54 protein-coding genes, 1 tRNA gene and 3 pseudogenes (1 of these 58 running past the window's edge) are annotated in these 55962 nt (G+C 67.0%); 35 read left to right on the top strand and 23 right to left on the bottom strand.

The window, feature by feature from the left end; genetic code table 11:
* Positions 1–1400: the 5' portion of an adenylate/guanylate cyclase domain-containing protein gene (locus tag ACQY5A_RS06275; protein ID WP_428339530.1), read on the bottom strand. The gene continues 190 nt to the left of window position 1, outside the view; 1400 of the gene's 1590 nt are visible here — the first part of the coding sequence; its start codon is at positions 1398–1400; its stop codon lies off the left edge, out of view.
* A 104-nt stretch (positions 1401–1504) separates the two neighbouring features.
* Here ACQY5A_RS06275 and ACQY5A_RS06270 point away from each other — a divergent pair, with 104 nt between their 5' ends.
* Entirely contained in the window at positions 1505–2701 is a 1197-nt protein-coding gene (locus ACQY5A_RS06270; protein ID WP_428339529.1) for a DNA polymerase III subunit delta', read from the top strand.
* A gap of 64 nt (positions 2702–2765) precedes the next feature.
* A tRNA-Thr gene (locus ACQY5A_RS06265) sits at positions 2766–2838 on the top strand.
* An 81-nt stretch (positions 2839–2919) separates the two neighbouring features.
* Here ACQY5A_RS06265 and ACQY5A_RS06260 read toward each other — a convergent pair.
* On the bottom strand, positions 2920–4749 hold the full coding sequence (locus ACQY5A_RS06260; protein WP_428339528.1) for a hypothetical protein: 1830 nt from the start codon (positions 4747–4749) through the stop codon (positions 2920–2922).
* Between ACQY5A_RS06260 and ACQY5A_RS06255 the strand changes: the two genes are divergently transcribed.
* A complete protein-coding gene (locus tag ACQY5A_RS06255) occupies positions 4715–5662 on the top strand; it encodes an NAD-dependent epimerase/dehydratase family protein (protein ID WP_428339527.1) in 948 nt (315 codons plus the stop codon). The two genes, ACQY5A_RS06260 and ACQY5A_RS06255, sit on opposite strands and share 35 nt — an antisense overlap.
* Here the strand turns inward: ACQY5A_RS06255 and ACQY5A_RS06250 are convergent.
* Genes ACQY5A_RS06250 through ACQY5A_RS06240 form a run of 3 tightly spaced genes read right to left on the bottom strand, consistent with a single transcriptional unit; the run spans position 5659 to position 7926 of the window.
* Positions 5659–6000, bottom strand: a complete 342-nt coding sequence (locus ACQY5A_RS06250; RefSeq protein ID WP_428339526.1) for a DUF2304 domain-containing protein — start codon at positions 5998–6000, stop codon at positions 5659–5661. The two genes, ACQY5A_RS06255 and ACQY5A_RS06250, sit on opposite strands and share 4 nt — an antisense overlap.
* Positions 5997–6689, bottom strand: a complete 693-nt coding sequence (locus tag ACQY5A_RS06245) for a glycosyltransferase family 2 protein (protein ID WP_428339525.1) — start codon at positions 6687–6689, stop codon at positions 5997–5999. Before ACQY5A_RS06245 ends, ACQY5A_RS06250 begins: the two co-directional genes overlap by 4 nt.
* A gap of 25 nt (positions 6690–6714) precedes the next feature.
* Complete coding sequence (locus ACQY5A_RS06240; protein WP_428339918.1) at positions 6715–7926, bottom strand: hypothetical protein; 1212 nt, start codon at positions 7924–7926, stop codon at positions 6715–6717.
* Positions 7927–8012: 86 nt separating this feature from the next.
* Between ACQY5A_RS06240 and ACQY5A_RS06235 the strand changes: the two genes are divergently transcribed.
* Positions 8013–8507, top strand: coding sequence for a hypothetical protein (locus tag ACQY5A_RS06235; RefSeq protein ID WP_428339524.1), 495 nt, complete (start codon positions 8013–8015; stop codon positions 8505–8507).
* Between the two features lie 198 nt (positions 8508–8705).
* Positions 8706–9683, top strand: a complete 978-nt coding sequence (locus ACQY5A_RS06230; protein WP_428339523.1) for a TerC family protein — start codon at positions 8706–8708, stop codon at positions 9681–9683.
* A 168-nt stretch (positions 9684–9851) separates the two neighbouring features.
* On the opposite strand, the gene ACQY5A_RS06225 is transcribed toward ACQY5A_RS06230, so the two are convergent.
* Together ACQY5A_RS06225 and ACQY5A_RS06220 are read right to left on the bottom strand one after the other, a co-directional pair.
* Positions 9852–10541 (bottom strand): hypothetical protein, encoded by a 690-nt coding sequence (locus ACQY5A_RS06225; protein WP_428339522.1) that lies wholly within the window; start codon positions 10539–10541, stop codon positions 9852–9854.
* Between the two features lie 71 nt (positions 10542–10612).
* A complete protein-coding gene (locus ACQY5A_RS06220) occupies positions 10613–11101 on the bottom strand; it encodes an inorganic diphosphatase (RefSeq protein ID WP_428339521.1) in 489 nt (162 codons plus the stop codon).
* Positions 11102–11214: 113 nt separating this feature from the next.
* Here ACQY5A_RS06220 and dacB point away from each other — a divergent pair, with 113 nt between their 5' ends.
* From dacB to hpt, 4 genes are read left to right on the top strand one after another with little or no spacing between them, the layout of a single operon-like run.
* Positions 11215–12609, top strand: coding sequence for a D-alanyl-D-alanine carboxypeptidase/D-alanyl-D-alanine endopeptidase (gene dacB, locus ACQY5A_RS06215; protein ID WP_428339520.1), 1395 nt, complete (start codon positions 11215–11217; stop codon positions 12607–12609).
* Positions 12606–13649: a zinc-dependent metalloprotease gene (locus ACQY5A_RS06210; RefSeq protein WP_428339519.1), complete on the top strand. Its 1044-nt coding sequence runs from the start codon at positions 12606–12608 to the stop codon at positions 13647–13649. Before dacB ends, ACQY5A_RS06210 begins: the two co-directional genes overlap by 4 nt.
* Positions 13628–14590, top strand: a complete 963-nt coding sequence (gene tilS / locus ACQY5A_RS06205) for a tRNA lysidine(34) synthetase TilS (RefSeq protein ID WP_428339518.1) — start codon at positions 13628–13630, stop codon at positions 14588–14590. The genes ACQY5A_RS06210 and tilS overlap by 22 nt, the downstream gene beginning before the upstream one ends.
* 33 nt (positions 14591–14623) lie before the next feature.
* Positions 14624–15241: a hypoxanthine phosphoribosyltransferase gene (hpt, locus tag ACQY5A_RS06200; RefSeq protein WP_428339517.1), complete on the top strand. Its 618-nt coding sequence runs from the start codon at positions 14624–14626 to the stop codon at positions 15239–15241.
* 184 nt (positions 15242–15425) lie between these two features.
* On the opposite strand, the gene ACQY5A_RS06195 is transcribed toward hpt, so the two are convergent.
* Positions 15426–16145, bottom strand: a complete 720-nt coding sequence (locus ACQY5A_RS06195) for an SIMPL domain-containing protein (protein WP_428339516.1) — start codon at positions 16143–16145, stop codon at positions 15426–15428.
* 127 nt (positions 16146–16272) lie between these two features.
* Between ACQY5A_RS06195 and ACQY5A_RS06190 the strand changes: the two are divergent.
* Positions 16273–16563, top strand: a pseudogene (locus ACQY5A_RS06190) (type II toxin-antitoxin system VapC family toxin); the annotation flags it as partial.
* Positions 16564–16630: 67 nt separating this feature from the next.
* Here the strand turns inward: ACQY5A_RS06190 and ACQY5A_RS06185 are convergent.
* The 4 genes and pseudogenes from ACQY5A_RS06185 to ACQY5A_RS06170 all read right to left on the bottom strand — a co-directional run bounded on the left by ACQY5A_RS06185 (position 16631) and on the right by ACQY5A_RS06170 (position 20483).
* Positions 16631–18079, bottom strand: a complete 1449-nt coding sequence (locus ACQY5A_RS06185) for an APC family permease (protein WP_428339515.1) — start codon at positions 18077–18079, stop codon at positions 16631–16633.
* A gap of 255 nt (positions 18080–18334) precedes the next feature.
* Entirely contained in the window at positions 18335–19348 is a 1014-nt protein-coding gene (locus ACQY5A_RS06180; protein WP_428339514.1) for a zinc-binding dehydrogenase, read from the bottom strand.
* Between the two features lie 47 nt (positions 19349–19395).
* Positions 19396–19497 (bottom strand): annotated as a pseudogene (locus ACQY5A_RS06175) (hypothetical protein); the annotation flags it as partial.
* Positions 19494–20483 carry an alpha/beta fold hydrolase gene (locus ACQY5A_RS06170; RefSeq protein WP_428339513.1) on the bottom strand — a complete coding sequence of 330 codons (990 nt, stop codon included), beginning with the start codon at positions 20481–20483 and terminating at the stop codon, positions 19494–19496. The pseudogene ACQY5A_RS06175 and the gene ACQY5A_RS06170, both read right to left, overlap by 4 nt.
* 312 nt (positions 20484–20795) lie before the next feature.
* Here ACQY5A_RS06170 and ftsH point away from each other — a divergent pair, with 312 nt between their 5' ends.
* The 14 genes and pseudogenes from ftsH to clpC1 all read left to right on the top strand — a co-directional run bounded on the left by ftsH (position 20796) and on the right by clpC1 (position 35979).
* Positions 20796–23114: an ATP-dependent zinc metalloprotease FtsH gene (gene ftsH / locus ACQY5A_RS06165; protein WP_428339512.1), complete on the top strand. Its 2319-nt coding sequence runs from the start codon at positions 20796–20798 to the stop codon at positions 23112–23114.
* An 18-nt stretch (positions 23115–23132) separates the two neighbouring features.
* Positions 23133–23741 (top strand): GTP cyclohydrolase I FolE, encoded by a 609-nt coding sequence (gene folE / locus ACQY5A_RS06160; protein ID WP_428339511.1) that lies wholly within the window; start codon positions 23133–23135, stop codon positions 23739–23741.
* Between the two features lie 20 nt (positions 23742–23761).
* Positions 23762–24565, top strand: a complete 804-nt coding sequence (gene folP, locus ACQY5A_RS06155) for a dihydropteroate synthase (protein WP_428339917.1) — start codon at positions 23762–23764, stop codon at positions 24563–24565.
* 5 nt (positions 24566–24570) lie between these two features.
* Positions 24571–24960 carry a dihydroneopterin aldolase gene (gene folB, locus ACQY5A_RS06150; RefSeq protein WP_428339510.1) on the top strand — a complete coding sequence of 130 codons (390 nt, stop codon included), beginning with the start codon at positions 24571–24573 and terminating at the stop codon, positions 24958–24960.
* Positions 24957–25496 (top strand): 2-amino-4-hydroxy-6-hydroxymethyldihydropteridine diphosphokinase, encoded by a 540-nt coding sequence (gene folK, locus ACQY5A_RS06145; RefSeq protein ID WP_428339509.1) that lies wholly within the window; start codon positions 24957–24959, stop codon positions 25494–25496. Before folB ends, folK begins: the two co-directional genes overlap by 4 nt.
* The gene (locus tag ACQY5A_RS06140; RefSeq protein WP_428339508.1) at positions 25496–25972 is read left to right on the top strand and encodes a DUF3180 domain-containing protein; all 477 of its coding nucleotides are present in this window, start codon (positions 25496–25498) and stop codon (positions 25970–25972) included. Before folK ends, ACQY5A_RS06140 begins: the two co-directional genes overlap by 1 nt.
* 98 nt (positions 25973–26070) lie before the next feature.
* Positions 26071–26530 (top strand): annotated as a pseudogene (locus tag ACQY5A_RS06135) (DUF6779 domain-containing protein); the annotation flags it as partial.
* 1472 nt (positions 26531–28002) lie between these two features.
* Positions 28003–28914 (top strand): Rossmann-like and DUF2520 domain-containing protein, encoded by a 912-nt coding sequence (locus ACQY5A_RS06130; RefSeq protein WP_428339507.1) that lies wholly within the window; start codon positions 28003–28005, stop codon positions 28912–28914.
* The gene (gene panC / locus ACQY5A_RS06125; RefSeq protein WP_428339506.1) at positions 28911–29858 is read left to right on the top strand and encodes a pantoate--beta-alanine ligase; all 948 of its coding nucleotides are present in this window, start codon (positions 28911–28913) and stop codon (positions 29856–29858) included. Before ACQY5A_RS06130 ends, panC begins: the two co-directional genes overlap by 4 nt.
* Positions 29858–30265, top strand: a complete 408-nt coding sequence (panD, locus tag ACQY5A_RS06120) for an aspartate 1-decarboxylase (protein ID WP_428339505.1) — start codon at positions 29858–29860, stop codon at positions 30263–30265. Before panC ends, panD begins: the two co-directional genes overlap by 1 nt.
* A gap of 13 nt (positions 30266–30278) precedes the next feature.
* Complete coding sequence (locus ACQY5A_RS06115; protein WP_428339504.1) at positions 30279–31103, top strand: type III pantothenate kinase; 825 nt, start codon at positions 30279–30281, stop codon at positions 31101–31103.
* Positions 31104–31228: 125 nt separating this feature from the next.
* Positions 31229–32737 (top strand): lysine--tRNA ligase, encoded by a 1509-nt coding sequence (gene lysS / locus ACQY5A_RS06110; RefSeq protein ID WP_428339916.1) that lies wholly within the window; start codon positions 31229–31231, stop codon positions 32735–32737.
* A 119-nt stretch (positions 32738–32856) separates the two neighbouring features.
* Positions 32857–33195: a histone-like nucleoid-structuring protein Lsr2 gene (lsr2, locus tag ACQY5A_RS06105; protein WP_428339503.1), complete on the top strand. Its 339-nt coding sequence runs from the start codon at positions 32857–32859 to the stop codon at positions 33193–33195.
* A gap of 237 nt (positions 33196–33432) precedes the next feature.
* Positions 33433–35979: an ATP-dependent protease ATP-binding subunit ClpC gene (clpC1, locus tag ACQY5A_RS06100; protein ID WP_428339502.1), complete on the top strand. Its 2547-nt coding sequence runs from the start codon at positions 33433–33435 to the stop codon at positions 35977–35979.
* A gap of 68 nt (positions 35980–36047) precedes the next feature.
* Here clpC1 and ACQY5A_RS06095 read toward each other — a convergent pair whose 3' ends face one another.
* Positions 36048–37409, bottom strand: coding sequence for a serine hydrolase (locus tag ACQY5A_RS06095; RefSeq protein WP_428339501.1), 1362 nt, complete (start codon positions 37407–37409; stop codon positions 36048–36050).
* Entirely contained in the window at positions 37390–37701 is a 312-nt protein-coding gene (gene mhuD / locus ACQY5A_RS06090; RefSeq protein ID WP_428339500.1) for a mycobilin-forming heme oxygenase MhuD, read from the bottom strand. The genes ACQY5A_RS06095 and mhuD overlap by 20 nt, the downstream gene beginning before the upstream one ends.
* Before the next feature lie 103 nt (positions 37702–37804).
* Between mhuD and ACQY5A_RS06085 the strand changes: the two genes are divergently transcribed.
* A complete protein-coding gene (locus tag ACQY5A_RS06085; RefSeq protein ID WP_428339915.1) occupies positions 37805–38572 on the top strand; it encodes an alpha/beta fold hydrolase in 768 nt (255 codons plus the stop codon).
* Here ACQY5A_RS06085 and ACQY5A_RS06080 read toward each other — a convergent pair.
* Positions 38569–39450, bottom strand: a complete 882-nt coding sequence (locus ACQY5A_RS06080; protein WP_428339499.1) for an A/G-specific adenine glycosylase — start codon at positions 39448–39450, stop codon at positions 38569–38571. The genes ACQY5A_RS06085 and ACQY5A_RS06080 overlap by 4 nt on opposite strands.
* A 25-nt stretch (positions 39451–39475) precedes the next feature.
* On the opposite strand from ACQY5A_RS06080, the gene ACQY5A_RS06075 reads away from it, so the two are divergent.
* Positions 39476–40108, top strand: coding sequence for a carbonic anhydrase (locus ACQY5A_RS06075; protein WP_428339914.1), 633 nt, complete (start codon positions 39476–39478; stop codon positions 40106–40108).
* A gap of 31 nt (positions 40109–40139) precedes the next feature.
* Here ACQY5A_RS06075 and ACQY5A_RS06070 read toward each other — a convergent pair whose 3' ends face one another.
* Positions 40140–41111, bottom strand: a complete 972-nt coding sequence (locus ACQY5A_RS06070; RefSeq protein ID WP_428339498.1) for a PE-PPE domain-containing protein — start codon at positions 41109–41111, stop codon at positions 40140–40142.
* Between the two features lie 128 nt (positions 41112–41239).
* Between ACQY5A_RS06070 and ACQY5A_RS06065 the strand changes: the two genes are divergently transcribed.
* Positions 41240–42031: a hypothetical protein gene (locus ACQY5A_RS06065; protein WP_428339497.1), complete on the top strand. Its 792-nt coding sequence runs from the start codon at positions 41240–41242 to the stop codon at positions 42029–42031.
* Positions 42032–42040: 9 nt separating this feature from the next.
* Here the strand turns inward: ACQY5A_RS06065 and disA are convergent, their stop codons facing one another.
* From disA to ACQY5A_RS06050, 3 genes are read right to left on the bottom strand one after another with little or no spacing between them, the layout of a single operon-like run.
* On the bottom strand, positions 42041–43153 hold the full coding sequence (disA, locus tag ACQY5A_RS06060; protein ID WP_428339496.1) for a DNA integrity scanning diadenylate cyclase DisA: 1113 nt from the start codon (positions 43151–43153) through the stop codon (positions 42041–42043).
* Complete coding sequence (gene radA, locus ACQY5A_RS06055) at positions 43153–44583, bottom strand: DNA repair protein RadA (protein WP_428339495.1); 1431 nt, start codon at positions 44581–44583, stop codon at positions 43153–43155. The genes disA and radA overlap by 1 nt, the downstream gene beginning before the upstream one ends.
* Before the next feature lie 40 nt (positions 44584–44623).
* A complete protein-coding gene (locus ACQY5A_RS06050; protein WP_428339494.1) occupies positions 44624–45187 on the bottom strand; it encodes a hypothetical protein in 564 nt (187 codons plus the stop codon).
* A gap of 323 nt (positions 45188–45510) precedes the next feature.
* Between ACQY5A_RS06050 and carD the strand changes: the two genes are divergently transcribed.
* The 6 genes from carD (at position 45511) to ACQY5A_RS06020 (ending at position 50164) form a co-directional block, all read left to right on the top strand.
* Complete coding sequence (gene carD, locus ACQY5A_RS06045) at positions 45511–45999, top strand: RNA polymerase-binding transcription factor CarD (RefSeq protein ID WP_428339493.1); 489 nt, start codon at positions 45511–45513, stop codon at positions 45997–45999.
* Between the two features lie 25 nt (positions 46000–46024).
* Positions 46025–46696: a 2-C-methyl-D-erythritol 4-phosphate cytidylyltransferase gene (gene ispD / locus ACQY5A_RS06040; RefSeq protein ID WP_428339492.1), complete on the top strand. Its 672-nt coding sequence runs from the start codon at positions 46025–46027 to the stop codon at positions 46694–46696.
* On the top strand, positions 46693–47178 hold the full coding sequence (ispF, locus tag ACQY5A_RS06035; protein WP_428339491.1) for a 2-C-methyl-D-erythritol 2,4-cyclodiphosphate synthase: 486 nt from the start codon (positions 46693–46695) through the stop codon (positions 47176–47178). The genes ispD and ispF overlap by 4 nt, the downstream gene beginning before the upstream one ends.
* 142 nt (positions 47179–47320) lie before the next feature.
* Positions 47321–48733, top strand: coding sequence for a cysteine--tRNA ligase (gene cysS / locus ACQY5A_RS06030; RefSeq protein ID WP_428339490.1), 1413 nt, complete (start codon positions 47321–47323; stop codon positions 48731–48733).
* On the top strand, positions 48723–49658 hold the full coding sequence (gene rlmB, locus ACQY5A_RS06025; protein WP_428339489.1) for a 23S rRNA (guanosine(2251)-2'-O)-methyltransferase RlmB: 936 nt from the start codon (positions 48723–48725) through the stop codon (positions 49656–49658). Before cysS ends, rlmB begins: the two co-directional genes overlap by 11 nt.
* 2 nt (positions 49659–49660) lie before the next feature.
* Positions 49661–50164 (top strand): hypothetical protein, encoded by a 504-nt coding sequence (locus ACQY5A_RS06020; protein ID WP_428339488.1) that lies wholly within the window; start codon positions 49661–49663, stop codon positions 50162–50164.
* A 14-nt stretch (positions 50165–50178) separates the two neighbouring features.
* Here ACQY5A_RS06020 and ACQY5A_RS06015 read toward each other — a convergent pair whose 3' ends face one another.
* The 3 genes from ACQY5A_RS06015 to ACQY5A_RS06005 are packed head-to-tail and all read right to left on the bottom strand — an operon-like array spanning position 50179 to position 53101.
* Positions 50179–51420 (bottom strand): SLC13 family permease, encoded by a 1242-nt coding sequence (locus ACQY5A_RS06015; RefSeq protein WP_428339487.1) that lies wholly within the window; start codon positions 51418–51420, stop codon positions 50179–50181.
* Positions 51417–52343 (bottom strand): MBL fold metallo-hydrolase, encoded by a 927-nt coding sequence (locus ACQY5A_RS06010; RefSeq protein ID WP_428339486.1) that lies wholly within the window; start codon positions 52341–52343, stop codon positions 51417–51419. The genes ACQY5A_RS06015 and ACQY5A_RS06010 overlap by 4 nt, the downstream gene beginning before the upstream one ends.
* Positions 52343–53101, bottom strand: a complete 759-nt coding sequence (locus tag ACQY5A_RS06005; protein ID WP_428339485.1) for a LamB/YcsF family protein — start codon at positions 53099–53101, stop codon at positions 52343–52345. Before ACQY5A_RS06005 ends, ACQY5A_RS06010 begins: the two co-directional genes overlap by 1 nt.
* A gap of 42 nt (positions 53102–53143) precedes the next feature.
* On the opposite strand from ACQY5A_RS06005, the gene ACQY5A_RS06000 reads away from it, so the two are divergent.
* Positions 53144–53878, top strand: coding sequence for an SDR family oxidoreductase (locus ACQY5A_RS06000; RefSeq protein ID WP_428339484.1), 735 nt, complete (start codon positions 53144–53146; stop codon positions 53876–53878).
* Between the two features lie 47 nt (positions 53879–53925).
* Positions 53926–55056, top strand: a complete 1131-nt coding sequence (locus ACQY5A_RS05995; protein WP_428339483.1) for a LacI family DNA-binding transcriptional regulator — start codon at positions 53926–53928, stop codon at positions 55054–55056.
* A gap of 3 nt (positions 55057–55059) precedes the next feature.
* On the opposite strand, the gene kstR is transcribed toward ACQY5A_RS05995, so the two are convergent.
* Complete coding sequence (kstR, locus tag ACQY5A_RS05990; protein WP_428339913.1) at positions 55060–55665, bottom strand: cholesterol catabolism transcriptional regulator KstR; 606 nt, start codon at positions 55663–55665, stop codon at positions 55060–55062.
* Between the last annotated feature and the right edge of the window lie 297 nt (positions 55666–55962).

Here is a 55962-nt window from a genome sequence, read left to right as displayed (position 1 = left end):
TCGGTGAGCCGCGCCGCCTCGTTGACCGGGTCGCCGATCACGGTGTATTCGAAGCGGGCCAGTGCGCCGATGTGTCCGGCGATGGCGCGGCCCGAAGACACCCCGATGCCGAATTCCGCCGAGCCAATCACCGGCAGCAGTTCGTCGTGCAATTCGCGGGCCGCGGCCAGCGCACCGCCGGACGCGTCCGGGTGTTCGATCGGCGCGCCGAAGATGGCGAGCGCCGCGTCGCCCTGGAATTTGTTGACGAATCCGCCGTGCCGACCGACCGTGTCCACCACGACCCGGAAGAACTCGTTGAGCATGCTGACCACCTCGGCCGGCGGCCTGGTCGACGCCAGCTTGGTCGAGCCGACCAGGTCGACGAACAGCACCGCGACATCGCGCTCCTGCCCGCCCAGTTCGGTGCCGCGCTCCAACGCCCGCCGTGCGACGTCCTCGCCCACGTAGCGACCGAACAGGTCGCGCAGCCGCTGCCGCTCGGACAGGTCGCGGACCATGTCGTTGAAGCCGGCCTGCAGCAGGCCCAGCTCGCTGGCGTCGTAGATCTGCATGTGCGCGTTGTAGTTACCGCGCTGCACCTCACCCAGCGCCCAGCGCAGCTGGCGCAGCGGGTCGGCGATCGACATCGCCACCAGCAGCGTGCTGGCCACCCCGATGCCCAGCGCCAGTAACGCCAGCAGCAGGATCGGGTTCAACAGCTTCTCCGGCGGCCCGTGCAGATACTCCGCCTTGTCGGCCACCACGGCCAGCACGATCGCCAGCAGCGGCACGCCGGTGGACAGCGCCCAGGCCAGCATCTGGCGGCCGATCACCCCGGAGGCCCGGATATTCTCCGGTAGCCCGCCGCGCAGGGCCGCGACGGCGACCGGGCGCAGCACCCGTTCGGACTGTAGGTAGCCGATGATCGCGGTGGCGGTCGCGCCCAGCGCGGTGGCCACGGCCACCACCGGCGCCGCGTGATGGGCGACCGGCCAGCTGGTGACGATGAAGACCGTGCCGCCGACCAGCCAGGACGCCAGGTTGATCACCGTGCGATAGAACGGCGTCCGCAGCGCCCGGCTACGGGCCAGCTCGGTTGCGGCCGGGTCCGTGTCGGCCAGCAGGGCGTCGCGCCGCTGCCACCGGAACACCGGCACCAGGGAACGCGCGCTTATCGCCGTTCCGAGGATGAACAGCACCGCGATCGACCCGGCGAAGGTTGCCAGGTTGAGCGCCGGCAGTCGCTGAAGTTCGATGCGGTCTTCGGGGGGCAGTCCGTACCGCAGGAAGCCCAGCACCAGAAGCGCGCCGATGATGTCGGCTTGCAGTTGGCTGAGCATGAACACCGGCCATGGCGTGCGCACCAACCACTGGAGGAATCCGCTGATTCGTCCAGGAAGGGTCACCGGGGTGCTCACCTGCCCACCGTATCGGTCGGCGGGGACCTAGAAGTAGCCGAAAGGGCAGTATGCGATGCCCGATCGGGCGGGACCGTCACCGGCTGCCACTACTCTTGCCGGTGATGTCACGGGTATTCGCGCGCCTGGTCGGCCAGCAGTCGGTGGAGGCCGACCTGGTGGCTGCCGCTGGGGCCGCGCGCGGTGATACGACTCACAGTTCCGCGATGACACACGCCTGGCTGATCACCGGCCCGCCCGGCTCAGGGCGCTCGGTGGCCGCGCTGTGCTTCGCGGCGGCCCTGCAGTGCACGTCGGATCGGGTTCCGGGCTGTGGTGAGTGCCGGTCCTGCACGACGACGATGGCCGGCACCCACGGCGACGTGCGCCGCGTCATTCCCGAGGGACTGTCCATCGGTGTCGACGAGATGCGTGCGATCGTCCAGGTTGCGTCACGGCGGCCCAGCACTGGGCGCTGGCAGATCGTTGTGGTCGAGGACGCCGACCGGCTCACCGAGGGCGCGGCGAACGCGTTGCTGAAGGTGGTCGAGGAACCGCCGCCCCGCACCGTTTTCCTGCTGTGCGCGCCATCGGTCGATCCCGAAGACATCGCGATCACTCTGCGGTCCCGCTGCCGGCACGTCGCGTTGGTGACGCCGCCGCCGGATGCCATCGCGCAGGTTCTGATCGACAGCGACGGGCTGTCGGCCGAGACCGCGACGTGGGCGGCGTCGGTCAGCGGCGGCCACGTCGGCCGCGCCCGGCGGCTGGCCACCGATCCGGAGGCGCGGGATCGGCGGATGCAGGCGTTGGGCCTGGCCCGCGATGCCGCGACCCGGTCGAAGGCCTTCGCCGCGGCCGAGGCGCTGGTGTCCGCCGCCGAGTCCGAGGCGACGGGTCTGACCGCCGATCGCGACGAGGCCGAAACGGAGGAGCTGCGCACCGCGCTAGGTGCAGGAGGCACCGGTAAGGGCACGGCCGGCGCATTGCGCGGGTCCGCGGGTGCGATCAAAGACCTTGAGCGACGGCAGAAGTCGCGCCAGACCCGGGCGTCGCGTGACGCGCTGGATCGTGCGCTGATCGACCTGGCGACCTACTTCCGCGACGCGCTGCTGGTCGCGGCGAACGCGCCGGGTCCGCGTGCCAACCATCCCGACATGGAGCAGCAGATCGCGGCGATGGCCGCGCACGTGCCGGCGGATCGGTTGCTGCGCTGCATCGAATCCGTACTCGAGTGCCGCGAGGCGCTGGCCATCAACGTCAAACCCAAGTTCGCCGTCGACGCGATGGTCGCCACCATCGGCCAGCAACTGCGCCACTGAGCGGACTTGGCGTTTTGGGGGCTCAAGCAGCCCTGCCGTAGACTCGTCCCGCCCTACAGGGCGCGCCACCTTAGCTCAGTCGGTAGAGCAGCTCACTCGTAATGAGCAGGTCAGGAGTTCGATTCTCCTAGGTGGCTCCGTCTTCTGGCCGCGAGCGTAACGCCGCGGCGAAAATGCGGGCTCGGGATCACCCTGGCGTTACTTTCGCGATCCGGAGCTCAGCGTGGCAGCACATACCCCACCGGCCCGGCCGCGAGGCACACGCTCAGCGCGGCGGTGTTGGCCCGAACCCGAATGGTGTTGCCGGCGCCGGGCAGTCGCACGAACACCCGGTTGAGCCCAGGATGCACCGGAACCCGGGTGTTCGTCCCGTCTGACAGCGCCAGCGTCATCGAACCGTCGCTGTTGGCCAGATAGTTGACCTCGGCGGCCCAATCCGTCGGCAGCAGGGGGCCGTCGAGGCCGATCTCGATCGGGTGGTCGGGCTGCACCAGATACCCGCATTGCGGGACCGGGCCGGGTCTCATCGCGCGCACCCAGGTCACCTGCGCGTCGACCAGCCGGCCCTGGGCATTGAGCATTCTCAATTGTGTTGTCGTCGAGCCGAATTCGGGCCGGTCATGGATGAGTGCGAACAGGTGGCCGGCCAGGTTCTCCGGCCAGGCCACCCGTCCGAGCACCAGCGGATCGACCTCCTGGTCGAGAAGTGGCGCGCTCGATGTCGCATGCGCGGTCGCCAGATCTCGGCGGGCATTCTGCAGATAGGCTTGAGCTGGGTAGTCCCGCCAGGACGTCAGGAAGGTCGCCGTCGAGTAGCAACTGCTCGCCACGAAGGCCACCGCGGCGGCGGTCGTGACTGCCGTGCGCCGCGGAGACGCGTCCGGTCGGCGTGCCGACGGACGGTCGGGCGCGCAGAAGCCGACCGCGGCCAGCAAGGCCAGCACCACCACGAGATCGGATAAATATCGCAAGGTTTGGGCCAACTCCAGCGCCGTGAAGCGCGACGAGCGCATCAAGTAGATCGGGACCTGGCAGGCGACCACGTATCCGGCGGCGGTCAGCCACACCGGCACGATGCGCTGCTTGCGAACCAACGACAGCGCCAGCATCGCGGCCAGCACCAGCCAGCCCAACACCATGACCGACGCCGGCGGGGTCGCCCACGGCGAGGCCGGCGCCCACCTGCCCCACTGCCAGGGTCCTCCCGCTAAGCCTGGGACAATCCCATGAGTGATGGAGCGGCGCAACAGATCCCACGTCATCATCAGGTCAGTGCTCCACCGGCGCTGATTGACCACGGCCAGGTAGACGGCGACCCAGGCGGCGGTCAGCGACAACGACAGAGTCCACAGTCGGGCGCCGTCGCGCCACACTTTCGACAGCGGTGCCCGTTCGCCGCGAACGTAGCTCAGCAGCGCGGTGACCGCGAACGCGACGAAAGGGATCACCGCGGACTTCTCGAAGAACAGCAACCCGCCGAGGTAGACCAGCGTTCCGGTGCGGGCGTACCGCTGATTGCCGGTGCGCACCAACAGGATTGCGTCGGTGCATACCCAGGCCAGCGCGGCCAGCATCGGCAGCGAGTTCAACGCCGCGGCCCACCACGCAAACCCCGGCACACCCAGCGGGGTGAACAGCGCGAAGGTCAGCGGCACCAGCAGCACCGGACGCCAGCCCAGGATCACGAACAACGCACGCACTAATGTCAGCGAGGCCAGCAGCTGCAACACCACGAGGCTGATGGCGGGCCCGATCCAGTTCAACGGCGCCACGCGGGTGATAGCCCCGGCGACGAGGAACGCGGCCGGCATGACGTGCCCGTCGTGGTCGTCGAACAGAAATGACGGCGACAGCAGGCCGTGCGTGCCGGCGCGGCTGACCAGAATGAAGTCGTCCCAGTAGAAGTAGCCGCGAAACGCCAGCATCCCGCGAACCACCAGCTGGATCGCGATGAGGAGCGCAGCGGCCAGCGCCACCATCGGTAGCCGGCGGGCCCGTCGGTATGGTGAGCCGGTGCGTGCACTGGTCACCGGGGCTGCCGGGTTCATCGGATCGACGCTAGTCGACCGGCTGCTGAGCGACGGGCACACCGTCGCCGGCCTGGACAATTACGCCTCCGGGCGAGCCACCAACCTCGAGCACGTCGCCGATACCGCCGCGTTCAGCTTTGTCGAGGCCGACATCGTCACCGCGGATCTGCGAACGATCTTCCACGAGCATCGTCCGGAGGTGGTGTTCCACCTGGCCGCGCAGATCGACGTTCGGCACTCGGTCGCTGACCCCCAATTCGACGCATCGGTCAACGTGATCGGGACCGTGCGACTCGCCGACGCGGCGCGGCAGACCGGTGTACGCAAGGTGGTGCACACATCGTCGGGCGGGTCGATCTACGGGACACCGCCGACCTACCCGACCAGCGAGGCCGTGCCTACCGACCCGGCATCGCCGTATGCCGCGGGCAAGGTGGCCGGCGAAATCTACCTCAACACGTTCCGGCACCTTTACGGCCTGGACTGCTCGCACATCGCACCGGCCAATGTCTATGGGCCTCGACAAGATCCTCACGGCGAGGCCGGCGTGGTGGCGATCTTTGCGCTGGCGCTGCTGTCCGGTAAGCCCACCAAGGTGTTCGGCGACGGATCCAATACCCGCGACTACGTGTTCGTCGAGGACGTGGTCGATGCGTTTGTGAAAGCCTCCGGCCCGGACGGTGGCGGGCAGCGATTCAATGTCGGTACCGGCGTGGAAACCTCGGACCGTCAACTGCATTCGGCCGTCGCCGCCGTTGTCGGTGGCCCCGACGACCCGGAATTCCATCCGCCCCGGCTTGGTGACCTGAAACGGTCCTGCCTCGACATCGGTTCAGCTGCAAAGGTTTTGGGCTGGCGACCGCAAGTCTCGCTGGATGACGGCGTGGCGCGAACGGTGGACTACTTCCGTCAGACCCACTCGTCCCGCTAGCGCGGTTCCGGCGGCTGAGCGCGCTCGAGCGCGATCGCGCGAGCCAGTTGGGCGTAACGCAATTCGAGGTCTTTGAAACGCAGGTAGGTGCTCAGCGTGCTGAAGCTGAACCCGACGATCAATGCGTACAGCATCAGGTCGGTGCCGCGGGCCACCCCCAGCCAATGCGCTACCACCGTGGTGTCGTTGGGCCGCAGCACCGCGTACACGCCGGCCAGCACGAACAACACAAAGCCGACCTTGACCCAGGCCTGCGATTGAGCGCTGCGCCGGGAGCGCAGCAGGTAGACCACCAGCGCGACAATCGAGGCAATCAGCAGACCCTGAATCCAGTTCACCGCGACATCCTTCCTCGCAGAAAACCGTCAACGACGATGTTGACCCCGTTGAGCAATGGCTGCCCCTTGGCCGAGGAGTACTCGGTGTAGAGCACTTCGACGGGTTGTTCGACCACCCGCCAACGGTTTTCGTCGATCAGCATGATGAATTCTACTGCGTGGCTCATCCCGTTCATGGTGAGGTCGAGCCGATCCGCGACGGTCTTGTTGAACACCCGTAAGCCGTTGTTGCTATCGGTCAGGCCCAGCCGTCGGCCACGCGGGCTCAGCCGCGCGGCCGTCTGCAGCACAACACGTTTCAGGAGCGGCGGCCGGCTGACGCCCGGGCCGAATCGGGTGCCGATGACGATGTCGGCGGCATCGGGGGTCAACCGGTCGATCATCGCGACCACATCGGCGACGCGGTGCTGACCGTCGGCGTCGAAGGTGGCAAAGACCTGGGCCCCGGGTCGGCTGCGGGCGTACTCGACGCCGGTCTGGATAGCCGCCCCTTGGCCGAGGTTCACCGGGTGTCGCACCAGATGCGCCCCAGCCCGCAAGGCGATGTCGCCGGTGTCGTCGGCGCTGCCGTCGTCGACACACACCACGTTCGGGAAAACCGACCGCAGCTCACCGATCACGTCGCCGATGATGCCCGCTTCGTTGAAGGCGGGCACCACGATCCAGACGTCACGCGTTTCACTGGGCATATCAAGCCCACAAGGTACACGCAGATCAGCGGCCCAGACGAGCAAGCGCGACCAGATGGACGCCGATGCCGACCAGCGGGCCGCACAGCAGTGCGACCACGGTGCGGGTCTGCAGCGGCAGCGGCAACAGCAACAGCAACGTCGCCGCGACCGTCGCGCACACCCAGCCCAGCGCGTAGGCCCGGTGCAGCGCGGCCGCGACCGTCGCGGCGCCGGTGAGCGTCAGCATCGCGATCGCCACCGCCGCCGCGGTCAGCCAGGCCAGCAGCGGGCCCGCCGCGTGATAGTCCGGCCCGAACCCCGCCCGCAGCAGCCACGGCCCGAGCAGGCCGGCGGCCATCACCCCGGCCACGCCGATCACGCCGACCAGGGCGGCGGGTGCGAGCAGGGCCCGGAGCCGGGCCGTTCGCTGGTCGACGAAGTGCGCGATCAGATTCCCCTGCATGGCGGTCAGCGGTACCAGCAGCGGGGCGCGGGTCAATGTGACCGCCAGGATAACCACCCCGCCCTGGGCGCCGAGCCCATCCGACGGCACATCCGGGGACGTGACTTTCAGCAGCACCGGGAAACCCATCACCAGAATCGCGCTGGCTCCGGCAGCGGTGACCGAATGCGCCGCGCCGCGTAGAAAGGTCGCCATGCCGCCCGGTGTCAGCAGCCGGGCCGCCGCCCGTGTCGACGGAGAAGCGCCGGTCATGATCAGCCAGGCCAGCGCGCCCCCGACGGTGGCCCACAGGAATCCGACCAGGCCCCAGCCGATCACAACGGTGGCCGCAGCGACGGCCACCCGGATGACGGCGTCGGTCACCATCAGCGCGCCGTACTGCGTCCAACGGTTGGTGCCGGCCAGCATGCCCAGCAACGTGGCATGCAAACAGAAGCCCGCCAGCCCCACGCTGAGCAGACCCACCGAAAGCCAGTGGGCCTGCGCGAACACCCGGCCGCTCCACAGCGGCGAGCTGCCGGCGATCACGACGGCGGCCCCGAGCCCCACCACGGCCGCCACCTTCAGCGGATGCGTGCGTGCATCCGGCAGCACCTCGGCGTAGCCGGCGTAGCGAACTTCGCGGGTGGTCTCCTGCAGTAGACCGTTGGCTGCCCCGGTGACCAGCCCGAACGCCCCCCAGAAAACCGCGAAGACCGAGAATCCGGCCGGCGCCAGGTCGCGGGCGGCGAGGTACACCACCGCGTAGCCGCAGACCGCGGTCACTGCGGTCGCGGCGCCCACGCGGGCCATGCTGCTGCGGGCGATCGGGCCGGCGAACGCTCCGACGCCAGGGCTGCCGCCCACTTCGGTCACTGTTTCACCAGGGTGCGGCCGCGTTGACGGGTTTGCAAGCGGAGTGGGATCGCTGCCGGTGGGTGTGGAACCGGGCCGTGGAGCGTCTCAACGAGATTGGTGAGTGGGTTCGCGACAACACCTTGACCGAGTGGCGTGGCGAGCATGACTGGCTGCGTGAGGGTTCGGTGGTGGCTCAACAGCAGATGTTGCGCAACTTTCGGGCCGAGAAGCTCGCCCGGAAGCGGCAGGACACTGCGCGTAAGTGGGCCACCAAAGTCGTTGCCAACCATGGAATGTGCAGCGGTTGCGGTGCGAGAGCCAAGTCCCGCTTGCTGCTGTCGGAACGGGCTTTCGTCTGCGAATTCTGTGCTGTGATCCAGGATCGCGACCGAAATGCTGCCAGAGTCATTCTGGACAGGGCTGGTCTCAACCCTGCCGGTGCTGACGCTGTAAGACATTCGGACCTCCTCGAGGTGCCGGTGCTGGCTGAGCCGGGAATCCCCGCCATTTTGGGCGAGGAGGACGTCAAGGATTGAAACTACTCACAGCCGCCGCTGCCCTCCGCATGCCGCGACGTCAGCGACCTGACAGACTGCTGGAGGAGGGGAGTATTCCTCGGCCTCGGAGTCGTCATCACGTCGCCCGTCATCGGGTGACCGGCCCGCGGGCCGTCGCGGTAGCAAGCCGCGGCGGTGGAAGAGACCTCTGGTTGTCAACGACCGGAGGTATCCCCCATGCACGTCTCCCTGCTGGAGTGGTTCGTCACCCTGGGCGTGACCATCGGGGTGCTGCTGTTCGACGTGGTGGTGATGGCGCGTCGGTCAGGGGAGCCGAGGATGGGCCGCTCCGCGTTCGGCTTGTCCGCCTACATCGGGATGGCGGTCTGCTTCGGAATCTGGACGTGGTTCTTTCATGGGCGGCCGTTCGCGATCCAGTTCTTCGCCGGCTGGCTCACCGAGTACAGTCTGTCGGTCGACAACCTGTTCATCTTCGTCATCATCATGGCGAGTTTCGGCGTGCCCCGGGTCTATCAGCGGGAGGCCCTCTTCATCGGCATCGTGATCGCGCTGATTTTCCGCGGCGTCTTCATCGCCCTGGGAGCCGCCGCCATTCAGCGGTTCACCTGGGTCTTCTACATTTTCGGCGCGTTCCTGGTGTACACCGCGGTGCGACTGGCGCGCGGGGCGACACACGACGCCGACAGCGAGAACGGGTTGGTCCGGTTTGCCCGCAACCATCTGAGCGTCACCGACGACTGGCACGGCCGCAAGCTCGTCGTCAAGGAGGGGTCGGGGCGGTCGATCACGCCGATGGCTCTGGTCGTTCTCGCTCTCGGCGCCACCGATCTGGTCTTCGCTCTGGATTCCATCCCAGCGATCTACGGGTTGACGTCAGAGCCGTATTTGGTGTTGGCCGCCAACGTTTTTGCGCTGATGGGCTTGCGGCAGCTGTACTTCATCGTCGAGGGCCTGCTGCAGCGCCTGGTCTATCTGTCCAAAGGGCTCGCCGTGATCCTGGTGTTCATCGGCGTCAAGCTGATCCTGCACGCGCTGCGCGAGAACGACCTGCCATTCATCAACGGCGGCAAGCACATTGACGTCCCGGAGATAACGACGCCGGTCAGTCTCGCGGTGATCGCAGCGACCCTGGTGGTTGCCGCTTTCGCCAGCATCGTCGCGACCCGAGGTGACGAGCCGCGAGCACCGCGCTGAGCCACATCGGTCACTTCGGCACCTGAGTCTGCCGACGTCCTCTGCGCGGAATCTTGACCACCGGCGATATCACCGCGGCCACGCGATATCGCGGGTGGTCACAAAACGGAAAAAGGATGCCGCCTCCGATGGCGCCTACCAGCGCTGCCGGCTGGGCCAGCGCGCCGATCAGGCTTCGATCTGGGCGGCGATGCGTTGCTCGATACCGGCTCGCGTGTTGGCCGGCAACGCAATCAGCCCGTCGAGTTCGCGGCCCGCCCGGGTATAGGCGCTCTGCCGCTCCTGCGGGGAGGCAGCCTCGTCCTGGGCCAGCCGCAGCAGGTTCTGGGCTCGTGCCAGCCGCTGTTGCTCGTCGTCGGAGAAGTCGCTGCGCCGCCGGCGAATCGCCTCGGTTTCGGCAACCTCGAACGCGCTGACGTACTCGTGCACGGCGTCGCGGTATTCGAGTTGCGCGGGCCGATCGCTGAGCACATCGTCAGGCCGTTCCGGACGCAGCAGGTCGGCTCGCTGCCTGGCCTTATGGAATGCGACGGTCAGCGCATTGCGCATGTCGGTCATCAGCGGAAAGTCGAGCAACCGGGCGATGTCGACCTCGTAGTCCAGCCATCGGGCGTCGGTCCGGTCATGCGCGGCAAGGAGTTTGACGATCTCACGCCGCTGGTTGTCCTCGTTGCCCCGCCCGCGCCCGGACGCTTCGGCGATGGCGACCTTGGCCTGGTGCTTGATCCGATACCGTTCGAGCCGTCGTTCGGCCCGGCGCTCGTTCGCCGCGGCGACGGCGCGCACGGCGCCGAAGACGGTCCCGCTGAGCGGGAAGAGCAGCCACCAGAAGTTCGCGGCGAAATGAAGCGGGCCCACCTAGCCAGGATGCCACCGCGGGACTGCGGCTTCGACCCCAAAGCGTTCGCTCAGAGCCGAACGCTTCCGGCTCAGTGGCCCTCTTTTTTGAATCGTTCGATCGAACGCAGCACCTCGGCCTCGGCCTCCTCGCGGCCCACCCAGTCGGCCGCCTTGACGAACTTGTTTGGCTCGAGCGCCTTGTACTGCGAGAAGAAGTGCTTGATCTCGTCAAGCTCGTTCTGCGGGACGTCACCGATGTCCCCGATGTGGTCCCAGCGGTGGTCCTTGGCGGGCACGCACAGCACCTTGTCGTCGCCGCCGGCCTCGTCGGTCATCCGGAACATGGCGACCGGACGGGCCTTGACCACAACTCCCGGGAAGACGGACTGGGGCAGCAACACCAGAGCGTCCAGCGGGTCGCCGTCTTCGCCCAGGGTGTCCTCGATGAAGCCGTAGTCCGTCGGATAAACCATGGACGTGTAGAGGTAGCGGTCGAGAAAAATCCGGCCGGTCTCGTGGTCGACCTCGTACTTGTTGCGCTGACCCTTGGGGATCTCGACGATCACGTCGAATTGCACCGGTCTGGCTCCTTCGCCTGAGAAATGTTGCTTGGCGTTGATCGTAGGGCTCCCGCACCGCATCCGTCCGCGGGGGTTTGGCGCACAATGGGCGCAAAGAAGGCAGGAGGGCCATGCGTCCCACTCAGTGGCGTACGTCTACCCATCTGATCGTGGCAACCAGTGTGCTGGCGATCGTTGCTGCCCTGGTGGCTGCCGCCGCACTGCTCACCAGCAACGGCGGCGGTGCCAGCGCGCACGTTCCGCCACCGCCGCCGGCCATAACGGCCAAGCCGGGCCTCATCCCGGTCGCGGCCAACGAGCCGATTCCCAGCCCCACGGCGCTGGCGGAGGCGCTGGCGCTGGCGGCGGCCGATCCGAACCTGGGCAAGCTGGGCGCGCGCGTCACCGACGCGCTGACCGGCCAGCAACTGTGGCAGCAGTCCGACGACGTGCTGCTGCAGCCGGCGTCGACGAACAAGACGCTGACCAGCGCCGCCGCGCTTTTGGCGCTGGACCGCGACGCGCGGGTTACCACCCGCGTCGTCGCCGCCGACAAGCCGGAGGCCGCCGGAGTCATCGTGCTGGTCGGTGGCGGCGATCCGACGCTGTCCGGCGCGGCGCCCGGGCAGGACACCTGGTACCACGGCGCAGCCCGGCTCAGCGATCTCGCCGACCAGGTCCGTCGCAGCGGCGTGACCCCGACCGCCATCCAGGTCAACACCTCGCTGTTCAGCGGTCCTACGTTCGCTCCGGGCTGGGATCCAGCCGACATCGAGGGCGGCGACATCGCGCCGATCGAGTCGGTGATGCTCGACGCCGGGCGGATTCAGCCGGCCACCGACGAGTCGCGGCGATCGACCACGCCCGCCCTGGACGCGGGACACGCCCTGGCCGCAGCATTGGGGGTCGACCCGCAGCGGGTGACCGTCACCAGCCAGCCAGTGGACTCCGGCGCGCGACAACTGGCCGCGGTTCAGTCGGCTCCGCTGATCGACCGGCTCAACGAGATGATGAACGTCTCCGACAACGTGATGGCGGAATGCATCGCGCGTGAGGTGGCCGCGGCCATGCAGCGGCCGCTGAGCTTCACCGGAGCCGTCGCTGCGGTGACCAATCGGCTCAGCACCGCGCACATCGACACCGGCGGCGCGATGTTGCAGGACTCCAGCGGGTTGTCCGTCGAGGATCGCCTGACCGCCAAAACCCTCGACTCCGTAGTGCAGGCGGCAGCCGGCCCGGATGAGCCGACGCTGCGACCGTTGCTGGACCTCCTACCGATCGCGGGTGGCAGCGGCACGCTGTCGGATCGCTTCATCGACGGGACTCCGGCGGGCTCCGGTCCTGCCGGCTGGTTACGCGCCAAAACTGGTTCGCTGACCGCTATCAACGCGTTAGCTGGGGTGGTGACCGATCGCAGCGGAAGGGTGCTGAGCTTCGCGCTGATCTCCAACGACGCCGGGCAATCCGGCCGCACGGCGATCGATGCGGTCGCCGTCGCACTGTGGTCATGCGGATGCGTCACATGACCGCCTCGGCTGACCTCACCATCGGGCGCACCGTCGACTGGCGGTTCGCGGCGACGGTCGGGCGGAGGCTGGCCCGCCCAGGTCCGCCGTCCACCGACTACACCCGCCGCCAGGCGATCGAAAACCTTTCCACCGCAGCCAAAGCGGCCGAACCGCCGGTGCGCGACGTCACCGGCCTGCACACCAACGCGGTAGTGCCCGAGGCGCGCATCGTCGACCGGCCCGGCTGGATCGGGGCGGCGGCAGAGTCGATGCGGGTGATGACCGGCGGAACCGACAAGCCGCGCGGCGTGATCAGCGGGCGTCTCGCCGGCGCGCAGACCGGCGCCGTGCTGGCGTTCGTTGCCACCGGGATTCTCGGTCAGTACGACCCGTTCACCGACGCCGGCACGCTGCTGCTGGTGTACCCCAACGTCATCGCGGTCGAGCGTCAATTACGTTTGGACCCTGCCGATTTCCGGCTGTGGGTCTGTCTGCACGAGGTCACCCACCGGGTGCAGTTCACCGCCAACCCGTGGTTGTCGGGGTACATGTCGCAGGCGCTCGGAGTGCTGACCACCGATCGCAGCGAGGACATGGCGCAGGTGGTGGGCCGGTTGGCCGAATTCGTCCGCAGTCGCGGCGACTTGTCGCAGTCCAACCCGAACTCGGCCGGCATCCTCGGATTGTTGCGCGCCGTTCAGTCCGAGCCACAGCGCGAGGCGCTGGATCAGCTGCTGGTGCTCGGCACCCTGCTGGAGGGCCATGCCGATCATGTGATGGATGCCGTTGGGCCCGTTGTGGTTCCGACGGTAGCCACCATCCGTGCCCGCTTCGACGAGCGACGGACCCGTAAACAGCCACCGCTGCAGCGGCTACTGCGTGCGCTGCTGGGTATCGACGCCAAATTGAGCCAATACACCCGGGGCAAGGCGTTCGTCGACCACGTGGTCGACCGCGTTGGAATGGCCCGCTTCAACACCGTCTGGACCAGTCCGGACACGCTGCCCCGGCCGATCGAGATCGAATACCCGCAACGATGGATCGACCGGGTGCTGTAGCCGAACTCCGCGCAGCGGTGGCGGCGTTCGCAACGGAACATCTCGGCACCGCCGAGAGTTGGTGCGTCGCGCTTTCCGGTGGCCCAGACTCGTTGGCGCTCATCGGGATTGCCGCGTCGCTGCGACCAACCACGGCGCTGATCGTCGACCACGGACTGCAGCCCGGCTCGGCGGCGGTGGCAGCCACCGCTCAACAGCAGGCTGAGCAACTGGGATGCGTTGAGGCGCAGGTTCTTTGCGTGGAGGTTGACGGCGAAGGTGGTCCGGAGGCCGCTGCGCGCGCCGCTCGATACCGCGCACTGGCCGACGCCCGCGGAGACCGGCCGGTGTTGCTGGCGCACACGCTCGACGACCAAGCCGAAACCGTGCTGCTCGGATTGGGCCGCGGGTCCGGTGCGCGGTCGATCGCCGGCATGCGTCCCAACGACCCGCCCTGGTGCCGGCCGCTGCTGGGGGTGCGGCGCGAGGTCACCCACGCCGCGTGCGCGGAGTTGGGCTTGACCGCCTGGCATGACCCGCACAACGGCGATCGGCGCTTCACCCGCAGCCGGCTGCGCCTTGAGGTGCTGCCGTTGCTGGAGGAGGTTCTCGGTGGGGGAGTGGCCGAGGCGCTGGCACGCACCGCGACCGCGCTTCGCGCCGACACCGAGTTGATCGACTCGCTGATCGAGCAGGCGATGTGCACCGCCGCGACCGCCGACGGACTCGACGCCCGGGTGTTGACGGCGCTACCCGACCCGGTTCGCCGCGGCGTCATTCGCGGCTGGCTGATTGCCGGAGGCGCGATCGGGTTGACCGACAAGCAGATTCGCGGCGTGGACACGCTGGTGACCGCCTGGCGTGGCCAGGGTGGAGTCGCAGTCGGGTCCGCGTTGCGCAGGCAACGGCTGGTCGCCGGGCGAAGCAACGGCCTGCTGACGCTGCGTCGGGAGCAGGTCTAGCCGGGACGGGTTGGCAGCCCAAGCTGGCCACCATTGGTCTCCAGCGCCCAGGCATGGCACGCTGTGCTCGTGGCGGCGGACTCACCGGAGCTGTACGCAGGGGACATCAAATCAGTCCTGCTGCGCGAAGATCAGATCCAGGCCCGCATCGCGGAGCTCGGAGCTCAGATCGGTGAGGACTACCGCGCGCGCGCCGGTGTCGACGGATACGACCTGTTGCTGGTCACCGTGCTCAAAGGCGCGGTCATGTTCGTCACCGACCTGGCCCGCGCGATTCCACTGCCCAACCAGTTCGAGTTCATGGCGGTCAGCTCCTACGGATCCTCGACATCCTCCTCAGGCGTGGTGCGGATCCTCAAGGACCTCGATCGCGACATCAACGACCGCGACGTGCTCATCGTCGAGGACGTGGTCGACTCCGGGCTGACGCTGTCGTGGCTGTTGCGCAATTTGGCCACCCGCCGTCCCCACTCACTGCGGGTGTGCACGCTGCTGCGTAAACCGGACGCGTTGCGCGCCAACGCCGACATCGCCTACGTCGGCTTCGACATCCCCAACGAGTTCGTGGTGGGTTACGGACTGGACTACGACGAGCGCTACCGCGATCTGCCCTACATCGGCACCCTGGACCCACGGGTCTACCAGGACTAGTGGCGATCGCAAGGCCGGCGAAGCCGGTCGCCGCGGGTCGCCACCAGAATGGGAGCGTGTCGCGCGTCGAGTGTGCATACACGGCGTTCTGGAGCGCCGAGTGAGCGATCAGGGCGGTGCCGCCCGGCGTGTCGCCGCCCTCAGTGCACGCTGAATGCCACTGAAGCACAGTCGAACGAAGTCGCTAGCGCAGTTCCCAGACCGCGGTCACCGAGAAGCTCACTGTCTGCTGGCCGGGCTCCAGCGGAACAGCGGCCTCCATGCCGCTCCGGGGCGCCGGAGCCGGCCTGGCAGCGCCGCCGGAGGTCTCCGAGATCGAGATGACCTTGCCCAGCCCGAGACCGGACAGCTGCGCGTACTGCGCGGCCCGGTCTTTGGCGTCTTGAAACGCGCGTGCCCGAGCGTCTTTCACCAGCTGCGAGTCGTCGGCGATCGAGTAGCTGACCGAGTCGATCCGGGTCGCATCGCCGCCGGTGCCGACGATGACCGCCAACAGTCGCGACGCCGTGCCGGCCGGGTGGATCTTGACCCGGATCGAGTTGGCGGCGCGGAAGCCGGTGACGACGGCACCCGCGGTGTCGTACTGCGGCTGCAGGCTGACGTCGGTGGTGCTGATGTCCTTGCGGTCCACGCCTGCGTTGGCCAGGGCGTCGATCACCGCCTGCTGGCGGGCGTTGGTCTGGTCCATCGCCACGGTGACGTCGCGGGCGGTGAACTCGATACCGACATCGGCGGTGAGCGTGTCGGGGACGCCTTGCACGTGGCCGGAGCCGACAACCGTCACCTGGCGTGAATTCTCGCCCAGCTTTTCGGGGGCGGCGTGGTCGCACGCGGCGGCGGTCGCGGCCAGGCCAACCGCGAGCACGATGCGTAACGCCAGGGTGGCGCGCTGAGTGATGGGCATGCGTGGCACCCTAGTTGTCCTCGGAAGCGTGGATCGTCGGGATGGGTGGTACGTCTGTCCGCCTTGGTGACGTCCAGATGAATGCGCAAACGGCAAGCTGCCGTCTTGTCAGCAGCCAAAGATCTTCATAAGCGTCGTGTCGGTCGCTGAACTGATCGGCGGGTTGCGATCAGCCGAGCGTCGCGACGTATGGCGGTCGTTGGCGTCCTTTCGCGCTGAACCCGCGACCGAGATCATCGCACGCCGCGCGGGCGACATGATGCGCAGATATCGCCGCAGCCACAACGGGATCGGACTCGGCGACTACCTCGTGGCGGCAACGGCGGACGTCAAGGGACTTGAGCTGGCAACCCTCAATGTGCACCATTTCCCCATGTTCGAAGATCTGCAGCCACCGTTTGCGAACAAGTCTGTCTAGCGCCGCCAGCGACGGGTGCCGACGACACGGAACGTTGTTATGAGCTGGACGCACCCTCACCTCGGCGTCAGCCGCGGGCCGTCGCACCCTTCTCGGCATCGCCGTTGAGGGCGCTGTGCCGGCGGCCCCACGCCAGGTAGAACACGAGCGCCACCGCGACCCAGGCGCTGAACGCCACCCACGTATACCAGTGCAGGCTGAACAGGATGTAGGCGCACGCCGCGATGGACAAAATGGGCGTCACCGGATAGCCGGGCACCCTGAAGCCGCGAGGTAGGTCGGGCTCCTGGATGCGCAGCACGATCACGCCCGCGGACACCACGATGAACGCGGTCAACGTGCCGATCGACACGATTTCGGCCAACCGTTCCAGGGGGACCAGCGCGGCCAGCACAGCCACCGCCATTGCCACGATCAGGGTGTTGCGCACCGGCGTCATGGTGCGGGGGTTCACCTTCGCGAATGTCGCCGGCAGCAGCCCGTCGCGGCCCATCGTGAACAGGATGCGGGTCTGACCGTACAGCGTCACCAGGGTGACAGAGAAGATCGAGATCACCGCGCCCGCAGCGACAATCGTGCTTCCCGCGGTGTTGCCGGTGATGTGATCCAGGATCACCGCCAGCACCGCCTCTTCACCCTTGAAGTCCTGCCATCGCTGCGCTCCGAGGGCGGCGACGGAGACGAGCACATGGATCGAGGTCACGATCAGCAGCGCGGCGATGATCGCGCGAGGCATCGTGTGCTGCGGGTCTTTGACCTCGTCGCCGGCGGTGGACACCGCGTCGAGACCGATGTACGCGAAGAAGATCGTGCCCGACGCCAGGCTGATGCCGGAGACGCCGAACGGGGCCAGGTCCTTGAAGTTGCCGGCATTGAACGCGGTAAAGGCAACGGCTGAGAAGAGCACCAGCACACTGAGTTTGATCATCACCATGACGGCGTTGGCCTTGGCGGAAGTGCTGGAGCCGCGGATCAACAGCAGCGCGCACATTGCCACCAGGACAATCGCGGGCAGGTTCACCAGGCCGTGCTGGGGATCCCACGGCGCCGCCGAAATAGCTTGTGGCAGAACGAATCCGAAGACGTTGTCGAGCAGCTTGTTGAGGTATTGGCTCCAGCCGACGGCCACCGCAGCGGTTGACACCCCGTACTCGAGCAACAGGCAGGCCGCGACCCCCATCGCGGCGAATTCGCCGAGCGTGGCGTAGGCATATGAGTAGGCCGATCCCGAGACGGGTACCGCCGAGGCAAGTTCGGCGTAGCAGATCGCCGCCAGCCCCGCCGCGAGGCCGGCGATGAGGAACGAGATGACGACCGCCGGCCCGGCTTGCGGCACCGACTGCGACAGCACGATGAAAATGCCGGACCCGACCGTCTCGCCGACACCGAACATCGTCAGCAAGAAGACGCCGAGAGTGCGTTGCAGTTGATCGGAGGCCCCCACGGCGACCGGCGCGCCGCTGACCGGGCGGCGCCGCAGCATCTGCTGCGGCACGCTCAGTGCCGACGCGGGCATGGCGCCTCCTCACGGGCATCTGTGGTCGCCACGCCGGGACGGTCGGCTGCTGTGGCTGACAGCTGCTTCACGGGGTGCTCATTCGTGATGAGCTGGTCAGCTCGCACCAAGATATACCAGCGCTGGGGTCGCGGACGCGCTGATGATGGAATACGTGTCCGAAAGAGTGTGTTTCGCCGTCAATCTGTTGAATCATTCAATGGCTCAACATTATTCGGGCCGCGATACGGTGAAAATGCATCTGGCGATGTACGCCTACGGTGTGACCAGTATCTTGCAGTGACGCTCGGGGTCAGCGAGATCATCGAACGCGGCCCCGACGTCCTCGAGGCCGACGGCGCCGGTGATCATCGGACTGACGTCGATGTCGCCCTCGGCGATCGCTCGCAGCGAGTCGGCGAATTCTGCTGGGTCGTAGGCGAGGACGAACTGAACGCTGATCTCCTTGGCGATAGCGAAGAACGGGTGCACGGTGTCGGCTTGCATGCAGACGCCCACCACGACCAGCCGCGTGCCGTGCCGAGCGCGGCGCATCACATCGTCGATGATTCCGGGAACGCCGACCGCGTCGAACACCACCGCCGGATTTGCGGCGTCGAACGGCGAGCCCTGCGCGGGATCAACGGTCTGATACGCACCCATGCCAGCGGCGAGTTCACGGCGCTTCGGTGAAAAGTCCGATGCCACAACGGCCTCGACTCCGCGGGCACGCAATGCGGCGACGACCGCGATACCGATCGGGCCGCAGCCGAGCACCAGCGCGGCCTCACCGGGCTGTATCCCGGACCTGTTCACCGCATGCAGCCCGACCGCCATCGGCTCGGCGAGCGAAGCGTGTTGCGGATCAAGGCCATTCGGAATGGGCAGCAGCAGGGGCGCCGAAAGCAGCATTCGTTCGGCGTAACCGCCCACCGTCGTGTTGCTGTAGACGATCGCTTCGACTTCGACGCCCGAGAGCAGCACCGGGATCGACGTGACAAGAGTTCCCGCCGGGTGCGTGTCGGTACCGGGGCCGGGTTCTAGTATCTCCGCGCTGAACTCGTGGCCCATGAAGACGTCGCGGCTCAGGTCGACGTTCATGCCGCCGGCCTCGCTCGACATTTCGCTGCTCAGCGACAGCACCTCGGCGCCATGCGAGGCGAAATGAAGGTCGGAGCCACAGATTCCGCAGGAGCGCACCGCCACCAGCACCTGGCCGGGCCCCGGCACCGGGTCGGCAAGGTCGTCGCGATACACCATGCGGCCGTCCCGCAGCACCGAGGCGCGCATCAGCGGCTTTGCGACTGGTGTTCGCAGACGTGCTCGGCGATGGCCCGCGCGACTACGCGGTCCATGTCGTATTCCAGTGCGACCCTAGGGGATTCGCCGGTCGGATGAAACGGGGTGACGAAGACTCCGAAGTTCAGTGGACGGTTCATGACCGTTCGGCGCCGGTCTTCAGACTCGACAAGAAGTCGAGCAGCAATTCGTTGACTTGGTCCGGCTTCTCCTGTTGAAGCCAGTGTCCGGCGCCCTCGATCAGCACCTCGCGGTAGCGGCCGCTCACCAATTCGGGCGCCCGGTCGGGACGCATGAAGCTCAGCACCGGGTCTGCGGTGCCACCGATGAACATGGTCGGCACGTCGATGGTGGCGGCCGGCGCGTCGGCCAGTAACTCCCAGTTGCGGTCCAGGTTTCGGTACCAGTTCAGTCCACCGGTGAAGCCGGTGCGGGTGAACTCGTCGACGTAGTGGTCGAGCTCATCCGAGGTGATCCAGGCCGGCAGGCCGTCAGTCTCCGGCAGGCGCTCGATGAAACCGGCGGGGCCCGGTGCGATCATCCGCAACGCGGCCACTGGATCCTCGGACCGTGTCAGTCCACCCAGCATCCGGGTGATGGTCCGGCGCGGGTCGGCGCCCAACTCGGCGTCGGCCGGTCCGGGCTTTTGGAAATAGATCATGTAGAAGAAGTTGTCGCCGAAGATCGTGCGGAACGCGGTCGTCGGCGCTACCTGCGATCGCGGCACCGGCGGAACGCTCATGCCGACGACGGCGGCGACCCGCGCAGGGTGCAGTTGCGCCGAGCCCCACACCACCGGGGCGCCCCAGTCGTGGCCGACGAGGACCGCTTTGTCGGCGCCGACGTCGTCCAGCAGGCCGATCAGGTCGCCGGAAAGGGCGGCGACGTTGTAATCGGTGATGTCACCTGGGCTGGTGCTGCGTCCGTAACCGCGCTGATCGGGCGCCAGCACGTGGTAGCCGGCAGCGGCCAGCGCCGGTATCTGGTGCCGCCAGGAGTAGGCAAGTTCGGGGAAGCCGTGAGCCAGCACAACCAGCGGCGCACCGGGCTCTCCCGCTTCGAGGGTGTGCAACTGCACGCCGTTGGTTTCGATGGTTCGTTCGGTGATGGGCTGACGGTCAGACACAGGTTCACCAAAGCACACGGCTGCCCCGGCTCGTCAGGGGTCGGGAACTTCTATTCGTTGTTCATAACCGAGGCGATCACCGTGTCAAACGGTGGTGACCCGCTGCGCCCGACCTACAGCCGAGCTGGCGATCACCACGGGCAAACGGTGGTGACCCGCTGCGCCCGGCCTACACTGGCGATCACCACGGTCAAACGGTGGTGACCCGCTGCGCCCGACCTGCGGTCGGACCGGCGATCACCAGTGGCGGTAGCCTGGACTATTCCAGCTGCGTGTATCGGGAAGGACCTGGCCGACGACGGCCGATGACTGATGAACCGAAAAAACGTGATCCGCACGCTCACGGCCATCGCGGCCGTGCTGCTGCTTGGCTGGTCTTTCTTCTACTTCAGCGACGACACCCGCGGCTTCAAGCCGGTCGACACGTCGGTGGCGATGGGGCAGATCAAAGGCGGCAACGTCAAGAGCGCCCAGATCGACGACCGCGAACAGCAGGTCCGGCTGACGCTGAAGAGCGCCGCGACCGGCACCGAGGGCTCCGACAAGATCATTACCCACTTCCCGACCGGCTATGCGGTTCCGCTGTTCGATCAGCTGAACGCCGGAAAGGACACCCAGGTCAGCACCGTCGTCAACCAGGGCAGCATCATCGGCTCGGTCGTGGTGTACGTGCTGCCGTTGCTGCTGTTGGTCGGCTTGTTCATGATGTTCTCCCGCATGCAGGGCGGCGCCCGAATGGGCTTCGGATTCGGCAAATCCCGGGCCAAGTTGCTGAACAAGGACATGCCCAAGACCACCTTCTCCGACGTCGCCGGCGCCGACGAGGCGGTCGAAGAGCTCTACGAGATCAAGGACTTTCTGCAGAACCCGGCGCGGTATCAGGCGCTCGGCGCCAAGATTCCCAAGGGTGTGCTGCTCTACGGCCCCCCGGGAACCGGCAAGACCCTGCTTGCGCGGGCCGTCGCCGGTGAAGCCGAGGTGCCGTTCTTCACCATCTCCGGCTCCGACTTCGTCGAGATGTTCGTCGGCGTCGGCGCTTCTCGGGTGCGTGACCTTTTCGAGCAGGCCAAACAGAACAGCCCCTGCATCATCTTCGTCGACGAGATCGACGCCGTCGGACGCCAGCGTGGCGCCGGACTGGGCGGCGGCCACGACGAGCGCGAGCAGACGCTGAACCAGTTGCTGGTCGAGATGGACGGCTTCGGCGAGCGCGCCGGCGTCATCCTGATCGCGGCCACCAACCGTCCCGACATCCTCGACCCCGCGCTCCTTCGGCCCGGCCGCTTCGACCGCCAGATTCCGGTGTCCAGCCCTGACCTGGCCGGCCGGCGCGCCGTGCTCCGGGTGCACTCCAAAGGCAAGCCGTTCGGCCCCGACGTCGAATTCGACGGCCTGGCCAAGCGGACCGTTGGCATGACCGGCGCCGACCTCGAGAACGTCATCAACGAGGCGGCGCTGCTGACGGCCCGAGAGAACGGCACGGTGATCACCGGCGCAGCCCTGGAAGAGGCGGTCGACAGGGTGGTCGGCGGACCGCGTCGCAAGAGCCGGATCATCAGCGAGCAGGAGAAGAAGACCACTGCCTACCACGAAGCCGGGCACACGCTGGCTGGCTGGGCGATGCCGGGCGTCGACCCGGTCTACAAGGTGACGATTCTGGCCCGCGGCAACACCGGAGGGCACGCGCTCGCCGTGCCCGAGGACGACAAAGGACTGCACACCCGCTCGGAACTGATCGCCCGACTGGTGATGGCGCTGGGCGGGCGCGCCGCCGAGGAACTGGTGTTCCACGAGCCCACCACCGGCGCATCGTCCGACATCGAGCAGGCGACCAAAATCGCCCGGGCGATGGTCACCGAGTTCGGCATGAGCTCCAAACTCGGCGCGGTCAAATACGGCACCGAACACGGCGATCCCTTCCTCGGCCGGACCATGGGTAATCAGGCCGACTACTCCCACGAGGTCGCCCGCGACATCGATGACGAGGTGCGCAAGCTCATCGAGGCCGCGCACACCGAGGCCTGGGAGATTCTCACCGAATACCGCGATGTGCTCGACACCGTCGCGGGTGAGCTGCTGGAAAAGGAAACCCTGCATCGCGCCGAATTGGAAACGATCTTCGCCGATATCGAAAAGCGGCCGCGACTAACGCTTTTCGACGACTTCGGTGGCCGGATCCCATCGGACAAGCCGCCGATCAAGACGCCGGGCGAGCTCGCCATCGAGCGTGGTGAGCCGTGGCCCAAGCCGACGCCGGAGCCGGCTTTCAAAGCCGCCATCGCCGCGGCCGCGCGGGATGCCGAGCAGGCCAACGCCGAGCGAGCGACCAACGGCAACAACGGTTCTCACAACGGTCCCGGAAACGGTCAGCCGAATACGACGCAGCCCGACTACGGTGCGCCGGTCGGCTGGCATGCCCCGGGATGGCCACCGCCGCAACAACCGGGCTATTGGAACCCCCCGACGCAGCAGCCGCAGCAGCCGCAGCACTGGCCGGCGCCACCGCACCAGCACACGGGTCAGCCGTACCCGCCCTATCCGCCACCCGGCGCGCCCGCACCGGACGCCAGGCAGGCCACCGACCCAGCCGGCGGCGGCCCGAGCCCGTCCAACCCGTCGACACACGGCTGACACGAACGGAAATCTGCGATGGTGCCGACGGATGCTCAAACCGCGACCCTCAATGGCCGAGTCTTCGATCAACCGCGCGCTGAAGCGGCTGTCCGCGAGTTGCTCTTCGCGATCGGCGAAGACCCGAATCGGCACGGGTTGTTGGAAACACCGGCCCGCGTCGCCCGCAGCTACCGGGAGATGTTCGCGGGCCTCTACACCGATCCGGATACTGTGCTGGACACCACTTTTGACGAGCAGCACGACGAGTTGGTGTTGGTCAAAGAGATCCCGTTGTACTCCACCTGCGAGCACCATCTCGTGGCGTTTCATGGCGTCGCCCACGTCGGTTACATTCCCGGCCACGACGGCCGGGTGACGGGCTTGTCCAAGATCGCCCGACTGGTCGACCTCTACGCCAAGCGTCCGCAAATTCAGGAGCGGCTCACCGCGCAGATCGCCGATGCGTTGATGCGCAAGCTGGACCCGCGCGGGGTCATTGTCGTGATGGAAGCCGAACATCTGTGCATGTCCATGCGCGGCGTTCGCAAACCCGGCGCCGTCACCACCACCTCGGCGGTGCGTGGCCAGTTCAAGTCCGACAACGCACTTCGAGCCGAGGCGCTCGAACTGATCCTGCGCAGGTGAGCGCGACGCACCTCCAAGTCATGGGGGTTGTGAACGTCACCGACGACTCGTTCTCCGATGGCGGGCGCTATCTCGACGCCGACCGCGCCGTCGAGCACGGCTTGGCGTTGGCCGCCGATGGCGCGTCGATCGTCGACGTCGGCGGTGAGTCGACCCGCCCCGGCGCGACCAGACTCGATCCTCGGGTGGAGTCAGCCCGCGTCGTGCCGGTCGTCAAAGAGCTTGCTGCCCAGGGCATAACGGTTAGCGTCGACACCATGCATGCCGGCGTGGCCCGGGCGGCGCTGGAAAACGGCGCTTCGATGGTCAACGACGTCTCCGGTGGTCGCGCCGATGCGGCCATGGCGGACTTACTGGTCGAAGCCGACGTGCCGTGGGTGTTGATGCACTGGCGCTCGGTGTCGGCCGAGCAGCCGCATCAGGTGCCGCCCTACCGCGATGTAGTGGCCGAGGTGCGCGCCGAGCTGATGGCGCGCGTGGACGACGCCGTTGCCGCCGGAGTGAATCCTGCCAAGCTGGTGATCGACCCCGGATTGGGTTTCGCCAAGTCCGGTCGCGACAACTGGGCGCTGCTGCATGCGCTGCCGGAATTGGCGGCCGGAGGCGTTCCGGTTCTGGTCGGGGCGTCGCGCAAGCGATTCCTCGGCAGCTTGCTGGCAGGTCCCGACGGCGAGGTCCGGCCGCCTGATGGTCGCGAAACGGCCACCGCGGTGGTGTCGGCTCTGGCCGCACTGCATGGTGCCTGGGGAGTTCGGGTACATGACGTGCGAGCCTCGGTCGATGCTGTCAAAGTGGTCGAGGCGTGGGCGCAGGGTGGGCGGTAGGACGGATGGCTGATCGAATCGAGTTGCGCGGCTTGAAAGTTCGCGGCAACCATGGTGTATTCGAGCACGAGCGTGCCGATGGTCAGGACTTCGTCGTCGATGTCACTGTGTGGATAGACCTGGGGGACGCCGCGAAAAGCGACGACCTGGCCGATACCTACGACTACGGAGTCCTGGCAAAGCGAGCCGCCGCCGTGGTCGCGGGCCCGGCCCGTAATTTGATCGAGACGGTCGCCGGTGAGATCGCCGAGGACGTCATGAAAGACCATCGTGTACACGCTGTGGAGGTGACTGTGCACAAACCGCAAGCCCCGATTCCGCAGACCTTCGAGGACGTCGCTGTGGTTGCCCGCCGGTCCCGGCACGGTGGCCGCGGTCGGGTGGTGCCGTTATGACTCGTGTCGTGTTGTCGATCGGATCCAACCTCGGTGACCGGCTGGCCCGGCTGCAGTCGGTGCTCGACCATCTCGGCGACACGGTTCGCGCGGTGTCGCCGGTCTACGAGACAGCGGCCTGGGGTGGTGTCGAACAGGGGCCGTTCCTCAACGCGGTGGTCATCGCCGACGACCCGACCCTCGACGGGCACGGCTGGCTGCGCAGCGCACAGTCGTTGGAGATCGCCGCGGATCGCGTACGCGGGCAGAAGTGGGGCCCACGCACCCTCGACGTGGACTTGATCTGCTGCCACCTGACGTCCCTGGAGGGCGACACCGAGCTGTTTTCTCTGGAAGACGGACTGACCCTCCCGCATCCACTGGCCCACCTGCGCGCCTTCGTGCTGTTTCCCTGGCTGGCGATCGATCCCGACGCGGAGTTGTCGGTGGCCGGCGGAAAGCGGTCGGTCGCCAAGCTCATTGCCGAGTTGGATCCCAGCGACCGGGCCGGGGTGCGGCCGACCGATTTCGTCCTCGCGCCGCGTCCCGAAAGCTGATGGGCCCCACCCGGAAACGTGACCTGACGGCCGCGGTGCTCGGCACCGGGGTGGCGGGTTACCTGCTGGTCGTGCTGTTTTATCGATGGTTCCCGCCGATCACGGCGTGGACGGGTTTTTCGTTACTCACCGTCGGTATTGCCGAGGCGATCTGGGGGCGTCTGGTACGGACCAAGATCGAGGACGGTGAGATCGGCGACGCACCCGGCTGGCTTCATCCGCTGACGGTGGCCCGCAGCCTGGTCATCGCCAAGGCTTCGGCCTGGGTCGGCGCGCTGGCGTTGGGTGGATGGCTCGGCGTTCTGGTCTATCTCCTACCGCGCCGGTCATGGCTCAGGGTGGCGGCCGAGGACACCTTCGGAACCGCCGTTGCGGCGCTCAGCGCGCTCACCCTGGTGACCGCCGCGTTGTGGTTGCAGTATTGCTGTCGATCGCCCGGAGATCCGACCGACAAGGGGGAGGGCGCCGAAAGTTAGCTGGCCCCGACGACCTCCGGAAACGGGCGATTAGTCCAGGTGAGAAACGCCGGAGGCGCGCGACACGCTCGGTGACCTAGGGCCGGTACAGTCGGGCCATGACCGATCTGGCCCGCGGCGCACGGGCGCGGCGCGCCGGCCGCAGACCGGGTTGGGTGCTGCTCACAGCGTTGCTGGTTTTGGCGATTGGCGCCAGTTCTGCACTGGTCTTCACCAACCAGGTAGAGCTTCTCAAGCTTGCGGTGATACTCGCATTGTGGGCCGCCGTGGTCGCTGCTTTCGTCTCGGTGATCTACCGCCGGCAGAGCGACGTGGACGCGGCCCGGGCACGCGATCTCAAGCTCGTGTACGACCTACAGCTGGACCGGGAGATCTCGGCCCGGCGCGAATACGAGCTCACCGTGGAGTCCCAGCTGCGGCGCGAGCTGGCCACCGAACTGCGCGCGCAGGCCAACGACGAGGTATCGGAGTTGCGGGCCGAGCTGGCCGCGCTGCGTACCAACTTGGAGATCCTGTTTGACGCCGAGCTCAGCGACCGCCCGGCGCTGGAGGGCGAACGGCTCAAGGCTGTTCGCGGTTACAGCGAATGGGACCGCGACAATGAGAGCGCCCGCGAGCGAGTCAACCGGGTCTCATCCGTACGCGCCGAAGAGCCTGCCCCACGCTCCGACGACAACTCGATCATCGACGTGCACGAGGAGCCGCTGGCCCCGGCTCCGCCAAGGCAGCCCGCGGCGGAGAGCTATCAGCAGGGATATGCGCCGCAGCTGCACGAGGCCTACCCGCTCCCCAGACAGAACCGGGCCCCCGAAACACCCGAACCGGATCGGGGATCGCACCGGCGTTCCGGCGATCGGGACACCCCCGCCGCCCGCCACGAGCCCGCGCCCAACTGGGCTCCGCCGCAAGCCCCTCCGCCACCCGTCACCCCGGCGGAGCGTCAGCCGGAAGGCCCCAGCTGGGCGCAGCCGCAGGGTCAGCCCGGCGGATGGGCCCCGCCGGGTGCAGCGCCGAGAACCGGACCTGAGCGGGTCGAGCCGCCCCAGCCCCCGCGGCGTTCCCATCGGCACGCGGAGGCCCCTGCGCAGCCTGAGCCGCAGTTCACTCCGCCTCCTCCACAGCCCGGGCAGCCGCAACAACCGCCGCGGATCCCGTGGCCGCCCCCCGGCGAGGCGCCGCGACAGCCCGAGCAGCCGGCTGCCTGGCAGCCGGCTCCTCCCGACGGCCAGTGGTTGCCGCCGGGAGCACCCGGCAGCAACTGGAACGCCGGCCAGACAGAAAGCCCCGCGACCTCGTGGGCCTACGACAATGGGCCGTCGCGCGACAAGCCGTCGCATCGGTCTCCGGGCATCGGTGAGGCCGCCGCCGAGCCGCCGGCCGACCGCCGCGGCCGGCATTCCAGCACCCCCGCCGAATCTGCGCCAGGCCAGACCGGCGAACCGGATGCCGACTGGAACGAATCGGGTCGACGGGCGCGGTCGCGGCACTCGGTTGAACCCTCCGATCCCTCCGATCCCGCCGTCAGCTCCGCGGCCCCGGCTCCGGCGATGTCACCGCCTCCGCCTCCACCGCCGCCGCCTCCGACGCCGGCTCCGGACCGAGGACCGGTGATGTCGCCGCCTCCGCCGGCCAACGCCCGTCATCGCAGCACCGAGGCGCCCGCCGAATCCGACGAGCCGCAATCCGGCGGTCAGTCGGTGGCCGAGCTACTCGCGCGGCTGCAGACCGCGCCGTCCGAGGGCGGGCGCCGCCGCCGCCGCGAAGACTGAGGCGAACACCACAGCGTTTTGGCGACCTGTCGCGGCTGGGTTGAATGACCGCTCTTGCCCCCTCGCCGCTACGCGGCTGGAGGTACCCCCACCTCGGACCGCTTCGCAGTCCGCATCGTCGCGCGGCTGGGTTGGATGACCGCTCTTCTCCTCGGACCGCTTCGCAGTCCGCATCGTCGCGCGGTAGAGTCGCTACGACCGTCCGGTACCTGCTTCGCGGGACTGGAACGAAACCAAGAAGACTTGTGAGGGTCGTCTGCGATGGTGCAGTTCGACGGATTGCGTCCGGCTCGGCTCAAGGTGGGGATCATCTCCGCAGGCCGGGTGGGAACGGCGTTGGGTGTTGCGCTCGAGCGCGTCGACCACGTCGTGGTCGCATGCAGCGCCGTTTCGCGCGCATCCAAGCAGCGTGCCGAGCGTCGGCTGCCGGACACCCCGGTGGCGCCGGTACCCGACGTCGCGGGCAACGCCGAGCTGCTGCTGTTGGCCGTGCCGGACACCGAGTTGCCCGGGCTGGTATCGGGTTTGGCCGCCACGTCGGCCGTGCGACCGGGCACGATCGTCGTCCACACCTCGGGCGTCAACGGCATCGAAGTGCTGACGCCGCTGAGCGGGCAGGACTGCATACCAATGGCCATCCATCCCGCGATGGCGTTCACCGGCGCCGACGAGGACATCGCCCGGCTCCCGGACACCTGCTTCGGGATCACCGCGGCCGACGAGGTCGGCTACGCGATCGCGCAGTCGCTGGTGCTCGAGATCGGCGGCGAGCCGTTTCGGGTGCCTGAGCAGGCGCGCACGCTGTATCACGCGGCTCTGGCCCACGCGGGCAACCACGTCGTCACGGTCCTCACCGACGCGCTCGATGCGTTGCGGGCCGCGGTCTCGGGCACCGAACTGCTCGGCCAACAGCTCGTCGACGACCAGCCCGGCGGCATCGCCGAGCGCATCCTCGGACCGCTGGCCCGTGCCGCGCTGGAAAACACCCTGCAACGCGGACAGGCGGCGCTGACCGGCCCGATCGCCCGCGGTGACGCCGGCGTTGTCGCCGGTCACCTGCGCGCGCTGCAAACGGTCGACCCGCAACTGGCGCAGGCCTACCGGGTGAACGCGGTGCGCACCGCCGAGAAGGTGCATGCCCCCGAAGAGGTGTTCGAGGTGTTGGCGCGATGAGCGTTCAGCGGCCGCCGAAGTTCAACGCCGGCGAACTCAACGTGTACCCGAACCCGAGCGAGGTCAGCCAGATCAGTCGCGCGCTGCGCCACACCGGACGACGGGTGATGCTGGTGCCGACCATGGGCGCGCTGCACGACGGACACCTCGCGTTGGTCCGAGCCGCCAAGCTGGTGCCCGGCTCGGTCGTGGTGGTGTCGATCTTCGTGAACCCGCTGCAGTTCGGCACCGACGAGGACCTCGACGCCTACCCGCGGATCCTCGAGGCCGACCTGGCCCTGCTGCGCGGTGAAGGAGTCGAAATAGTCTTCGCACCAAGCGCTTCGGCGATGTACCCGGACGGCCCACGGAGCACGGTTCATCCCGGGCCGCTCGGATCGGAGCTTGAGGGCGCTGTGCGGCCCACCCATTTCGCGGGAATGCTCACCGTGGTCTGCAAGCTGATGCAGATCGTGACGCCGGATCGAATCTTCTTCGGCGAGAAGGACTATCAGCAGCTGGTCCTCGTCCGCCAGATGGTCGCCGACCTCAACATCGATGTCCGCGTCGTCGGTGTGCCGATCGTGCGTGAAACCGACGGCCTGGCGCTGTCTTCGCGTAACCGCTACCTCAACGCCGCGCAACGAGAACTCGCCAGCGTGTTGTCGGCGGCGCTGCTGGCCGGCTCGCGTGCCGCACCCGCCGGCGCGGAAGCGGCGTTGTCGGCGGCCCGCTCAGTGCTGGCCGAGGTGCCCGCGATCGACGTCGACTACCTCGAAGTGCGCGGCAGCGGGCTGGGACCGGCCCCCGTCAACGGCGTCGGCCGCTTGCTCGTCGCGGCCCGGCTCGGCAAGACCAGACTGCTCGACAACGTTGGAATTGACATCGGAACGACCATCGACGCCGACGGGCGAGTGCCCGCTGGGCTCGGTAATCACCCCCTCGAATCCCATTGGAGGAATTGATGTTACGGACAATGCTCAAGTCGAAGATCCACCGGGCGACCGTCACGCAGGCGGACCTGCACTACGTCGGCTCGGTGACGATCGACGCCGACCTGATGGATGCCGCCGATCTGCTCGAAGGTGAGCAGGTGACCATCGTCGACATCGACAACGGCGCGCGGCTGGTCACCTACGCCATCACCGGCCAGCGGGGCACCGGCGTGATCGGAATCAACGGCGCGGCCGCGCATCTCGTGCATCCCGGCGACCTGGTGATCCTGATCGCCTACGCCCAGATGGAGGACGCCGAGGCGCGCAGCTACCAGCCCAAGATTGTCTTCGTCGACGCCGAGAACACCGCCATCGACCTGGGCAGCGACCCGGCGTTCGTCCCCGCCGATGCCGGCGAGCTGGTCTCGCCGCGATGAAGGTCTGCTAGTCGTGCTGCTGGCTATCGACGTCCGCAACACCCACACGGTGATAGGACTGCTCTCCGGCACGAAGGAGCACGCGAAAGTCGTGCAGCAGTGGCGGATTCGCACCGAATCCGAGATCACCGCCGACGAGCTGGCATTGACCCTCGACGGTCTGATCGGTGACGACTCGGATAAGCTCACAGGTGCGTCGGCGCTGTCCACCGTGCCGTCCGTGCTGCACGAGGTGCGACTGATGATCGAGCAGTATTGGCCGACGGTGCCGCACGTGCTCATCGAACCCGGTGTCCGCACCGGTATCCCGCTGCTCGTCGACAATCCCAAAGAGGTCGGCGCTGACCGAATTGTCAACTGTCTTGCTGCTTTTCAGAAGTACAACACCGCCGCGATCGTGATCGACTTCGGCTCCTCGATCTGCGTCGACGTGGTGTCGGCAAAAGGGGAGTTCCTGGGCGGCGCGATCGCGCCGGGTATCCAGGTCTCCTCCGACGCCGCGGCGGCCCGCTCGGCTGCTCTGCGGCGGGTTGAGCTGGCCCGGCCTCGCTCGGTGGTCGGCAAGAACACCGTCGAATGCATGCAAGCCGGGGCGGTTTTCGGGTTCGCCGGCCTGGTGGATGGGCTGGTCGGCCGCATCCGCGAGGACGTCGACGGCTTTTCCGTCAGCCCCGAGAATCGGGTCACGGTGGTGGCGACCGGTCACACCGCGCCGCTTCTGCTGGCCGAGTTGCACTCGGTCGACCACTACGATCCGCACCTAACGCTGAACGGGCTGCGGCTGGTCTTCGAGCGCAACCGCGACAGTCAGCGCGGACGGCTCAAGACCGCACGCTGAGCGCTCAGAGCTCTCGCGAACCAGAAGCCACGGTCGCTAATCGACCAAGATCACAACCGCTGGTTATGTTTCGCGGCTCCGTCCGCGCACTCGCGACGGTCTGTTCTCCTTTAAGCTGGCAGGTCGTGAGCGCCGCCGACCAGGACCCGCTGGACCTACCCGAGCAGTTCCGGATACGGCGGGACAAGCGCGAGCGCCTGGCAGCCGAAGGCCGCGATCCCTATCCCGTCGAAGTCGCGCGCACTCACACCCTGGCGCAGATTCGCGCCGCGTATCCCGATCTGCCGTCCGATTCGACCACCGGTGACATCGTCGGGGTGGCCGGCCGGGTGGTGTTCGCCCGTAACTCCGGCAAGCTGTGCTTCGCCAGCCTCCAGGAGGGCGACGGCACCCAACTTCAGGTGATGCTCAGCCTGGCCGGTGTCGGGCAGGAAGCCCTCGACGAATGGAAAGCCGACGTCGACCTCGGCGACATCGTCTCTGTCCACGGCGAGGTGATCAGCTCGCGGCGAGGCGAGCTGTCCGTGCTCGGTGATAGCTGGCAGATGGCGTCCAAGGCGCTGCGGCCGCTACCGGTGGCGCATAAAGAGATGAGCGAAGAGTCGCGGGTGCGGCAGCGCTATGTCGACCTGATCGTGCGGCCTCAGGCGCGCACGGTCGCCCGCCAGCGAATTGCCGTGATGCGCTCATTGCGCAATGCGCTGGAGCAACGCGGCTTTTTAGAAGTCGAAACGCCGATCCTGCAGACGTTGGCAGGCGGCGCGGCAGCGCGCCCGTTCGTCACGCACTCCAATGCGCTCGACATCGACCTCTACCTTCGGATCGCGCCGGAACTGTTCCTGAAACGCTGTGTGGTCGGTGGGTTCGACAAGGTCTTCGAAGTAAATCGCGTGTTCCGAAACGAAGGCGCAGATTCCACGCATTCTCCGGAATTCTCCATGCTGGAGACCTATCAAGCGTATGGCACGTATGACGATTCTGCCGTTGTGACGCGTGAGCTTATTCTACAGGTGGCTGACGAGGCGATCGGTACTCGACAACTACCTCTTCCCGACGGCAGCGTGTATGACATCGACGGAGAATGGGCGTCGATACAAATGTATCCGTCACTATCGGAGGCACTTGAGGAAGAGATCACACCAAACACTCGCGTCGATCGCTTGCTCGCTATCGCGGCGTCACTGGACCTCGAGGTGCCGACCGACCGTGGATATGGGCACGGGAAGTTGGTCGAGGAACTGTGGGAGCACACCGTCGGCTCGACGCTGACCGCACCCACGTTTGTCAAAGATTTTCCGGTCGAGACAACCCCTTTGACGCGTCAACACCGCAGTATCGCCGGTGTCACCGAAAAATGGGACCTGTACATTCGAGGGTTCGAACTGGCCACGGGATACTCGGAATTGATCGACCCGGTGGTGCAACGGGAGAGATTCGCCGAGCAGGCGTTGGCCGCCGCGGCCGGCGACGACGAGGCAATGGTGCTTGACGAGGATTTTCTTGCTGCGCTCGAGCATGCTATGCCGCCATGCACAGGAACCGGAATGGGCGTCGATCGCCTGCTGATCGCTTTGACCGGGCTGTCAATTCGAGAGACAGTATTATTTCCTATTGTGCGCCCGCTTAGTAACTGACCGCTAACTTGTCGCTGTATTGAATAACCCGCCTGAATATGGCACATTAGTTGTGGGGGCGGTCCAGACCACGTGTCATGTATGGCAAGTGTCTAAGAAGAAAGCGCGAGGCTCAGCCAATGGCGAAGAAAGTGACCGTCACCCTTGTCGACGATTTCGACGGCGAAGGTGCCGCCGATGAAACCGTCGAATTCGGGCTTGACGGCGTTACCTACGAGATCGACCTTTCGGGCAAGAATGCGGCGAAACTCCGCAACGACCTGAAGCAATGGGTCGAAGCATCGCGCCGGGTCGGTGGACGTCGCCGCGGCCGCTCGAGCTCCGGTCGAGGGCGTGGCGCGATCGATCGCGAGCAAAGCGCCGCCATCCGGGACTGGGCCCGTCGGAACGGCCACAACGTGTCCACTCGCGGCCGAATCCCGGCTGACGTCATCGACGCGTTCCACGCCGCAACCTGACCGGGGCGCCGCGCGAGCGCACAGTCTCAACTTTCGCTGGTAGCGAACTGATCAATCACCGAAGCGGGAAACGATTTGCTGTTTTCCCGCGTTGCCCTGGTGCAACCGTATTGGGTAGCGGCCGCAAGGTGGGAAGCCCGGGCGCGCGCCCACTACAGTGGGAGACAGGTACGCGATGTCGGCCCCTGTGCCGAGAATGACGAAGTACCGATGGTGAGGAAGAGCAGGTAAACGCCAATGTTCGAACGTTTTACTGACCGTGCCCGCAGGGTTGTCGTCCTGGCGCAAGAAGAGGCCCGGATGCTCAACCACAACTACATCGGCACCGAGCACATTCTGCTGGGCCTCATCCACGAAGGCGAAGGGGTTGCGGCCAAGTCGCTGGAGTCGCTGGGCATCTCGCTGGAGGGTGTCCGCAGCCAGGTCGAGGAGATCATCGGCCAGGGCCAGCAGGCCCCGTCCGGGCACATCCCATTCACCCCGCGCGCCAAGAAAGTCCTTGAGCTGAGCCTGCGCGAGGCGTTGCAACTCGGTCACAACTACATCGGCACCGAGCACATTCTTCTCGGCCTGATCCGTGAGGGCGAGGGCGTTGCCGCCCAGGTGTTGGTCAAGCTGGGCGCGGAGCTCACCCGGGTGCGGCAGCAGGTGATCCAGCTGCTGAGCGGCTACCAGGGCAAGGAGACCGCGGAAGCCGGCACCGGCGGCCGCGGCGGCGAGTCCGGCTCCCCGTCGACCTCGTTGGTGCTCGACCAGTTCGGCCGCAACCTGACTGCCGCAGCCATGGAGGGCAAGCTCGACCCGGTCATCGGCCGAGAGAAGGAAATCGAGCGGGTCATGCAGGTGCTGTCCCGACGCACCAAGAACAACCCGGTGCTGATCGGTGAGCCCGGCGTCGGTAAGACCGCCGTCGTGGAGGGCCTGGCGCAAGCGATCGTGCACGGCGAGGTCCCCGAGACGCTGAAGGACAAGCAGCTCTACACCCTGGACCTTGGTTCACTGGTCGCCGGCAGCCGCTACCGCGGTGACTTCGAGGAGCGCCTGAAGAAGGTGCTCAAGGAGATCAACACTCGCGGCGACATCATCCTGTTCATCGACGAGCTACACACGCTGGTCGGTGCCGGAGCTGCCGAAGGCGCGATCGACGCGGCGTCCATCCTCAAGCCGAAGCTGGCCCGCGGTGAGCTGCAGACGATCGGTGCGACCACGCTCGACGAGTACCGCAAGTACATCGAGAAGGACGCCGCCCTGGAGCGCCGGTTCCAGCCGGTGCAGGTCGGCGAGCCCACGGTGGAGCACACCATCGAAATCCTCAAGGGTCTGCGCGATCGCTACGAGGCGCACCACCGGGTATCGATCACCGACGGCGCGATTGCGGCGGCGGCCACCCTCGCTGACCGTTACATCAACGACAGGTTCTTGCCGGACAAGGCAATTGACCTCATCGACGAGGCCGGTGCCCGCATGCGGATCCGCCGGATGACGGCGCCGCCAGACCTGCGTGAGTTCGACGAGAAGATCGCCGACGCGCGCCGGGAGAAGGAGTCCGCGATCGACGCGCAGGACTTCGAGAAGGCGGCCAGCTTGCGCGACCGCGAGAAGCAGCTGGTGGGCCAGCGCGCCGAACGCGAAAAGCAGTGGCGCTCAGGCGATCTCGACGTCGTCGCTGAAGTCGACGACAACGAGATCGCCGAGGTGCTCGGCAACTGGACCGGTATCCCGGTGTTCAAGCTCACCGAAGCCGAGACCACCCGGTTGCTGCGCATGGAAGACGAGATCCACAAGCGGATCATCGGGCAAGAGGACGCGGTCCGTGCAGTTTCCAAGGCCATCCGCCGTACCCGCGCCGGGCTGAAGGACCCCAAGCGCCCGTCCGGCTCGTTCATCTTCGCCGGCCCGTCCGGTGTGGGTAAGACCGAGCTGTCCAAGGCGCTGGCCAACTTCCTGTTCGGCGATGACGACGCGCTCATCCAGATCGACATGGGCGAGTTCCACGACCGGTTCACGGCGTCGCGGTTGTTCGGTGCCCCGCCGGGATACGTGGGTTACGAGGAGGGCGGCCAGCTCACCGAGAAGGTTCGGCGCAAGCCGTTCTCGGTGGTGCTGTTCGACGAGATCGAGAAGGCGCACCAGGAGATCTACAACAGCCTGTTGCAGGTGCTCGAGGACGGCCGTCTCACCGACGGGCAGGGTCGCACCGTCGACTTCAAGAACACCGTGCTGATCTTCACCTCGAACCTGGGCACCTCCGACATCAGCAAGGCGGTCGGGCTGGGCTTCACCCAAGGTGGCGGCGAGAACAACTATGAGCGGATGAAGCAGAAGGTCAACGACGAGCTGAAGAAGCACTTCCGCCCGGAGTTCCTCAACCGCATCGACGACATCATCGTCTTCCACCAGCTGACCCGCGAAGAGATCATCGAGATGGTCGATTTGATGATCGGCCGGGTGGGCAAGCAGCTCAAGGCCAAGGACATGGCGATGGAGCTGACCGATAAGGCGAAGGCGTTGCTGGCCAAGCGCGGCTTCGACCCGGTGCTCGGCGCTCGCCCGCTGCGGCGCACCATCCAGCGGGAGATCGAGGACCAGCTGTCCGAGAAGATCCTGTTCGACGAAGTCGGCCCGGGTCAGCTCGTCACCGTCGACGTCGACAACTGGGATGGCGAGGGCAACGGCGAGGACGCGGTGTTCACGTTCCACGGTGCCCGCAAGCCGGCCGAGGCCGACCTGGCGAGTTCGGGCGCTCACGCCGCGGGTAGTACCCCCGGCACGACCACGCCGTAGTACATCCCGAAAAACCGGCTAGCGCTGAAGCGTTAGCCGGTCTTCGGCTGGTAGCACGCGGCCGCCGATCAGCGTTGCGTGAGTAGTAGCGCGAAGACCTGCTTAGCGATCTGCAATACCCAGCCGGTGATGGCCGGCCCATGGTCACGCGGCCAGTTCAACTGGAAACTCACCACCCACGACTGCCCGGTCTTATCGATCGCGTACCAGCTGAATGTCAGATCACCCGGCAGCCCACCGGCTTTCGCGGCGATGTAGGGCCAGTCGTTGCGATCCAGGTTGACCCCGGTAGCGGTATCGAGGATCTTCTTGACCGGTGCGGCCGGCCCCACGGCGCCGGCCTGCAGTGCGACGTGCACCCGGCAGATGTCTTCCGCGCTGCCGTACCATTCCGCGCCGAATTCGGAGGCCGGCACATGCGCGCGAAACGGATCCGGTTGGTAGGTAGCCGAATTGGCGTTTTGCAGCAGCGCGGCACGGTCCTGCGGCGTCCCCTGCTTCCACTGCTCGCGGAGGTCCGGGCGCCCCCACGCGACGGTGAACAGTTCGTACATCGTCGGGAACGGCGTCATCGCGGCCGGATCGTGATGCCCGGTGTGGACCAGTGCGTCGTCGACGGCCTGAGGCCCGACCTTTTCGATCAGCATGTCGGTGGCCATGTTGTCGCTGGTGGCGATCATCTTCTCGGCGGCGGTGCGCACCGAAATATGAGCCCCCAGAGGCAAATCCATGCTCGAGCCGACGGCCTTACCCTTGTCGGTGACAGTCAGCTGGTCATCCCAGGACACCGTCCCGGCCTTGACGGCATCCGACACCGCATAGAGCACGTACAACTTGAAGATCGACGCCAATGGCAGTGACATGCCGGTGTTGGTGCCGGCCACCCGATCACAGCGGCCGTCGGTGATTTTGGTGGCCTGCCAGGAGTAGCGGGCTTCGGTCTTGCCCAGCACCGCATCGACGTCACCGAACGACGAGATCTTCGGCGGCAGCGTGGTGAGATCGAACCCGTCCACCAAGGTGTCGTCTTGAGTGTGTATCCGAAGCTCTTGTTGCGCACCATAAGACGTTGTCAGCTGCAGGGTGGCCGCGCCCGCCTTGATGTCGACTCCACGAAAGGTGAACGGCCGGTCCCACCACAGCTTCTCCATCATGGTCTGGATCTGGCTTGCCATTTTGGGCGCCGCCAGTGTGCCGACCCCGACGGGACCGATGGGCCAATCGGAGTTCAGCATGTCCAGCGTCTGTTGAGCGCGCAGACCGGCCGGAGTTCTCATGTCGATCTCGCGCGCGGCGCCGGCCGCATTCGCCGAAGGCGGTCGCGGCGGCGTGCAGCCCGGGGTCAGGGCGGTGAGTAGCGCGGTGGCCGCCAATGCCGCGACCCGGCGGCGGCGTGAGGGCCGACCGGGCTTACTGGCCGGATCCGGCAACGTCTAACACAACCTCGAATTCCAGCAGCGACGCGCCGGTCGCCACCGGATTCTGTCGCTGGCCGGCGTGCGCTGCGATGGCGGGACCGCTCGCCCAGGCCTGAAAGGCCTCCTCGGACTCCCACTGAGTCACCACGAAGTATCGGTCTTCGCCCTTGGTGGGGCGGAGCAGCTGAAAGCCGAGGAAGCCGGGCGAGTTCTCGACTGCATGCGCGCGGTGGGCGAACCGCTTCTCCAGCTCGGGGCCCGCGTCGGCCGGCACCTCGATTGCGTTGATTTTCACCACTGGCATTGGGCAAGGCTACCGCGCGGCCCGAAGGCGACGAGGCGGGCCGCGAGCGGCCCGGGGAGGAGGCCGAGTAATCAGCCCAGCCGCTGGCCTCAAGCGCGCGAAGATAGGCCGCATGGCCGCTGATCTGCTAACCCATCGTGGTGGACGAGGTGAACCGCTGGTGTTGGTCCACGGCCTGATGGGCCGTGGCAGCACCTGGTCGCGTCAGCTGCCGTGGCTGACTCGGCTCGGTGCGGTCTACACCTACGACGCTCCCTGGCATCGGGGCCGCGACGTCAGCGACCCGTACCCGATCAGCACCGAACGATTCGTTGCGGACCTCGGCGACGCCGTGGCGGCGCTGGGCACTGCCGCCCGTTTGGTCGGACACTCGATGGGCGGCCTGCACTCGTGGTGCCTGGCCGCCGAGCGCCCCGATCTGGTCTCGGCCCTGGTGGTCGAGGACATGGCACCGGACTTCCGCGACCGCACCACCGGTCCGTGGGAGCCGTGGCTGCACAATCTGCCGGTCGAGTTCGATTCCCCGGAGAAGGTGCGTGCCGAGTTCGGCGAACTCGCGGGCCGGTACTTCCTGGAAGCCTTCGACCGGACGGACACCGGGTGGCGGCTGCACGGGCACACGTCCCGCTGGATCGAGATCGCCGCCGAATGGGGCACCCGTGACTACTGGGCGCAATGGCAGGCGGTGCGCTCACCCGCGCTGCTCATCGAAGCAGGTAACTCGGTGGCTCCCGCCGGCCAGATGGAGTCCATGAACGAGAGTGGATATTCCACAACGTATTTGCGTGTTGCGGATGCCGGGCACTTGGTTCACGACGAAGCGCCTCGGGCCTACCGCCAGGCAGTGCAGTCATTTCTTACGGCGGGCTAGTTTTCCTCGCCGGCCAGGGCGAATCGCCCGTCGCTGGTCTTGGCCACCAGGCCGTCGGCAAGCAAAGACTCCAGCGCCCGGTCGCGCTGCACGGTGTCGCGCAACCAGACGATGTCGAGCTGTTCGCGGGTGACCGGTAAGTCGTTGCCGCGCAACACATCCAGCAGTCGACCGCGAACCTGTCGGTCGGTCCCGGCGTAGCCCTGCGGCCGACGGGCCGGCCCCTCCGACGGCGGAAAGCCGGCCTGTCGCCATCGACACCTGCTGAGCGGACACAGGCCACACTTCGGCGTTCGCGCCGTGCACACCGTGGCACCCAATTCCATCAGCGCCGCCGAAAATGTATGCGCTGTTGAGTCTTTGGGGAGCAACGCCGACACGTCGGCGTGATCGCGGACCGCGGAGGCCGAGCCGGCGTCAGCCCGCCCGTGCACAACCCGGGCCACCACCCGTCGCACGTTGGTGTCGACCACCGGCACCGACTGCTGATAGGCGAAGCACGCCACCGCGCGGGCGGTGTAGCTGCCGACACCGGGCAGCGTCAGCAACACCTCGACGTCGTCGGGAACCTGGTCGGCGTGATCGCGCGCGATCACGATCGCGCTTTCGTGCAGGCGTTTGGCCCGGCGCGGGTAGCCCAGCTTGCCCCAGGCGCGCACGACGTCGGCTGGGCTGGCCGCCGCCGTCGCCGACGCCGTCGGCCAGCGCGCCACCCAGTCTCGCCAGATCGGTTCTACCCGCGGCACCGGTGTTTGCTGCAGCATGAACTCGCTGACCAAGATCTGCCACGGCGTCACGTCGGGATCTCGCCACGGAAGGTCGCGTCGTGACCGGTCGTACCAGTCCAGAAGTTCACTCGGCGTTAGGGAGAGTGTCATGGCCTACTACGGCACAATGAGCGCCATGCCGAATACCGATCCCGTAACCGCGTGGAAAGCACTCACCGAGGGTAACGAGCGCTTCGTCGCCGGCCAGCCCGCACACCCCAGCCAGAGTGTCGAGCATCGGGCCAGCCTGGCCAAAGGTCAGAAGCCCACCACGGCGCTGTTCGGTTGTGGCGACAGCCGGGTGGCCGCCGAGCTGATCTTCGACCAGGGCCTCGGTGACATGTTCGTGGTCCGCACGGCCGGTCACGTGATCGACTCCGCGGTATTGGGATCACTGGAATTCGCCGTCGGCGCACTCGGCGTATCGGTGATCGTGATCCTTGGCCACGACAGCTGCGGCGCGGTGAAGGCGACGCTCGCTGCGCTGGACGACGGGGCGTTGCCCGGCGGCTACGTGCGCGACCTGGTCGAGCGGGTCACGCCGTCGATTCTGCTGGGCCGCCGTGAGGGGCTCACTCGACCGGATGAGTTCGAGGCACGCCACGTGGTCGAGACCGGCACCCAGCTGTTCGAGCGCTCGTCGGCCATCGCCGCAGCCATCGCCGCCGGGGACTTGGCGATTGTCGGCGCCACGTACCACCTCGCTGACGGGCGAGTCGTCATCCGCAACATCATCGGCGACGTCGGGGACAAGGTCGACGACGAATAGCTCAGCGCTGCCGGGTATTTCACGACCCGGGTCAGAAGGTGTTGGTCAAGTACAGCTCGATGGAGTTGAACAGGCTTTCGAGCAGTCCGCTGTTGGCGGCCCCACCCTCGAAAACCGCACTGAGCCACGCAGTTGCGTTGTTGAAATTGTCGGGGATGTCGACGTTGGTGATCATGTTGTCGACCGTCGTGGTCGCGTCGGCGATTTCGGTCGGCGTCAACCCCAGGTATTCCACATGCTGGAGGAACAGGCCCTCGATCGTTCCCAGCAGACCGCCGGACTCGAAGTCCGGCTGGAAGTCGGCGACTCCATCGCCAGCCAGCGTGAAGATCGTTGTCGGAGAGATATCGTCCGGTGTGACGTTTCCGAGCACGCCGTCGAAGCCGAGATCGGTGAGAATCGTGTTCGTCAGGCTCGCCCCGAAAATTCCGTCCAGGTCAGTCACCAGGTTCGGCCACAAGCCGGTCTCCGCGAGCGACGGGTCGCCGATGAACACAAAATGCAGATCTTGCACCGGAAAGCCGTCATCCTCGAGCTTGGTCATCGCGATCGACTCGGCAGTGGCGCTCTGCGAGTAGCCGAAGATCGTCAGCGGGTCCTGGGCGCTGAAAGCGTGCGGGTTCACCGTGAATTCGTGCTCCACGGCGAGCACCACGTCGTCCGCGGCGGTGAGGCTGCTCGGGCCCTGCTGGATCAGTTCGGGGGTCGTCAGCACCTGTAGCGGCGCGCTGCACGGGTCGGTCGCGATCATGTCGCAAACCGTGGATCCCGTCGCGCCACCGTCGAAGCCCAGCGCATGCAGGTAGAGCCCCTCGGCGGTCTGGGCGAAGGCGGTCGACGGCATCGGCTCGGTGGTTCCGCCGAGGATGATCGCGGTGTCGCTGCCGGCCAGCGGTCCGAGCAGGGTGTCGTCGGCGTGTGCGGCCTGGCTATTCAGTACGCTGGCGAAGCCAGCCATCAGGCCGATACCGGCGACCTTTGCGAGCACCCTGTATGCATTCATGGGATGTTCTTATACGAATTTAAGCCGCGATTTGGGCACTTTTTCATCTCGGAATAAAAACGACCAGACTGGGCGACACGCCGGGCCGGCTCGGCCCTATCGGTGTGACCTGGCCTTACCGTGTAAATGTGCTGGATCTGGAACCGCGAGGCCCGCTGCCGCCAGAGATCTACTGGCGACGCCGGGGGTTGGCCATCGGCATAGCCGTCGTCGTCATCGCCATCGTGGTCGCGATCATCGTCGCCGTCCTGAGCGGAAGCGCCGGCGCCAACACCTCCGGCACCGCCAAAAAGCCCACGGCGCAAGGTCAGCAAAACCCGGGGCCAGAGGTCAAGACACAGGTCGAGCCGCCGGCCGGAGAAAACACCGATCAGCCTGCCGAGACGCCGACCGCCGCGGTTCAGCCGCCGCCCGTGCTCAATGCCGGCGACGATTGCCCGGACTCCACGCTGGCCGTCAAGGGCCTGACCAACGCACCGCAGTACGCGATCGGCGATCAGCCGAAGTTCGTCATGGTCGTCACCAACATCGGCCTGGTGGCCTGCAAGCGCGACGTGGGAGCCGCGGTGTTGGCCGCCTACGTCTACTCGCTGGACAACAAGCGGCTGTGGTCGAACCTGGACTGCGCACCGTCCAACGAGACTCTGGTCAAGACTTTCGCACCCGGCGAGCAGGTGACCACCGCCGTCACCTGGACGGGGATGGGCTCGGCTCCGCACTGCCCCTTACCACGCCCGGCGATCGGGCCCGGCACCTACAACCTCGTCGTGCAGCTGGGAAACCTTCGCTCCCTTGCGGTTCCGTTCATCCTGGCTCCGCCGCCGCCTCCCGGCGCGGCACCGCCTCCGCCGCAGCCCGGGCTGCCCGGACCGCCGGCAACTGGGCCGCTGCCCGGTCCGGCGCCCGCTCCCGGCGGCTGAAGACCTAACTCAGGTAATCGAATCGCCGATGGTCGATTCGGCCAACTGCGACAAGCCTTCTCGGACATGGCGGGCCCAGATCTCGCCGATGCCCTCGACCGCTTCCAGGTCGCCCGCGCTGGCGGCCAGCAGGCCCTGTAGCGAGCCGAACTCGCGCACCAGACGGTCGGCATGGGCGAACTGCAGCCGTGGAATCTCCGACATCGCCCGGTAGCCGCGCGAGCTCACCGCGGAGTCCTGAGCTTCCGCCGTCGATGGGTATCCGAAAACCCTTGCCATCGTGATGAAGTCGAGCAAATCAGCGTCTGACATGGCGTCCAGCTCGCCGAGCGTGGCGGCGACTTCGGCCTTGGACAGCGGCTCTGGGTTGGCGTGGTAGTCGCGCACGATCAACTCGCGGGCGGCGTCGTTGCCGCCGAGCAATTCGTCGAGCTGCAGTCGCAGCTGTCGCCCATCGGTGCCCAGTTCGACGACGTCGTAATCGAGATCCACGCCGATCCGGCGGACCGACTCGAGCCGCTGCACCACCGTCATCACGTCGCGCAGCGTGACGAAGTCTTCGATCTCGGCCCTCGACAGTTGCCTGCTGACCTCGTCGAGCCGCATCTTGTAGCGCTCCAGCGTGGCGATGGCCTGATTGGCGCGCGACAAGATGGTGGCCGAATCGGCCAGCACGTGGCGCTCGCCGCTGAGGTAGACGGTCACGATGCTCATCGAGTGGCTGACCGAGATCACCGGGTAACCGGTTTGGCTGGCGGCCCGCTCGGCCGAACGATGCCGCGTCCCGGATTCGTCGGTGGGTATCGACGGGTCAGGCACCAGTTGCACGTTGGCCCGCAGGATTCGGCTGCCGTCGGTGGACAGCACCACAGCGCCGTCCATCTTGCACAGCTCCCGAAGCCGGGTCGGCGCGTACCGCACATCGAGGGAGAACCCGCCGTCACAGATCGCTTCCACGCTGTCGTCGTAGCCGAGGACTATCAGGGCGCCGGTCCGGCCCCGCAGGATGCGCTCCAGGCCGTCGCGCAGCGCGGTTCCCGGCGCCAGCCGTTCAACTGCCTCACGCAGGGTGGGACGTTGCTGCGGCGCCGAGCCGTTCGTTGATGCTTTGCCGACTGTCATCACCATTCATTGTGCTCTGTGGGCGCGCAGCCCAGTCGATGTGGTGGCGTGGGCGCCTTGTCGCGACGCTCGGCGATGTGGAGAACGTGCTCCAGCGCAGCGCCGATGTTGGACGCCTGCAGCGTCTTCAATCCGGGCGGTACCGCGACGCCGCCTGAGGGAATCAGCGCCGTCGTGAAGCCCTGCCGGGCGGCCTCTGCCAACCGGCGTTCCATGCCGCTGACCCGGCGCAGATCGCCGGCCAGCCCCACTTCGCCGATCATCACCGCGGTGGCCGGCATCGGCAGGTTCGCGTACGCGGAAGCCAATGCGACCGCAACTGCCAGATCCGACGACGGATCGGTCAGCCGCATGCCCCCCACGGTCGACAGGTACACGTCGTTGACGGCGATCTTGAGCCTGGCGTGCTTCTCCAGCACCGCGGCGATCATCGCGGCCCGCGCGTGGTCGATGCCGCTGACAGCGCGCCGCGGGGAGCCGCCCGACGGTGTGGCCAGCAGCGCCTGAATCTCGCCGACGAGAGGACGCTTGCCGTCGAGGGTCACGGTGATGGCGGTACCCGCGACGGGTTGCGGCCGTTGATCCAGGAAGAGGCCGGACGGGTCGGCGACACCCTCGATCCCGTTGTCCTGCAACAGAAAGCAGCCAACCTCTTCGGCGGCCCCGAAGCGGTTCTTCACGCCGCGCACCATGCGCAGCAGCGAGTTACGGTCACCCTCGAAGTGCAACACCACATCGACCAGGTGCTCGAGCGAGCGAGGGCCCGCGATGGCTCCGTCCTTGGTGACATGTCCGATCAGAATCAGCGGCACCCCAGTGGTTTTCGCTGCGGCGGTCAGCGCGCTGGTCACCGCGCGCACCTGCGTGACCCCGCCCGCGACCCCGTCGGTGTCGGAGCTGGCCATTGTCTGCACCGAGTCGACGACGACCAGCGTCGGCCGCACCGCATCGATGTGGCCCAGCACGGCGTGGAGGTCGGAGTCGGCGGCCAGATACAGCTCGTCATGGCTGCAGCCGGTCCGATCGGCGCGCATCCGGATCTGGCCCCGCGACTCCTCGCCGGACACGTACAGGGCCCGCCGGCCGCCCATCGCCCACTGGTGGGCGACCTTGAGCAGCAGCGTCGACTTGCCGACTCCCGGATCACCGGCGAGCAGCGTGACCGAACCCGGCACGACGCCGCCACCCAGGACACGGTCGAGTTCGTCGATTCCGGTGGGGCAGTGCCGGGTGCCGTCGGGCTCGACCGAGCTGATCGGAATGGCGGCCGATGACGGGCTCACCACAGCGCGGTTGCCGCCCCGGATCGCGCTGAGCACCGCGACCTCGTCGACGGAGCCCCAGGTACCGCATTCCAGGCAACGACCGACCCACTTGGCCGTCGTATGGCGGCATTCCGAGCAGCGATACTGCAAGCGTGCCTTGGCCACCCGCTGACGGTATCCGGCGGGTGTGACAGATCAGCGGAGGTTAGCGATGTGAACTTTCCGGCGCCGAAATCGGCACCGCCACGCTGATACTGCCGGCCTTCTCGAAATCGAAGGTGACGTCGTAATTCGGGCCGTTGGTAATCGGCTTGCTCAATGCGATGGTCGCCTTGAGCGTGTCGCCTGACTCGACGGCCTTGTCGGAGCTTTTGGTCTGTCCGTTTTCCCTGCCGAAGAACAAGACCCCGCTGGCGGGCAGGGTGGGATTGCCGGTGACGGTCACCTTGCCGATGTCGGTGGTGATGCCGACCAGCTTGTCGGAGGTGTCCGGCGACTGGTTCACGGCCACGAGGACAAGGTCCACCGTCGCGCCCGGGCGTAGGTAGTCACCGGTCTGCACTGCCTGAATGTGGACATCGCGGAGCGCGACGTTCTTGACCGTCGCCTGGTTGCCGTCGACAGCGGATTGCTGCATGGAGGTCTGCGAGATCTGGCCGGCGCTGCATCCGGAGAATGCGGCAGCGCCGATCAAGGCGCCGGAGGCAAGCACGCAGAGCTTTGCCGAGCGACGACTCGATCGCGGGCCGTGGTTGTCGAAGCGGTTCACCCAAAGCCTCCTGCTCGGCCCTCGAACGCACTGGCGGTTCGACTATGCACAGTAGTAGGTCGGTCGGTCCCGCGGAAGCTGAGGGTTCCGAAGCCGGAAGTAAGCGGTTAGAGCAGCGCAGTCGCACGATTTCTGAGACGAACCGCCCGTCCCCGCTGTTCTCCGGATAGCCCCGAACCGGTTCTGCAATGTTCGCTGCCCTGCACGAATTTCGCGGTCTGTCAACCCCCTCTCCGCACCCGCGGTGCCCCTGACCTGCACCGTTGTTCCGCACGTGTTTGCGCGGCGTGTTAGCATGGAGTAACGAAAGGGGCTCGAAACTGATGAATTTTGAGGTCGGAGACACCGTTGTCTATCCACACCACGGTGCTGCGTTGATCGAGGCGATTGAAACCCGGACCATAAAAGGGGAACCAAAAAAGTATCTCGTCTTGAAAGTGGCGCAGGGCGATCTGACAGTTCGAGTACCCGCTGAGAACGCCGAGTATGTCGGCGTCCGCGATGTAGTCGGCCAAGAGGGCCTTGACAAGGTGTTCCAGGTGCTCCGCGCACCGCACACCGAAGAGCCGACCAACTGGTCGCGCCGCTACAAGGCCAACCTGGAAAAGCTTGCTTCCGGTGACGTCAACAAGGTTGCTGAGGTTGTCCGCGACCTGTGGCGCCGCGACCAGGAGCGTGGCCTGTCCGCAGGCGAGAAGCGCATGCTGGCTAAGGCCCGCCAGATTCTGGTCGGCGAACTTGCGCTGGCCGAGAGCACAGACGACGCCAGAGCGTCGATCATCCTGGACGAGGCGCTCGCCGCCGCTTCCTGAATCCCCTGACGCACGAGGACCAGTGTTGACCGGCACGGTCGCGGTGGTTCCGGCCGCCGGCTCCGGTGAACGACTGGCGGCCGGCATGCCCAAGGCTTTTTATGAGCTGGACGGCCGGACCCTGGTCGAACGTGCCGTCGATGGTCTGCTGAAATCCGGCGTCGTTGATCGCGTCGTCGTAGCGGTGCCCGCGGACCGCACTGACCGGGCCAAGCTGATCCTGGGCCGTGGTGCGGCCGTCGTGGCCGGCGGGGCCAACCGCGGCGATTCAGTGGGCCTGGCGTTGGCTGCCATCGCTGACGGCGAACAACCCGACTATGTGCTGGTGCACGATGCCGCGCGCGCGCTGACCCCGCCTGATCTGGTGGTACGCGTCGTCGAAGCGCTGCGCGCCGGCCATCCGGCGGTTGTGCCCGCACTAACGGTCTCGGACACCATCAAGGCCGTCGACGCCAACGGCGCCGTGCTCGGCACACCGGAGCGGGCCGGACTGCGCGCCGTGCAAACCCCGCAGGGGTTCGTCACCGAGTTGTTGCTGCGGGCCTACCAGCAGGCCGGGACCGCGGACTTCACCGATGACGCGTCTCTGGTCGAGCACATCGGCGGCCAGGTTCAGGTGGTGGACGGCGATCCGCTCGCCTTCAAGATCACCACCAAGCTGGACCTGCTCCTGGCGCACGCGATCGTGAGCCGGTGAACGTCCGTGTCGGTCTGGGCACCGACGTGCATGTCATCGAACCCGGCAGGCCGTGCTGGCTGCTGGGACTGCTGTTCAGCGATGTCGGCGGCTGTGCGGGGCACTCCGACGGCGACGTGGCGGTGCACGCGCTGTGCGACGCGCTGCTGTCCGCGGCCGGCCTGGGCGACATCGGCGAGGTGTTCGGTGTCAACGAACCACGCTGGGCCGGCGCCAGCGGCATGACGATGCTGCGTCACGTCGCGGACCTCCTCACCGAGCACGGCTTTCGGGTCGGCAACGCTGCGGTGCAGGTCATCGGCAACCGGCCCAGGGTGGGCCCGCGCCGCGCCGAGGCGCAGGCGGCGCTCTCGGAAGTGCTGAATGCGCCGGTGTCGGTGTCTGCCACCACCACCGACGGGCTGGGCCTGACCGGGCGCGGCGAGGGCCGGGCCGCAATCGCGACGGCTTTGCTGTTCGGCGCCGACGACATCGCGCCCTAGGCTGCGATCTTTTCGCATCGCGCTGATCGTTTCCCCGGCCGGTCCATGCCCGCGCCCTGTCCGGCGGGCTTTGCGACCGGAATCGAGCTACCCGGCTGCGGTGGTCACCGGCGCTGTGTTCGGCCCGGTAAGCTGGCACGTCGTGACCGATTGCGCCGACCTGCGGCTACACGACACGGCAACCGGTGCCGTTCGTGAGTTCGTTCCGCTGCGGCCCGGGCACGTTTCCATCTACTTGTGCGGCGCCACCGTCCAAGGCCTGCCCCACATCGGCCACGTGCGTAGTGGCGTGGCATTTGACATCCTGCGGCGCTGGCTGACGGCGAGCGGCTGCGACGTCGCGTTCGTCCGCAATGTCACCGATATCGACGACAAAATCCTGAACAAGGCTGCCGCAGCGGACCGGCCGTGGTGGGAATGGGCGGCCACCTACGAGCGGGCGTTCTCGGCCGCCTACGACGCGCTAGGCGTCCTGCCGCCATCAGTCGAACCGCGGGCCACCGGCCACATCACCCAGATGGTCGAGCTGATCGAGCGACTGATCGAATCCGGCAACGCCTACGAAGGTTGCGGCGACGTCTACTTCGACGTGCTGAGCTACCCCAACTACGGCCAACTGTCCGGTCACCGGATCGACGACGTCCATCAGGGCGAAGGCGCGGCAACCGGTAAGCGCGATCAGCGCGACTTCACGCTGTGGAAGGGCGCCAAGCCCGGTGAACCGTCCTGGCCCACGCCATGGGGACGCGGCCGGCCGGGCTGGCACCTGGAATGCTCCGCGATGGCCCGCACCTACCTTGGGTCAGAATTCGATATCCATTGTGGCGGAATGGATTTAGTGTTCCCGCACCACGAAAACGAGATCGCGCAGAGCTGCGCCGCGGGCGACAAATTCGCGAGATACTGGCTGCACAACGGTTGGGTCACGCTGGGCGGCGAGAAGATGAGCAAGTCACTGGGCAACGTGCTGGCGATCCCGGCGATGCTGCAGCGGGTGCGCGCCGCCGAGCTCAGGTACTACCTGGGTAGCGCGCACTACCGCTCGATGCTGGAGTTTTCGGAGACGGCGTTGAAGGACGCCGTCAACGCCTACGTCGGTATCGAGGATTTCCTGCACCGAGTGCGTACCCGGGTCGGTGCCGTCGAGCCGGCCGAGTGGACCCCGCGGTTCGCGGCCGCGCTCAATGACGATCTGGCGGTGCCGACGGCGCTGGCCGAAGTGCACCGCACCCGCGCGGAAGGAAACCGGGCGCTCGACGCCGGAGACCACGACGCCGCGCTGGCCGAGGCTGGCGCGATCCGGGCGATGATGGGCATCCTCGGCTGCGATCCACTCGACGAGCGCTGGGAGTCCCGCGACGAGACGTCGGCCGCGCTCGGTGCGGTGGACGTGCTGGTGCGTGCCGAGCTGGAGCGGCGCCAACAGGCTCGCGTGCAACGTGATTGGAAGCTCGCCGACGAGATCCGGGATCGGCTCAAAGACGCCGGCATCGAAGTGACCGACACTGGTGACGGCCCGCAGTGGTCGTTGGAGGCACACCCTGATGGCCGGTAACTCGCAGCGCCGCGGCGCGATTCGCAAGACATCCAAGAAGGGCCCGACGGTAGGCTCCGGCGGTCAGGGGCGCCGTGGCTTGGAGGGTCGCGGAGCGACTCCACCCGCGCACATGCGGCCGAATCACCCGGCCGCCAAGCGGGCCAAGGTGCAGGCACGCCGGCAAGGGCCCATCCGGCGCAAAGACGACACCGTCGAGACCGTTCTTGGGCGCAACCCGGTGGTGGAGTGCCTGCGCGCGGGGGTTCCTGCCACCGCACTCTATGTCGCACTCGGCGCCCAGGCCGACGAGCGGCTCACCGAATCCGTCACTCTGGCAGCCGATTCCGGCATCGCGATCCTGGAAGTTCCACGCACGGACCTGGACCGGATGACCACCAACGGGTTGCACCAGGGGATTGCGCTGCAGGTGCCGCCATACGCCTACCTGCATCCCGACGAGCTACTCAAGCTCGCCCTCAACAATCCGCCTGCGCTGCTGGTCGCGCTCGACAACATCTCCGATCCGCGCAACCTCGGCGCGATCGTGCGCTCGGTTGCGGCGTTCGGCGGCAACGGCGTCTTGATTCCCGAGCGGCGGTCCGCCTCGGTGACGGCAGTCGCTTGGCGGACGAGCGCGGGCGCCGCGGCGCGTATCCCGGTCGCGCGTGCGACCAATCTCAATCGGACGCTGAAGGATTGGGCCGACCGAGGCATGCAGCTCGTCGGGCTTGACGCCGACGGCGACACGGTCGTCGACGAAATCGATGGCGCCGGACCGATCGTCGTGGTGGTGGGATCGGAGGGCAAGGGGCTGTCCCGGCTGGTGCGTCAGAGCTGCGATGCAGTGGTGTCGATTCCGATGGCCGGCCCGACCGAGTCGTTGAACGCCTCGGTGGCCGCCGGCGTGGTGCTGGCTGAGATCGCGCGTCAACGCAGGCGCTAGCGATGCTCGGTCATCTGCGTGAACACAAGATTCTCGTCGCGACCGGCGTTTTCGCAGGCTATACCGCGGTCATGACGGTGCTGGAACGCCGGATGCGGGCCACCAGCGGACCTGGAATCATCCCATTTGAGTTGGCCGGCAGCGGTTTTCGTGCCGAGCAGATCATGGCGCAGTGGGGTCCCGATGGCGAACGGTCGGCACGCGCCTCGATGTGGCTCGATTTCGGCTACATGACGACCTACGGCGCCCTCGCCGCGCTACTGGTCGAGCGTGCGCGCCGTCGTTGGGAACACCCGCGGGCGCTCACTTCCGCTGTCGCTGTCGCGGTCGCGGGCGACGCCATCGAAGGCATCTCGCTGCTCAAAGTGCTCGACCGCGACCGCGTCGACACTTACGCTCGCCGGGCCCGGACCGCGGCGCTGATCAAGTTCGCTGCGCTCGCCGGATCGCTTGGTTACGTTGTGGCCGAAGCTGTTGGCTCTGCTGTCGCGCACCCGTCTGACTAGTGCGTCGACAGGACTCAGACGCCGAGCAGCAGCCCCGCGGCCCACAGCGCCAGCACCGAGGCCACCAGGGACGTGGGAACGGTAAACAATCCGAGTCGGGTGTACTCTCCGACGCTGGCCTCGACGTCGTAGCGTCGTAATACGCTGCGCCACAACAGGTTCGACAAGGACCCGACGTAGGTCAGGTTCGGGCCGATGTTCACCCCGATCAGCACGGCCAACACCGCGGCCGGACCGGCCGGCGCCACCAGGGGCACCAGGACCAGTGTCGCAGGCAGATTGTTGACGATGTTGGCCAGCACCGCCGCCAGCGCTGCATAGCCGAGCAGGGCGAGCAATCCGGTGCCGGACGGCAACAGCGCACCCATCCGGTCGGACACGCCGTTGCGCATCACCGCCTGCACGACGACACCGAGCGCGAGCACGAAGACCAGGAACGGCACGTTCACCGCGCGCACGATCTCCACCGCCGTGGTGCGACGCCGGGCAAGGTTGCGCACTGCCAGCACTGCCGCCCCGGCCAGCGCCGCCCACGCCGGAGCCACGTCTACCGCTTCGGCGACGACGAACCCGGCCAGCGTCAGAGCTACCACCACCAAGGCGAACACGGGTGTCGGAGGAGGGGGTTCGTCCTCGACGGGTTCGGGCGGGACGCTGAGATCGCGACGGAAGAAAACCCGGAAAACGAGGTAACAGGTACCCACCGCCGCCAGCCACGGCAGCGTCATCAGCAACGTGAATTTGATGAACGACAGGTTTGAGGCGTTGAAGGCAAGCAGGTTGGTCAGATTCGACACTGGAAGAAGCAGCGAAGCGGCGTTGGCCAAGTGCGCGGTGGCGTACGCGTGCGGCCGCACCGGAGCCCGCAACCGCCGAACCGTCGTCAACACCACCGGGGTCAGCAATACGACGGTGGCGTCCAGGCTCAGCGCCGCAGTGATGATGGCTGCGATCACGAACACCTGTCCCAGCAGGCGTCGTGAACCTACCCGTCCGCGCGCCATCGCCGCCCCGGCCGCCTCGAACATGCCTTCGTCGTCGCACATTTTCGCCAACACCAGCACCGCGCCCAAGAATGCGACGACGCGCAGCAGGCGTTCGGCTTCGACTGTCGCGTCGTGCACCGAGATTGCGCCGACGGCAAGCAGCAGTGCCACCGCGGGCACCGCTGCGATGGCTTCCGGCCAGCCCCGTGGACGGACAACCGCGAACGCCAGCACCGCCGCCAGCGACAGGACAGCCAGAAGGAGCGTCAAACTCGGGCCCAGGGGTCTTCGCGTCGCCACACCGTCGGCATGTCCAGCGCGACGCCGTCGCGCTCGGCCAGCGCACTCAGGGTGCGAAGTGAGACGTCCAAGTCGTCGGCGACATAAGGCAAGGCCCGCAACGGCTTTGACAACGGCCGGAAGAAGTCGTCCCAGTGCACCAGGACCACCCGTCGGGCCCCGACGGTGCGCACCGTCTCCGTCCAGTAGTCGACCACGTACGACTCCGGCAGCACGCCGAGTTGGCCCACACCGAGGTAGACGACATCCGCGTGTTGCCCGGCCAGTGCGCCTTTCACAAACCCGGCGCTGCCCTGGATCAAGACTCGACGGTCGGAGGGACGGTGGTGGATCAACGTCGCCCAGGCCTCGCCGCATCGGTAGGCAGCAGCCTTGACCGGTGGCACGACGGGCTGGTCGATCGTGCCGGGGAAACGGTCGGGTGGACTGTGGTGCGATTTCACGAGCGTGATGTCGAAGTCGCCCAGCCGAATTGGCGCGCCTGAGTCGGCGACCATCATGCGGTCTTCGTCGAGGCCGTATCCGCGCCCGACATTCGCCGCGGACTCGCCGCCGACCAACTGGGCGCCGGTGCGGTCGGCGACGAGCGCGGAATCCAGGGCGTGGTCGAAGTGGGTGTGCACCGGGACCACCGCCTCGAGGCGGGTTACCCCGACCCGCGCGAGACACCCGTCGACCCGTGCGGGCGAGGGCGCCACTTTGCCGAGTCCGACGCGGGCCAGGCTCGGCCGTGAGAAGAAGCCGTCGGTCATCAGTGCCGAGGAGCCGTCATCGATCAACAGTGTCGAGACCCCCAGCCACGTCACCGTCAGCGGTGCGTCGGATGCAGCGGTCGGCACGGTGAAGCGGTGTGCGTGCCGCGCAAGGTCGGGGCGCCCCGGTCGCAGTCGCATCAGCAGAACGCCTTCAGGTCGATGCCGTCGGCCGCCAGCCGCTCCCGTACTGCGGCCGCGATCTGCACCGCGCCTGGTGAATCACCGTGCACGCAGACCGATTCCACGCTCACGTTCACCGTCGAGCCGTCGACGGCGGTGACGGTTCCCGAGGTCACCATCGTCAGCACGCGCTGGGCGATGGCAGCCGCGTCGTCCAGCACCGCGCCCGGCGCGCGCCGCGAGACGAGTTGACCGTCAGGCTGGTAGGCCCGGTCGGCGAACGCTTCGCCCACGGTGCGAAGCCCGCGCCGGCCGGCTTCGTCGAAGAACGAAGAGCCCGCCAGGCCGAGCACCGGCAGATCCGGGTCGACAGTCTGCACCGCCTCGGCCACGGCCGCGGCCTGCTCGCTGTTGATGACGATCGTGTTGTACAGCGCGCCATGGGGTTTGACGTAAGAGACCCCGGAGCCCGCGGCCTGCGCGAGTCCCTGCAGGGCGCCGATCTGATAGATCACGTCGGCGAGCAGATCCTCGGGGGCGACATCGATGAAGCGCCGGCCGAAGCCGGCCAGGTCGCGGTAACTCACCTGCGCGCCGATCCGCACGCCGCGCTCGACTGCCAGCCGGCACACTGACAGCAGTCCGGCTGGGTCGCCCGCATGGAATCCGCACGCGACGTTGGCGCTGCTGACGATGCCGAGCATGGCGTCGTCGTCCCCGAGCCGCCAGACGCCGAAGCCCTCACCCAGGTCGGCATTGAGGTCGATTCTGGCCACGGTCGATAGCTTAGGCGCGCGGCCGCGCGTAGCTTCGGGCCTGTGACGGTTGACGAGAAAGTAGTGGCGATCACCGGGGCCAGCAGCGGGATTGGCGAGGCGACGGCCGAGCTTCTCGCCGAACGCGGAGCCAAGCTGATTCTGGGCGCTCGCGGTGCCGACAAGCTGAACGCGGTCGCGGCGCGACTATCGGCGTCCGGTGCTGATGTGGTCGCCAGTGTGACCGATGTCAGTCGTCGTGGTGACCTCGCGGAATTCGTCTCGCTGGCCACCCGCGTCCACGGCAGGCTCGACGTTCTGGTCAGCAACGCCGGCATCATGCCGGTCTCGCCGCTCGACGAATTTTGCGTCGACGACTGGGAGGCGATGGTGGACGTCAACCTCAAAGGCGTCCTCTTCGGAATCGCGGCAGCACTCCCCGTTTTCCGCCGGCAAGGCTTTGGGCATTTCGTCAACACGGCTTCTACCGCCGCCTTCCGGGTAACGCCCGGCCAGTCGGTGTACGCCGGCACCAAGATGGCGGTGCGCGCCGTCTCCGAGGGCCTACGCCAGGAGGCCGGCGAGAATCTGCGGGTGACGATCATCTCGCCGGGCTTGACATCGACGAATTTCGCGGAGTCGATCGCCGATCCCGCCACTCGGGCTGGTTTGGAGCAGCGCCGCGATCTCATCGCGATGGCACCCGCCGCCGTCGCGCGAGCTATCGCCTTCGCGATCGACCAACCGTCGGACGTCGACGTCGGCGAGATCGTCGTGCGCCCCACCGCTCAGGCGTAGTCGCCGAAATACGGCTCACCCGAGAATGCCCGGTAACCTCACCGTTCATGAGCCCCCTGCCGCGACGCCGGGCTGAGCTGGATGGCCCGGCTCCTCAGCGGGCCGCCGTCGGCCCGCATCGTCGCCGGGCGACCCTGGCATCGCTGGCTGCTGAGCTCAAGGTCTCTCGGACCACCATCTCGAATGCCTACAACCGGCCTGACCAACTGTCGGATGCGTTGCGGGAAAGGGTGCTCGCCACCGCGAAACGCCTGGGCTACCCGGGGCCCGACCCCGTCGCGCGATCGCTGCGCACCTGCCGGGCCGGCGCGGTGGGCTTGGTGATCACCGAACCGCTCACCTACTCCTTCAGAGACCCCGCTGCCTTAGATTTCGTTGCGGGACTTGCACAATCGTGCGAAGAGGGCGGACAGGGGCTGCTGCTGGTGGCGGTGAGCCCGAACCGCAGTGTTGCCGACGGGACCGCGTCGGTGCTCGCCGCCGGCGTGGACGGCTTCGTGGTCTACTCGGCGGCCGGCGACGACCCCTACCTGCAGGTGGTGCTGCAGCGGCGATTGCCGTTGGTGGTGGTCGACCAACCCAAGGGCGTTCCCGGCGCATCGTGGGTCGGCATCGACGACCGCGCCGCGATGCGCGAGATAGCCGACTACGTGCTCGGTCTGGGCCACCGCGAGATCGGGCTGTTGACGATGCGGCTGCTACGAGACCGGCACCAGGGTCTGGTCGACACGAAGCGACTACACGCGTCGACTTTCCACGTTCAGGGCGAACGCATCCGCGGAGTCCGCGAGGCGATGACCGCCGCCGGCCTCGACCCGGATGCCTTGACCGTCGTCGAAAGCCACGAGCACACCCCGACATCCGGCGGCGTCGCAGCTCAAATCGCGCTGAAGGCCAACCCACGGATCACGGCACTGATGTGCACCGCCGACGTGCTGGCGGTGTCGGCGATGGACTATCTGCGCGCCCGCGGCACGTTCGCGCCCGGCCAGATGACGGTCACCGGATTCGACGGCGTCGCCGAGGCGATGAGCCGCGGACTGACCACGGTCGTGCAGCCAAGCCTGCAAAAGGGCCGTCGCGCAGGCGAACTCCTACTGAGCGGCGATCTCAACCCGACGGTCGAGGTGATCAGAACCCAGCTGATCCGCGGACGAACATCCGGGCCGCCCGCTTAAAAATCAGACGTTGGCGGTGTCCCCGTGGCCGATCAACAGTCGAACCGCGAGATCCAGTCGTTTGCTGACGTCGGTGGCCGATGCCCGTCGGGTCAGCCACGCCAGCAGATTCGACAGCCAGACATCCGAGATCACCCGAGCGATGTGGTACTGGTCTTCACTCGGTTCACCGTCGCTCATCGCCCGGGCGAACATCGAGTCGATCAGCTTCTCGACGTGATCGACTTCACCCGCGGCCGAGGCGTCGGCAAAGACGTAGGCACGTGTCATGGCCTCGGTGAGCAGGGGATTGCGCTGCATCGCCCGGTTGAGCTTGCTGACCATGAAGTTCAGCCGCTGATACGGCGTTCCGCCGGTCAGCGTGGAGCGGTCGGTCTTGGCGTCGATCCGCTCGAACTCGCGGCCGAGCGCTGATACCAGCAGATGCACCTTGGATGGGAAGTACCGGTACAGCGTGCCCACCGCGACGTCTGCCCGATCGGCCACCGCGCGCATCTGAACTGCCTCGTAGCCGCCCTTGGAAGCGATCGCCATCGTGGCGTCCAGGATGCGCTTACGACGCTCCCGCTGCGCCTCGGAGCCGAGCTCTGACTCGGCCAGTACTGCCACGTTCATCACCTCACGAGGTTGCGCAGTGGACGAGCCCGCGGGTTCGGCCGACGTGGTGCGGGCCGGCCCCGAACTGAGAGGGGTCATTTGGACGAACAACTCCTTTTTCTGCGCACTCACTCGAAACGATACGCATGCCGAGCGTGAATCTCTCACCTCCGTGCGGCCTGGACACCGGGATGTCCTGCTGCGATGGCATTCGACTTGGCGGTCGAACACTGGCACTATTAGAACACGTTCTAGTGCTGCGCATAGTGTGTCTCGGCGTCTGCGCTGCGCTGTTTTCCGTCGATCGAG

Origin of the sequence: Mycobacterium sp., from assembly GCF_965277065.1 — a bacterium.
Taxonomy (GTDB): Bacteria; Actinomycetota; Actinomycetes; order Mycobacteriales; family Mycobacteriaceae; genus Mycobacterium.
This window is presented reverse-complemented; position numbering and strand designations above follow the sequence as displayed.

What these genes read in the sequence shown, in the direction of transcription:
- clpC1 (WP_428339502.1), top strand. Translation starts at nt 33,433, where the DNA reads ATGTTCGAACGTTTTACTGACCGTGCCCGCAGGGTTGTCGTCCTGGCG.
- ACQY5A_RS06020 (WP_428339488.1), top strand. Translation starts at nt 49,661, where the DNA reads ATGCTCGGTCATCTGCGTGAACACAAGATTCTCGTCGCGACCGGCGTT.
- ACQY5A_RS06070 (WP_428339498.1), bottom strand. Translation starts at nt 41,111, where the DNA reads ATGAATGCATACAGGGTGCTCGCAAAGGTCGCCGGTATCGGCCTGATG.
- ACQY5A_RS06010 (WP_428339486.1), bottom strand. Translation starts at nt 52,343, where the DNA reads ATGCGACTGCGACCGGGGCGCCCCGACCTTGCGCGGCACGCACACCGC.
- ACQY5A_RS06180 (WP_428339514.1), bottom strand. Translation starts at nt 19,348, where the DNA reads ATGCGCGCCTCGGTGCTGCGGGACGGCCGCATGGTGTATCGCGACGAC.
- ACQY5A_RS06185 (WP_428339515.1), bottom strand. Translation starts at nt 18,079, where the DNA reads ATGCCCGCGTCGGCACTGAGCGTGCCGCAGCAGATGCTGCGGCGCCGC.
- mhuD (WP_428339500.1), bottom strand. Translation starts at nt 37,701, where the DNA reads ATGCCAGTGGTGAAAATCAACGCAATCGAGGTGCCGGCCGACGCGGGC.
- folK (WP_428339509.1), top strand. Translation starts at nt 24,957, where the DNA reads ATGACTCGTGTCGTGTTGTCGATCGGATCCAACCTCGGTGACCGGCTG.
- panD (WP_428339505.1), top strand. Translation starts at nt 29,858, where the DNA reads ATGTTACGGACAATGCTCAAGTCGAAGATCCACCGGGCGACCGTCACG.
- ACQY5A_RS06240 (WP_428339918.1), bottom strand. Translation starts at nt 7,926, where the DNA reads ATGGCCCGCGTGGGCGCCGCGACCGCAGTGACCGCGGTCTGCGGCTAC.
- ftsH (WP_428339512.1), top strand. Translation starts at nt 20,796, where the DNA reads ATGAACCGAAAAAACGTGATCCGCACGCTCACGGCCATCGCGGCCGTG.
- ACQY5A_RS06140 (WP_428339508.1), top strand. Translation starts at nt 25,496, where the DNA reads ATGGGCCCCACCCGGAAACGTGACCTGACGGCCGCGGTGCTCGGCACC.
- ACQY5A_RS06260 (WP_428339528.1), bottom strand. Translation starts at nt 4,749, where the DNA reads ATGAACCCGGCAGCCCCGGTGACCAGTGCACGCACCGGCTCACCATAC.
- carD (WP_428339493.1), top strand. Translation starts at nt 45,511, where the DNA reads ATGAATTTTGAGGTCGGAGACACCGTTGTCTATCCACACCACGGTGCT.
- ACQY5A_RS06245 (WP_428339525.1), bottom strand. Translation starts at nt 6,689, where the DNA reads ATGCCCAGTGAAACGCGTGACGTCTGGATCGTGGTGCCCGCCTTCAAC.
- ACQY5A_RS06075 (WP_428339914.1), top strand. Translation starts at nt 39,476, where the DNA reads ATGCCGAATACCGATCCCGTAACCGCGTGGAAAGCACTCACCGAGGGT.
- ACQY5A_RS05995 (WP_428339483.1), top strand. Translation starts at nt 53,926, where the DNA reads ATGAGCCCCCTGCCGCGACGCCGGGCTGAGCTGGATGGCCCGGCTCCT.
- rlmB (WP_428339489.1), top strand. Translation starts at nt 48,723, where the DNA reads ATGGCCGGTAACTCGCAGCGCCGCGGCGCGATTCGCAAGACATCCAAG.
- ACQY5A_RS06080 (WP_428339499.1), bottom strand. Translation starts at nt 39,450, where the DNA reads ATGACACTCTCCCTAACGCCGAGTGAACTTCTGGACTGGTACGACCGG.
- ACQY5A_RS06270 (WP_428339529.1), top strand. Translation starts at nt 1,505, where the DNA reads ATGTCACGGGTATTCGCGCGCCTGGTCGGCCAGCAGTCGGTGGAGGCC.
- ACQY5A_RS06210 (WP_428339519.1), top strand. Translation starts at nt 12,606, where the DNA reads ATGACCGCCTCGGCTGACCTCACCATCGGGCGCACCGTCGACTGGCGG.
- ACQY5A_RS06130 (WP_428339507.1), top strand. Translation starts at nt 28,003, where the DNA reads ATGGTGCAGTTCGACGGATTGCGTCCGGCTCGGCTCAAGGTGGGGATC.
- folP (WP_428339917.1), top strand. Translation starts at nt 23,762, where the DNA reads ATGGGGGTTGTGAACGTCACCGACGACTCGTTCTCCGATGGCGGGCGC.
- ACQY5A_RS06195 (WP_428339516.1), bottom strand. Translation starts at nt 16,145, where the DNA reads ATGCCCATCACTCAGCGCGCCACCCTGGCGTTACGCATCGTGCTCGCG.
- tilS (WP_428339518.1), top strand. Translation starts at nt 13,628, where the DNA reads ATGGATCGACCGGGTGCTGTAGCCGAACTCCGCGCAGCGGTGGCGGCG.
- lsr2 (WP_428339503.1), top strand. Translation starts at nt 32,857, where the DNA reads ATGGCGAAGAAAGTGACCGTCACCCTTGTCGACGATTTCGACGGCGAA.
- ACQY5A_RS06230 (WP_428339523.1), top strand. Translation starts at nt 8,706, where the DNA reads ATGCACGTCTCCCTGCTGGAGTGGTTCGTCACCCTGGGCGTGACCATC.
- dacB (WP_428339520.1), top strand. Translation starts at nt 11,215, where the DNA reads ATGCGTCCCACTCAGTGGCGTACGTCTACCCATCTGATCGTGGCAACC.
- folE (WP_428339511.1), top strand. Translation starts at nt 23,133, where the DNA reads ATGGTGCCGACGGATGCTCAAACCGCGACCCTCAATGGCCGAGTCTTC.
- folB (WP_428339510.1), top strand. Translation starts at nt 24,571, where the DNA reads ATGGCTGATCGAATCGAGTTGCGCGGCTTGAAAGTTCGCGGCAACCAT.
- panC (WP_428339506.1), top strand. Translation starts at nt 28,911, where the DNA reads ATGAGCGTTCAGCGGCCGCCGAAGTTCAACGCCGGCGAACTCAACGTG.
- disA (WP_428339496.1), bottom strand. Translation starts at nt 43,153, where the DNA reads ATGACAGTCGGCAAAGCATCAACGAACGGCTCGGCGCCGCAGCAACGT.